Annotated in this window: 51 protein-coding genes, 2 pseudogenes and 1 riboswitch (1 of these 54 running past the window's edge); of the genes and pseudogenes, 32 read left to right on the top strand and 21 right to left on the bottom strand. The window is 64.6% G+C overall.

Going from position 1 to position 57245, the window contains the following annotated elements:
• Positions 1-93 precede the first annotated feature (93 nt).
• Positions 94-315: a 50S ribosomal protein L31 gene (rpmE, locus tag E5X34_RS25995; RefSeq protein ID WP_040974396.1), complete on the bottom strand. Its 222-nt coding sequence runs from the start codon at positions 313-315 to the stop codon at positions 94-96.
• Positions 316-521: 206 nt separating this feature from the next.
• Between rpmE and E5X34_RS26000 the strand changes: the two genes are divergently transcribed.
• Positions 522-2324: an ABC transporter transmembrane domain-containing protein gene (locus E5X34_RS26000; protein ID WP_292570765.1), complete on the top strand. Its 1803-nt coding sequence runs from the start codon at positions 522-524 to the stop codon at positions 2322-2324.
• A 31-nt stretch (positions 2325-2355) separates the two neighbouring features.
• Here the strand turns inward: E5X34_RS26000 and E5X34_RS26005 are convergent, their stop codons facing one another.
• Positions 2356-3840, bottom strand: coding sequence for a carboxypeptidase M32 (locus E5X34_RS26005; RefSeq protein WP_292570767.1), 1485 nt, complete (start codon positions 3838-3840; stop codon positions 2356-2358).
• A gap of 147 nt (positions 3841-3987) precedes the next feature.
• Here E5X34_RS26005 and E5X34_RS26010 point away from each other — a divergent pair.
• Positions 3988-4337, top strand: a pseudogene (locus tag E5X34_RS26010) (DUF1304 domain-containing protein).
• A 73-nt stretch (positions 4338-4410) separates the two neighbouring features.
• Here the strand turns inward: E5X34_RS26010 and E5X34_RS26015 are convergent.
• The 9 genes from E5X34_RS26015 to E5X34_RS26055 form a co-directional block, all read right to left on the bottom strand.
• The gene (locus E5X34_RS26015) at positions 4411-4836 is read right to left on the bottom strand and encodes a hypothetical protein (protein WP_292570772.1); all 426 of its coding nucleotides are present in this window, start codon (positions 4834-4836) and stop codon (positions 4411-4413) included.
• Positions 4837-5189: 353 nt separating this feature from the next.
• Positions 5190-6218: a peptidoglycan -binding protein gene (locus E5X34_RS26020; RefSeq protein ID WP_126063982.1), complete on the bottom strand. Its 1029-nt coding sequence runs from the start codon at positions 6216-6218 to the stop codon at positions 5190-5192.
• A gap of 1 nt (position 6219) precedes the next feature.
• Positions 6220-7239, bottom strand: a complete 1020-nt coding sequence (locus E5X34_RS26025; RefSeq protein ID WP_292570775.1) for a MotA/TolQ/ExbB proton channel family protein — start codon at positions 7237-7239, stop codon at positions 6220-6222.
• Positions 7240-7340: 101 nt separating this feature from the next.
• Positions 7341-8033, bottom strand: coding sequence for a hemolysin III family protein (locus tag E5X34_RS26030; RefSeq protein WP_292570778.1), 693 nt, complete (start codon positions 8031-8033; stop codon positions 7341-7343).
• Positions 8034-8222: 189 nt separating this feature from the next.
• Positions 8223-9023, bottom strand: coding sequence for an inositol monophosphatase family protein (locus E5X34_RS26035; RefSeq protein ID WP_042645719.1), 801 nt, complete (start codon positions 9021-9023; stop codon positions 8223-8225).
• A gap of 37 nt (positions 9024-9060) precedes the next feature.
• Positions 9061-9627 (bottom strand): elongation factor P, encoded by a 567-nt coding sequence (efp, locus tag E5X34_RS26040; RefSeq protein WP_126080741.1) that lies wholly within the window; start codon positions 9625-9627, stop codon positions 9061-9063.
• A 118-nt stretch (positions 9628-9745) separates the two neighbouring features.
• Positions 9746-10924 (bottom strand): sel1 repeat family protein, encoded by a 1179-nt coding sequence (locus tag E5X34_RS26045; protein WP_292570783.1) that lies wholly within the window; start codon positions 10922-10924, stop codon positions 9746-9748.
• A 1-nt stretch (position 10925) separates the two neighbouring features.
• Entirely contained in the window at positions 10926-11573 is a 648-nt protein-coding gene (locus E5X34_RS26050) for a thiamine phosphate synthase (RefSeq protein ID WP_292570786.1), read from the bottom strand.
• 162 nt (positions 11574-11735) lie between these two features.
• Positions 11736-12833 (bottom strand): adenylate/guanylate cyclase domain-containing protein, encoded by a 1098-nt coding sequence (locus E5X34_RS26055; RefSeq protein WP_292570888.1) that lies wholly within the window; start codon positions 12831-12833, stop codon positions 11736-11738.
• A gap of 160 nt (positions 12834-12993) precedes the next feature.
• Between E5X34_RS26055 and E5X34_RS26060 the strand changes: the two genes are divergently transcribed.
• A complete protein-coding gene (locus E5X34_RS26060; RefSeq protein ID WP_292570789.1) occupies positions 12994-13428 on the top strand; it encodes an SRPBCC domain-containing protein in 435 nt (144 codons plus the stop codon).
• Positions 13429-13549: 121 nt separating this feature from the next.
• On the opposite strand, the gene E5X34_RS26065 is transcribed toward E5X34_RS26060, so the two are convergent.
• Complete coding sequence (locus E5X34_RS26065; protein ID WP_292570792.1) at positions 13550-14008, bottom strand: GNAT family N-acetyltransferase; 459 nt, start codon at positions 14006-14008, stop codon at positions 13550-13552.
• A gap of 163 nt (positions 14009-14171) precedes the next feature.
• Here E5X34_RS26065 and E5X34_RS26070 point away from each other — a divergent pair, with 163 nt between their 5' ends.
• Positions 14172-14942 carry a sulfite exporter TauE/SafE family protein gene (locus E5X34_RS26070; RefSeq protein ID WP_292570891.1) on the top strand — a complete coding sequence of 257 codons (771 nt, stop codon included), beginning with the start codon at positions 14172-14174 and terminating at the stop codon, positions 14940-14942.
• A 44-nt stretch (positions 14943-14986) separates the two neighbouring features.
• On the opposite strand, the gene E5X34_RS26075 is transcribed toward E5X34_RS26070, so the two are convergent.
• Positions 14987-15538: a DUF2269 family protein gene (locus E5X34_RS26075; RefSeq protein WP_292570795.1), complete on the bottom strand. Its 552-nt coding sequence runs from the start codon at positions 15536-15538 to the stop codon at positions 14987-14989.
• 534 nt (positions 15539-16072) lie between these two features.
• Between E5X34_RS26075 and E5X34_RS26080 the strand changes: the two genes are divergently transcribed.
• From E5X34_RS26080 to E5X34_RS26115, 8 genes and pseudogenes are all read left to right on the top strand, one after another.
• Complete coding sequence (locus E5X34_RS26080; protein ID WP_042645727.1) at positions 16073-16603, top strand: DUF1465 family protein; 531 nt, start codon at positions 16073-16075, stop codon at positions 16601-16603.
• A 280-nt stretch (positions 16604-16883) separates the two neighbouring features.
• The gene (locus E5X34_RS26085; RefSeq protein WP_292570798.1) at positions 16884-17948 is read left to right on the top strand and encodes a glycosyltransferase family 2 protein; all 1065 of its coding nucleotides are present in this window, start codon (positions 16884-16886) and stop codon (positions 17946-17948) included.
• Positions 17949-18074: 126 nt separating this feature from the next.
• On the top strand, positions 18075-18587 hold the full coding sequence (gene ruvC, locus E5X34_RS26090; RefSeq protein ID WP_292570800.1) for a crossover junction endodeoxyribonuclease RuvC: 513 nt from the start codon (positions 18075-18077) through the stop codon (positions 18585-18587).
• Positions 18588-18643: 56 nt separating this feature from the next.
• Positions 18644-18913, top strand: a complete 270-nt coding sequence (locus E5X34_RS26095; protein ID WP_292570802.1) for an AbrB/MazE/SpoVT family DNA-binding domain-containing protein — start codon at positions 18644-18646, stop codon at positions 18911-18913.
• A pseudogene (locus E5X34_RS26100) lies at positions 18891-19309 on the top strand (type II toxin-antitoxin system VapC family toxin). The gene E5X34_RS26095 and the pseudogene E5X34_RS26100 overlap by 23 nt, the downstream one beginning before the upstream one ends.
• 10 nt (positions 19310-19319) lie before the next feature.
• A complete protein-coding gene (gene ruvA, locus E5X34_RS26105) occupies positions 19320-19940 on the top strand; it encodes a Holliday junction branch migration protein RuvA (protein ID WP_292570804.1) in 621 nt (206 codons plus the stop codon).
• 43 nt (positions 19941-19983) lie between these two features.
• On the top strand, positions 19984-21021 hold the full coding sequence (gene ruvB, locus E5X34_RS26110; RefSeq protein ID WP_042645731.1) for a Holliday junction branch migration DNA helicase RuvB: 1038 nt from the start codon (positions 19984-19986) through the stop codon (positions 21019-21021).
• 133 nt (positions 21022-21154) lie between these two features.
• Positions 21155-22057: a metallophosphoesterase gene (locus E5X34_RS26115; RefSeq protein ID WP_292570807.1), complete on the top strand. Its 903-nt coding sequence runs from the start codon at positions 21155-21157 to the stop codon at positions 22055-22057.
• Between the two features lie 16 nt (positions 22058-22073).
• On the opposite strand, the gene E5X34_RS26120 is transcribed toward E5X34_RS26115, so the two are convergent.
• Positions 22074-23324 (bottom strand): cellulase family glycosylhydrolase, encoded by a 1251-nt coding sequence (locus E5X34_RS26120; RefSeq protein ID WP_292570810.1) that lies wholly within the window; start codon positions 23322-23324, stop codon positions 22074-22076.
• 53 nt (positions 23325-23377) lie between these two features.
• Between E5X34_RS26120 and ybgC the strand changes: the two genes are divergently transcribed.
• The 9 genes from ybgC to ftsH all read left to right on the top strand — a co-directional run bounded on the left by ybgC (position 23378) and on the right by ftsH (position 33409).
• A complete protein-coding gene (ybgC, locus tag E5X34_RS26125) occupies positions 23378-23851 on the top strand; it encodes a tol-pal system-associated acyl-CoA thioesterase (RefSeq protein ID WP_292570812.1) in 474 nt (157 codons plus the stop codon).
• Positions 23852-24161: 310 nt separating this feature from the next.
• Positions 24162-24872 carry a protein TolQ gene (tolQ, locus tag E5X34_RS26130; RefSeq protein WP_112129689.1) on the top strand — a complete coding sequence of 237 codons (711 nt, stop codon included), beginning with the start codon at positions 24162-24164 and terminating at the stop codon, positions 24870-24872.
• 9 nt (positions 24873-24881) lie between these two features.
• The gene (gene tolR, locus E5X34_RS26135) at positions 24882-25343 is read left to right on the top strand and encodes a protein TolR (RefSeq protein ID WP_042645743.1); all 462 of its coding nucleotides are present in this window, start codon (positions 24882-24884) and stop codon (positions 25341-25343) included.
• A gap of 7 nt (positions 25344-25350) precedes the next feature.
• A complete protein-coding gene (locus E5X34_RS26140; protein WP_292570815.1) occupies positions 25351-26505 on the top strand; it encodes an energy transducer TonB in 1155 nt (384 codons plus the stop codon).
• Between the two features lie 39 nt (positions 26506-26544).
• Complete coding sequence (tolB, locus tag E5X34_RS26145) at positions 26545-27858, top strand: Tol-Pal system beta propeller repeat protein TolB (RefSeq protein ID WP_292570818.1); 1314 nt, start codon at positions 26545-26547, stop codon at positions 27856-27858.
• A gap of 266 nt (positions 27859-28124) precedes the next feature.
• Positions 28125-28631, top strand: a complete 507-nt coding sequence (pal, locus tag E5X34_RS26150; RefSeq protein ID WP_042645746.1) for a peptidoglycan-associated lipoprotein Pal — start codon at positions 28125-28127, stop codon at positions 28629-28631.
• A 215-nt stretch (positions 28632-28846) separates the two neighbouring features.
• Positions 28847-30001: a tol-pal system protein YbgF gene (gene ybgF, locus E5X34_RS26155; protein WP_292570821.1), complete on the top strand. Its 1155-nt coding sequence runs from the start codon at positions 28847-28849 to the stop codon at positions 29999-30001.
• Positions 29995-31371 (top strand): tRNA lysidine(34) synthetase TilS, encoded by a 1377-nt coding sequence (gene tilS, locus E5X34_RS26160; RefSeq protein WP_292570824.1) that lies wholly within the window; start codon positions 29995-29997, stop codon positions 31369-31371. Before ybgF ends, tilS begins: the two co-directional genes overlap by 7 nt.
• Before the next feature lie 103 nt (positions 31372-31474).
• Positions 31475-33409 (top strand): ATP-dependent zinc metalloprotease FtsH, encoded by a 1935-nt coding sequence (ftsH, locus tag E5X34_RS26165; protein ID WP_095816683.1) that lies wholly within the window; start codon positions 31475-31477, stop codon positions 33407-33409.
• A gap of 108 nt (positions 33410-33517) precedes the next feature.
• Here ftsH and E5X34_RS26170 read toward each other — a convergent pair whose 3' ends face one another.
• Both E5X34_RS26170 and E5X34_RS26175 read right to left on the bottom strand, forming a co-directional pair.
• Entirely contained in the window at positions 33518-33970 is a 453-nt protein-coding gene (locus E5X34_RS26170) for a hypothetical protein (RefSeq protein WP_292570827.1), read from the bottom strand.
• Between the two features lie 340 nt (positions 33971-34310).
• Positions 34311-35177, bottom strand: a complete 867-nt coding sequence (locus E5X34_RS26175; RefSeq protein WP_292570830.1) for a hypothetical protein — start codon at positions 35175-35177, stop codon at positions 34311-34313.
• A gap of 358 nt (positions 35178-35535) precedes the next feature.
• Between E5X34_RS26175 and glmM the strand changes: the two genes are divergently transcribed.
• From glmM to serA, 5 genes are all read left to right on the top strand, one after another.
• Positions 35536-36888 (top strand): phosphoglucosamine mutase, encoded by a 1353-nt coding sequence (gene glmM / locus E5X34_RS26180; RefSeq protein ID WP_292570833.1) that lies wholly within the window; start codon positions 35536-35538, stop codon positions 36886-36888.
• Positions 36889-37179: 291 nt separating this feature from the next.
• Positions 37180-37992, top strand: a complete 813-nt coding sequence (locus E5X34_RS26185) for an outer membrane protein (RefSeq protein ID WP_292570836.1) — start codon at positions 37180-37182, stop codon at positions 37990-37992.
• 207 nt (positions 37993-38199) lie between these two features.
• Positions 38200-38979 carry an outer membrane protein gene (locus tag E5X34_RS26190; protein WP_292570839.1) on the top strand — a complete coding sequence of 260 codons (780 nt, stop codon included), beginning with the start codon at positions 38200-38202 and terminating at the stop codon, positions 38977-38979.
• Between the two features lie 195 nt (positions 38980-39174).
• Positions 39175-40350, top strand: coding sequence for a phosphoserine transaminase (locus E5X34_RS26195; protein WP_292570842.1), 1176 nt, complete (start codon positions 39175-39177; stop codon positions 40348-40350).
• A gap of 66 nt (positions 40351-40416) precedes the next feature.
• Positions 40417-42018, top strand: a complete 1602-nt coding sequence (serA, locus tag E5X34_RS26200; RefSeq protein ID WP_292570845.1) for a phosphoglycerate dehydrogenase — start codon at positions 40417-40419, stop codon at positions 42016-42018.
• A 94-nt stretch (positions 42019-42112) separates the two neighbouring features.
• Here serA and E5X34_RS26205 read toward each other — a convergent pair whose 3' ends face one another.
• A complete protein-coding gene (locus E5X34_RS26205; RefSeq protein WP_292570848.1) occupies positions 42113-43012 on the bottom strand; it encodes a DMT family transporter in 900 nt (299 codons plus the stop codon).
• A 272-nt stretch (positions 43013-43284) separates the two neighbouring features.
• On the opposite strand from E5X34_RS26205, the gene E5X34_RS26210 reads away from it, so the two are divergent.
• Together E5X34_RS26210 and E5X34_RS26215 are read left to right on the top strand one after the other, a co-directional pair.
• On the top strand, positions 43285-44583 hold the full coding sequence (locus E5X34_RS26210; RefSeq protein WP_292570851.1) for an adenylosuccinate synthase: 1299 nt from the start codon (positions 43285-43287) through the stop codon (positions 44581-44583).
• 69 nt (positions 44584-44652) lie between these two features.
• Positions 44653-46494, top strand: a complete 1842-nt coding sequence (locus E5X34_RS26215; RefSeq protein ID WP_292570854.1) for a hypothetical protein — start codon at positions 44653-44655, stop codon at positions 46492-46494.
• A 47-nt stretch (positions 46495-46541) separates the two neighbouring features.
• Here E5X34_RS26215 and E5X34_RS26220 read toward each other — a convergent pair whose 3' ends face one another.
• From E5X34_RS26220 to E5X34_RS26230, 3 genes are read right to left on the bottom strand one after another with little or no spacing between them, the layout of a single operon-like run.
• Positions 46542-46784 (bottom strand): type II toxin-antitoxin system CcdA family antitoxin, encoded by a 243-nt coding sequence (locus E5X34_RS26220; RefSeq protein WP_292570857.1) that lies wholly within the window; start codon positions 46782-46784, stop codon positions 46542-46544.
• Between the two features lie 57 nt (positions 46785-46841).
• A complete protein-coding gene (locus tag E5X34_RS26225) occupies positions 46842-48656 on the bottom strand; it encodes an ABC-F family ATP-binding cassette domain-containing protein (RefSeq protein WP_292570860.1) in 1815 nt (604 codons plus the stop codon).
• Between the two features lie 10 nt (positions 48657-48666).
• Positions 48667-49311, bottom strand: a complete 645-nt coding sequence (locus tag E5X34_RS26230) for a thiamine diphosphokinase (protein ID WP_292570863.1) — start codon at positions 49309-49311, stop codon at positions 48667-48669.
• 131 nt (positions 49312-49442) lie between these two features.
• A riboswitch (TPP riboswitch) is annotated at positions 49443-49548 on the top strand.
• Between the two features lie 43 nt (positions 49549-49591).
• Between E5X34_RS26230 and thiB the strand changes: the two genes are divergently transcribed.
• From thiB to E5X34_RS26250, 4 genes are all read left to right on the top strand, one after another.
• Positions 49592-50602, top strand: a complete 1011-nt coding sequence (gene thiB / locus E5X34_RS26235) for a thiamine ABC transporter substrate binding subunit (protein WP_292570866.1) — start codon at positions 49592-49594, stop codon at positions 50600-50602.
• A gap of 317 nt (positions 50603-50919) precedes the next feature.
• Positions 50920-52536, top strand: coding sequence for a thiamine/thiamine pyrophosphate ABC transporter permease (gene thiP / locus E5X34_RS26240; protein ID WP_292570869.1), 1617 nt, complete (start codon positions 50920-50922; stop codon positions 52534-52536).
• Positions 52533-53321 (top strand): thiamine ABC transporter ATP-binding protein, encoded by a 789-nt coding sequence (gene thiQ, locus E5X34_RS26245; protein WP_292570872.1) that lies wholly within the window; start codon positions 52533-52535, stop codon positions 53319-53321. Before thiP ends, thiQ begins: the two co-directional genes overlap by 4 nt.
• Before the next feature lie 152 nt (positions 53322-53473).
• Entirely contained in the window at positions 53474-54940 is a 1467-nt protein-coding gene (locus E5X34_RS26250; RefSeq protein ID WP_292570875.1) for a M48 family metalloprotease, read from the top strand.
• 224 nt (positions 54941-55164) lie between these two features.
• Here the strand turns inward: E5X34_RS26250 and E5X34_RS26255 are convergent, their stop codons facing one another.
• A protein-coding gene (locus E5X34_RS26255) for a caspase family protein (protein WP_292570879.1) crosses the window boundary here: on the bottom strand, positions 55165-57245 show its 3' portion. It continues 295 nt past the right edge of the window; 2081 of the gene's 2376 nt are visible here — the last part of the coding sequence; its start codon lies beyond the right edge, outside the window — the gene reads right to left on this strand; the stop codon is at positions 55165-55167.

A 57245-nucleotide genomic window follows, 5' to 3' on the forward strand; every position in this document is an offset into this window, starting at 1 on the left:
ACCTTCTCCCCGTTGAACGGGGAGAAGGAAGAACCTGGCAACAAAAAACCCGCCTCGAAGGCGGGTTTTTCAAAAACTGCCGAGGTATCCGGCTTAGAGGCCGAAACCTTCGAAACGCTTCTTGAACTTCGACAGGCGGCCGCCGCGGTCGAGCAGGGTCTGCTGGCCGCCGGTCCAGGCCGGGTGCGTGGTCGGGTCGATGTCGAGGTTCATCGTGTCGCCTTCCTTGCCCCAGGTCGAACGGGTCAGGTATTCGGTGCCGTCGGTCATGACGACCTTGATGGTGTGGTAGTCGGGATGGATATCGGCCTTCATTGTCTTATGTCCTGGCTTGCCGGCGCCGGTGACGGGCCAATGGCCTGCGTCGATGCGCCCCTTTTTAAAACTCGAAGCCGCAGCTAATGAAAAGCCACGGCTTCTAAAACGGTCGGCGAGCCTATACATCAGCCGGAATTGAATCACAAGGCCGCGGCAAGCGCATATTGAAGCGCGGTATTGACCAGCGGCCAGAGGAAACGCTCATGGCGGATATCGGTGCCAGTGGAGACCAGCGCAGGCGCTCGGTCCGGCCGCTGAGAAACCTTTTCCCCTATATCACGCGCTACCGGAAGCTGGCGCTCGGCGCGATCGTCTCGCTGATCGTGGCGGCGGTGACGACGCTTGCCCTGCCGATGGCCGTGCGGCGCATGATCGACCATGGCTTCCAGGCCTCGGGCTCTACCTTCATCGCCGAATATTTCGCCGCGCTGGTGGCGATGGCGGCGCTGCTCGCGGCGGCTTCGGCCAGCCGCTATTATTTCGTCATCACGCTGGGCGAGCGGGTCGTGGCCGACATCCGCCGCGACGTTTTTGCCCATGTCACGACACTGTCGCCCGCCTTTTTCGATCGCGCGCATTCGGGCGAGATCGTGTCGCGGCTCGCCGCCGACACCACGCAGGTGAAGTCGGCGGTCGGCGCCACCGCCTCGGTCGCGTTGCGCAATGTCATCCTGGGCCTCGGCGCGGTGGCGATGATGGTCGTCACCAGCCCGAAACTGTCCGGCCTGGTGATCGCGGCCATTCCGCTGATCGTGCTGCCGCTGGTCGCCTTCGGCCGCTCGGTGCGGCGCAAGTCCCGGCAAGCGCAGGATACGCTCGCGGAGGCCACGGCCTATGCCAGCGAGCAGATCGGCGCGGTGCGCACGCTGCAGGCTTTCACCAACGAGAAGCTGGTGACCGGCCGCTTCGCTGACGCCGTCGACGCCGCCTTCGAAGCAGCCAGGGCCTCGGTGTTCGCGCGCTCGTTCCTGACCTTCTTCGCCATCTTCATGATCTTTTCCTCGGTGGTGGCGGTGCTGTGGTTCGGCTCGCGCGACGTGCTTGCCGGCACGCTGTCGCCCGGCACGCTCAGCCAGTTCCTGCTCTATTCGGTGTTCGCCGCCGGCGCGCTCGGCGCGCTGTCGGAAGTGTGGAGCGAGCTGTCGCAGGCGGCGGGCGCCGCCGAGCGGCTGACGGAGATCCTGGCCGAGACGCCAACGATCCAGCGGCCGGTCGAGCCGCTTCCACTGCCGGCCACCGCGAAGGGCGCGATCAGCTTCGACGACGTTTCCTTCTCCTATCCGGCCCGGCCGGACCGCGCCGCCGTGCACGGCCTGAGCTTCCAGGTGAAGCCCGGCGAGACGGTGGCGATCGTCGGGCCTTCGGGCGCCGGCAAGAGTACCGTCTTTTCGCTGATCCTGCGCTTTTACGATCCCGAGACCGGCCGCGTCGCCATCGACGGCGTCGACCTGCGCGAGGCCGATCCGGCCGCCATCCGCCAACGCATCGCGATCGTGCCGCAGGACGTCACCATCTTCGCGGCAAGCGTGCTCGACAATATCGGCTTCGGCCGGCAGGGCGCCAGCGAGGCTGAGATCGAGGCCGCAGCCAAGGTGGCGCTTGCCGATGAATTCATCGCCAGGCTGGACAAGGGCTATGACAGCCAGGTCGGTGAGCGCGGCGTGACGCTGTCGGGCGGCCAGCGCCAGCGCATCGCCATTGCCCGCGCCATCCTGCGCGACGCGCCGATCCTCCTGCTCGACGAAGCGACATCGGCGCTCGACGCCGAGAGCGAGACGCTGGTGCAACGGGCGCTGGAGCGGCTGATGCGCGGCCGCACCACCCTCGTCATCGCCCACCGTCTGGCGACAGTGCTCAAGGCCGACCGTATCCTCGTCATGGAGGGCGGGCGCGTCGTCGAGGAAGGCACGCATCAGAGCCTGGTCGCCAAGGGTGGCACCTATGCGCGGCTCGCCAAACTGCAGTTCGAGGCAGGCGCCGGGGTGTTCAAAGGAGCGGCGGAGTAGCCGCATCCGGCTGGCTTCGAAGTGCCTCGCGTCAGCCGCCGTAACGCCGGCGCAGATGCTCGGTGAAGTAAGCTGCATTCAGCTTCTCGCCGGTGGCGCGCTCGAGCAAGTCCGGCGTCGACCAGCGCGAGCCCTGCGACCAGATCTTTGCACGACGCCACTCGTTGATGGCGCTGAAATCGCCCTTGGCGAGGTCCTCGTCGACGGATGGATGCTGCCTGGTCAAAGCCGCCCATTGCTGCGCCGCCATCATGGCGCCCAGCGTGTAGGACGGGAAATAGCCGAAGGCGGCGCCCGGCCAGTGCACGTCCTGCATCGGCCCGTCGGCCGGGTTGTCGAGGGTCGAGAGGCCGAGATAGTCGCGCATCTTGGCGTCCCATGCATCGGGCAGGTCGGCGACCTCCAGCCGGCCGGTCACGAGCTCCTGCTCGAGCTCGTAGCGCAGGATGACATGCAGCGGATAGGTGACCTCGTCGGCGTCGACGCGGATCAAGCCGCGTTTCACATGGTGGACAAGCGGCAGGATGTCGTCGAGCGACCAGGCTTCACCGAGATGTCTTTCGACCACCGGCAGCGCCCAACGCCAGAAGGCGGGATTGCGGCCGACCTGCTTTTCGACGAACAGGCTCTGGCTCTCATGCACGGCCATTCCGCGCGCCTTGCCGAGCGGCCAGTGCGACCAGGCCTTTGGAAGGTTCTGCTCGTAGAGCGCGTGGCCGGTCTCGTGCAGCACGCCCATCAGCGCCGACAGGAAGTCGGAGGTCTTGTAGCGGGTGGTGATGCGCACGTCGGTCGGCACGCCGCCGCAGAAGGGGTGGTGCGATACCGACAGCGAGCCATGGGTGAGGTCGAAGCCGACCGCCGCCATCATGGCGAGGCCGAGCTCGCGCTGCCTGTCGATGGCGTAGCTACCCGACAGCGGCTTCAACGGATGTTTTGCCAGCCGTGCATCCTGCACGGCCAGCGCATGCGGCAGGAAGTCCTTGAGAAAGGCCTTCAGCTCGGCAAAGACCGGCGTTATGTCGGCGGCCCGGTTGCCGGGATCGTATTGCTCCATCAGCGCGTCATAGGGTGTGAGGCCGAGCGCATCGGCACGCAGCGCCGCTTCCTCGCGCACCAGCGTCACGACGCCTTCCAGCGCCGGCAGGAAGCCTGCCCAATCATTCTTGGCGCGAAGGTCACGCCAGAGCTGCTCGGAGCGCATGCGCGCTACCGTCTGGCGCTCGACAAACTCGGCCGGCAGGCAGGTGAGGTTGGTGTATTGCCGGCGCAGTTCCCGGACCGCCGCCTGCTGCTCTTCGCTCAACGGCTCGGCTTCGGCGGCCGAAATCCAGTCGCCGATCTCCGGCGCGGTCGCCTGGCGATGCAGCATGCCGGCAAGCGAGGACATCGCCTCGGCGCGCTTCTCGCCGCCGCCAACCGCCATATGCGTCGCTTCGTCGGCGCCGAGGATGGCCAAAGCATGCTCGAGCGCTTCGAGCTTGTGGCAGAGGTCGTCGAGTTTCTGGAAGGACATGATGGATACCCAGCTTCAATGTGGCTGGCGCGAAAAGATACCAACGCACCGCGCTTGGCAACCCTGATCGGCCGGGATGGAACTAGTGGTCTTGCCTTGTGGGGCGGCTGCGTGATCAATGCCGGGAACAAGCTGCTGGAGGGGACGATGGTCGGCAATATACTGGTCGGGTGGCGCTGATCCATTGCTACATCGTCTATCTGGAGATGGTGCTATGGGACACGCCCCGCGGCCACAAGGCGTTCAAGCTGGCGCCTGAATTTGCCAGAGCTTCGAAGGTGCTTGCCGCCAATCAGGGGCTCTATAACGGATTTCTCGCCGCGGGCCTGATCTGGGGTCTCTACCTCGGCGCCGCAGGCTTTCAGGTCAAGATGTTCTTCCTGCTCTGCGTCGCGACAGCTGGCCTCTATGGCGCGGCAACTGTCGGCCGCAAGATTCTCTTCGTTCAGACGGTTCCGGCAATAATTGCGATCCTCGCGCTTTGGCTCGGCCTATAACCAAAACGATACGCGATCGAAAAAAGACGCCCTCGGGGCCAGGTCCCGCGGGCGTCCGTTTCTGCCGGAGACGTCAGCCGTTCGGGTAGTTCCCGCCGTCGGAGCCGTCGCCCATCATGAAGCCGCTGCCGGTGTCGTTCATCAGCCTCTGGTCGACATTGTCGAGGCGGCGCAGCAGTTCATGGTATTGCGCGGACGGGATCCGGCCGTGATCCGAAGCCGCGACATGGTCCGCGGCCTGGCTGATGCGAGCGGCGCGCATGTGCAGTTGCTGCGCTTCGGAAGCCGAAATGTTGTTTGCCTGCCGGGCATCGGTGATGCCCTGATCCACGCCCTGGACCTGATCGATAAGACCGGCCGCGCGCGGGCCGATGAAATCGGTCGTAGGGGTCGCGTCGAGCGCCCCCTTGTGGTGCCCGGCCGCACAGGCGCCAGCGAGCGGGGCCGCGATCAGCGCGGCAGCCAGGGTCATAGTCTTGAGAGATGTTGAAGCGCGCATGGCGGCGCATCCTCCGATAGGGAAGGCCGCGGCCCTGCCGCCAGCCTTCCGACCTTTACGGGCCGTCCGGTTCCGTCGCGTCGCGATGGGAGGCATCGCCGGCGGTCCCCGGCCCTGCGCGGCAAATTAGGTGCGTCGATTGCCGATGTGTAATTAAAAAATGATAATGTTTTCAGGCCTTGCCGCCGGAACTTGGCGCGCTAAGTATTCAGCCGACAAACAACTTCCCGTGACTTTCCGTGATCCTAAAGCGCGTCGCGATCTTTCAGAGACGTTCCGTGCGCTTTAGGGTTTTGATTTTACGCATGTCTTTATCCCGAAACCGGTTCCCACTTTCGGGAGACATGCTTTAATCACCGTTCGGTGAGCTTCAGTTCAATGCGGCGGTTCTTGCTACGCGCCTCGTCGGTATCGGCGGGGTCGAGTGGCTGGAACTCGCCGAAGCCGGCGGCCACCAGCCGGTTGGCCGGCACGCCGTTCTCGATCAGGAATTTCACCACCGAGGTGGCGCGCGCGGTCGACAGTTCCCAGTTGTCGCGATAGCGGCCGGTGCCGGACAGCGGTTTGTTATCGGTGTGGCCGTCGACGCGCAGCACCCAGCTGATCTCCGGCGGGATTTCCTTCTGCAATTCGATGATGGCGTCGGCGAGCTTCTTCATCTCGACCTTGCCGGCATCGTTGATCTCGTCCGAGCCGGTCGGAAACAGCACCTCGGACTGGAAGACGAAACGGTCGCCGACGATGCGGATATTCTCGCGGTCGGCGAGGATCTCGCGCAGCCGGCCGAAGAAGTCTGAACGGTAGCGGTTGAGCTCCTGGACGCGCTGCGCCAGCGCCACGTTCAGGCGGCGGCCGAGATCGGCGATCTTGGTGTTGGAGTCGCGGTCGCGCTGCTCGGAGACGTTGAGCGCATCTTCCAGCGCGCCGATCTGCTTGCGAAGCGCCGCGATCTGCTGGTTGAGGATCTCGACCTGGCTCAGCGCCTGCTGACTGATCTGGCGCTGGTTGCTGAGCTCGCCGGAAAGCTGGTCGGCCCGCTTGTTGGCCGCGTCGCCGGCGCCGGCGCCCTGCGCCAGCAGCTGCTCGAGGCGGCTCTTTTCGGCCTGCGCCGCCGACAGCGAGGCCTGCAGGTTGGCGAGCGAATCCTCCTTGTCCTGGCTGTTCGTGCGCTCCAGCGCGAGCAGCTGGGTCAGTTCGTTGATCTGCGAGTTGAGGCGGTTGAGCACCGCGTCCTTGCCGGAGATCTCGCGGCTGAGCAGGAACTGCGCCAGCACGAAGACGGTGAGCAGGAACATGATGGCAAGCAGCAGCGTCGACAGCGCGTCGACGAAACCCGGCCAGTAGTCGATGCGGCGGTCGGCGCGCCGTCTTGCCAGCGCCACGTCAGTGGACCCCTTGCTTCTTCAGCGCGTCGGCGATCTTTTCCAGCGTGTTGCGCATGGCCTTCTGCTCGTCCGACTGGGCCTCGACCCAGTCGCGCATGATCTGCTGCTCGGAGCGCATGTTCTTGACCAGCCCGGAAATGCCGTCGGCGAGGTTGGCCATGGCGGTGGCGACGCGCGGATTGGAGCCGCCGCCGTTCTCCTGCAGGCTGCGCAGCCGCTCGGACAGCAGCCGGATGTCCTCGGAGGATTCGGTCTTGGCCGTGTCGGAGACAACGATGTCCGACGACAGGTCGGTGACCGAGGACAGCCAGTTCTCAAGCTCAGTGTAGAAGCGGGTCTGGGCGCGGCCGGCCTGCAGGTCGAGGAAGCCGAGCACGAGCGAGCCGGAAAGGCCGAACAGCGAGGACGAAAAGGCGGTGCCCATGCCGGCGAGCGGCGCCGACAGGCCCTGCTTCAGCGCATCCAAGACAGCCGCGGCATCGCCGGTGCCGGGATCCAGCGCTTCGATCGTCTCGCGGATCGAGGCGATGGTGTTGAGCAGGCCCCAGAAGGTGCCGAGCAGGCCGAGGAACACCAGCAGGCCGACAAGATAGCGTGAGGTGTCGCGGCTCTCGTCGAGGCGGGTGGCGATGGAATCGAGCATCGTGCGCATCGACGAGGTCGAGAAGGCGATCGTCGACGAGCGGCCGATCATCGCCTTCATCGGCGCCAGCAGCACGGGCTCGGTGGTTTCGGAGCCGGCGCGGAAGGAATTGACCCAGCGCACCTCGCGGAACAGTCGGCCGACCTGGGCAAAAGCGAGCAGAATGCCCACCGCAAGAACGCCGACGATCAACCCGTTGAGGCCCGGATTGCTGGAGAAGGCGGTCGAGATCTGGCGGGTGAGGATGGCGGCGATGAACCCGACGATGATCAGGAAGATCACCATGGTGAGCAGGAAAACCTGCGGGCTCGACAGCTTGTGCGGATCATAGACCAGGACGTCCGATCGCCTGCCGAAGGATCTGAGAAAAGCCATCCGTGCCCCGTTTCCGATGCCACCGCCGCAGAATTGCCGCGACTCTAAACGGAATTGTGACCAAATTGAATGGCGCTTTTCAATATCGCCTACGTCATGGATTAGAACCGGTTGACGACCAGACAGTCGACCATGGCGGCCAGATGCAGGCCGGCGCCGGTGACGACGAAACCGTGCCAAACGGCGTTGTGGAAGCGCAGGCCCTTCCAGGCGAAGAAGATGACGCCGCAGGAATAGACGATGCCGCCGGCGACGAGCAACGCGACCGAGGTCGTCGGCAGCGTCTGGACCAGCGGTCCGGCCAGCACCACACCGCTCCAGCCGATGGCGAGGTAGAAGACGATGGCCAGCCGGTCGTAGCGGCCGGGCAGGAACATCTTGATGGCGATGCCGGCCGCAGCTGCGCCCCACACGACGACGATCATGGGCAGCGCCAGCGACGAGTTTTTGAGCTGGGCGAGGAAGGGCGTGTAGGTGGCGGCGATCAGGAGATAGATCGCTGCATGATCGAAGCGGCGCAGGATCCATTTCGCCGGCCAGGATACCGGCCACAGATTGTAGGCCAGCGACACCGACAGCACGGTGAGCAGCGACACGACGTAGAAGACGACGGCGACATACTCGCCCGGCCCGGAATGGAATGCGGCGAGCGCCAGGAAAGCCGAACCGGCGGCGATCGCCAGCACGATGCCGACAGCATGGACGACGCCGTCCGCGATCATCTCGGCGCGCGAATAATGCCAGCGCCCCACGAAGGGGATCTCAAGCCTCGTATCTGCGCGCGCGTCGTTCATGAATGATCCTGCATTGCCCTAATCTGGGCGGTCGCGGACCAGTATTTCAAGCTTCGGTTGCGGTTTTGCGACTGCGCCGCCGCGCGTCCTTTCGACGCGCAAGAGCGCTGTAGCACTTTGATTTGCGCATGATCCCTAGCGAAAATCGATTCCGACTTTCGCAGTAGGGCGCTGACCGCGACGCCGCGCTCAGCGAGGCGCCAACGGCTTCTTCACGGTCTTGAGCAGCGCGCGCTGGATGATCTCGTTGCCGGCGACGACCTCGCCATTGTCCAGCATGTCCTGCGCGCCATCCATGTCGGAGACGAAGCCCCCGGCTTCGCGCACCAGAAGGATGCCGGCGGCGATATCCCAGGACGACAGGCCGGTTTCCCAGAAGCCGTCCATGCGTCCGGCCGCGACATAGGCGAGGTCAAGCGCGGCGGAGCCGAGGCGGCGAACACCCGAGACTTCGGCCATGACATTGCGCAGCTCGATCAGGAAGTTGCCGTGCTGGCCGCGGCCGAGATGCGGCACGCCGCAGCCGATCACCGCGTCGGTCAGCTTGGAGCGGCCGGCAACACGCAGCCGGCGGTCGTTCATGAAGGCGCCGCCGCCGCGCTCGGCCGTGTAGAGCTCGTCCATCGCCGGATTGTAGACGACGCCGGCGACGATCTGGCCCTGGCGCTCGAGCGCGATCGACACCGAGAAGAGCGGGATGCCGTGCAGGAAGTTGGTGGTGCCGTCGAGCGGGTCGACGATCCAGCGGTGCTGGGCGTCCTCGCCTTCGACCGCGCCGCGCTCCTCCATCAGGAAGGCATAGCCCGGCCGCGCCTTCGACAGCTCGGCGTAGACGATCTCTTCGGCCTTGCGGTCGGCCTGGCTGACATAGTCGCCCGGTCCCTTCATCGAGACCTGCAGGTTCTGCACCTCGCCGAAGTCGCGCGACAGCGAGCGGCCGGCCTTCATCGCGGCCTGGACCATGACGTTGAGGAGAGCGGAACGCGCCATTTTTTCTTCCTGGCTTTGTCTTCCTACCGGCCGGCGCTCAATCGGCGCGGCGCATATAGGTGATTTCGTTGGTGTCGACGATGATGCGCTCGCCGGCCGAGATGAAGGGTGGCACCAGAACGCGGATGCCGTTCTCCAGCACCGCCGGCTTGTAGGAGGACGCGGCCGTCTGGCCGCGCACCACCGGATCGGCCTCAGTGACGGTCAGCGTCACCTGGTCGGGCAGCGAGATGCCGATCGGCCGCTCTTCGTAGAGCTGCACCGTCACCATCATGCCGTCCTGCAGGAAGGCGGCGCGCTCGCCGACGAAGTCCTTGGCCAGCTCGAGCTGCTCGTAGCTTTCAGTGTCCATGAACACCAGCGCATCGCCCTGCTCGTAGAGGAAAGAGAAGTCCTTGAGGTCGAGCCTTATCTGCTCGACTGTCTCGGCCGAGCGGAAGCGCTCGTTGAGCTTGGTGCCGTTGATCAGGTTCTTCAGCTCGACCTGGTTGTAGGCGCCGCCCTTGCCGGGCTTGACGGTGTTGGTCTTGACCGCCACCCACAGGCCGCCATCGTGCTCGATGACATAGCCGGGACGGATTTCGCTGCCACTGATCTTGGCCATGATGAACTTGATCCGGAATGAGATTTTCTGGCGCGGGTCGCGCTTTGGCGCCTCCAAGACCACAAATTGCCAAGGTAGGCAAGGGAGGGAACCTGAGCGGTTGCCGCGGCGACGGGCCTCAAGGCAGGCGATTTGCCTTTTGCAGCGCCTGCTTGGTCTGGTCGTCGTCGAGGCCCTGCAGGAAATCGTCCATCTGCGGGTCGATCAATCCAGCGCGGCGGGCGACGATGTACCAGGCGCCGGCGAGGATCAGGTCCGGGTCGGTGCCGATGCCGCCCATATAGAGCTTGGCGAGGCGGTTCTGGGCGGCGACATTGCCGCCTTGCGCCGCCCGCCTCATCCAGGCAAAGCCAGATTTCAGGTCGCGCTCGCCACCGCGCCCCTCGATCATCCAGGCGGCGAGGTCGATCTGCGCCGTGTCGTAGTTTTGCCGCGCGGCTTGCGTCAGGAGGATACGCGCCTGGGCGTCGTCATGCGGCTTGCCGCCGGCGCCGTTGGCATAGAGTTGCGCCATCGCATATTGCGCGTCGGCAAGGCCGGTGGCGGCCGCGCGCTCGTAGTAGACGGCGGCTTTCACAAGCCCGGCATCGCCGGGATCCTGCTGGACGAGCAACTGCGCGAAGTTGAACTGCGCAAGCCGGTTGCCGGCCTCGGCCGATGCCTGCATCAGCGCGAAGGCGCCCTTTTCGTCCTTCTTCACATAGCGGCCATCGAGCAGCATCAGCGCATATTGGAACTGCGCCTCCGGCACGCCCTGCTCGGCGGCCAGCCCATACCATTTCGCGGCCTCGGCGGGATTGAGCGGCACGCCCAGCCCGCGCGACAGGATTTCAGCCACCAGCGTCTCGGCCGCCGGATCCCCGTTCTTGGCGCGCTCCATAGCGAGGTTGTAGGCGGTCTTGTAGAGGCCGCGCTGGAAGGCGCCATAGGCGACGTCCGGCTGCTTGGCGCCGAAACGGTCGGGATTGACGGTGTCGGCCGATGGCGGAGTCATGGTGGCCGGCTGCGGCAAGGTGTTCTGGATCGGCTTGTCGATATGCGGATCGCCGCCGAACCGGCTCGCATCCGGCGCCGTGTCCTGCGTGGCCGTGTCCGGTTTGCCCTTATCCGGCGTGCCCGTGTCCGGCGAGCCTGCATCCGGCTTGGCTGCGTCTGGCGCGCCCTTGTCCGGCGCGCTCGTCTCCGGCCGGGGCTGCGGCAGAGGCACGGTCTCGGTCGCGCTCGCCGTTTCGCCCTGCCAGCAAGCCGGAGCCAGCAAGCCGGCCAGGACGGCCAGAGGAAGCACACGCAGGCGCATGTCAGTCCTCGAAACGCGGCGCGGTTTCATCGAGCAGCGCGTTGGCGGCGGCGATCACCGCCGCGGGATCGCGCCCATCGGCGAAAACGGCGCTGGACAGCGCCACGAACTCGGCGCCAGTCGCGGCCACCGCCTCGACGGAAGCAAGCTCGGAGCCGCCCATGACGATGCAGGGGATCGAGATCATCTCAGCCCACCATTCGCCGAGGGCGAGGTTGCGGTGATGCGGCTCCGGCTTGTTGTCGTAGCCGAAGCGGCCGAAGAACATGTAGTCGGGCCGTTCCTCGCCGAGCTCCAGCGCCTCATCGCGCGTCTTGGCGCCGCCGGCGCCGACCATCATCTTGCCGGCCAGGCGCTCGATCGTCTCGGCGAGATCCCGCGGCTTTGCCTCGACATGGATGCCGTCGGCCTGGACGCGACCGGCGATGCGGCTGTCGCCGGCGATGATGACGGCGATGCCGGCGCCTTGAGCGATCGGCACGATCCGTTCGGCGAAGGCCTGGAAGGAGGCGTCATCCATGCCGTTGTCCGACAGGATTAGCGAGGCGATGTCGCCGCCCTCGAAGGCCGCGCAGATATGCTCGGCCGGCACGAGCGGCGGCGCGATCAGCACGATGCGGCAGCGATTGGGCGGGGTTAAATCGTTCATTGGCCTTCGATCCCGGTTTCGCCTATGCCGGGCGAAGATGGTTGCATTGCGGCATAGAGCAAAGCGGCCAGCTTGAACAGGAGGGCGAAGCAGGATCGTCGAGCGCGGGGACGCCGCCGGACTACAGAGCAGTTTCGCGGAAACGCCGAACCGCTCCAGGGATCACCCGTCCGGCAGGCTGAAGACGGCGCACGGTCTGACAATTCCACGCAATTGGTGTTCGCCCAACGGGGCCAAGGGCGTCGTGGTTTCCGCCGCGACAGCGCCGGAGATCAGGACGCTCCGTCCAAGCGGCCGACACAGGCCTTCGAGCCTGCTGACGAGGTTCACGGCCGGGCCGATTGCGGTGAAATCCAGACGGTCGGCTGTGCCGACATTGCCCCACACCATGTCGCCGATGTGCAGCGCCATGCCGAATTGCAGCTCGGGCATGCCCTGTCCGGCACGAACCTGATTGAGCTGCGCCATCCCCGCCCGCGCCGCTGCGACCGCGCGCAACGCGGCCTCGCAAGCCTCTGAGACCGAGCGCTCGCCGACAGGAAAGATCGCCAGCACGCCGTCGCCGATGAATTTCAGCACCTCGCCGCCAAAAGCGTGAACGGCGCCGGCGATGCGATCGAAGCTGGCGTTGAGCGCCGCCACGACCTGCTCGGCGTCCGTCTCTTCCGACAGGGCGGTAAAGTCGCGCAAATCGCTGTAGAGCAGGACCGCGCGGATTGTCTCGCCAACCTCGCGCCGCGAACGGCCGGCCAACACCTGCGCCGCGCTGCGTTGCCCAAGATAGGCCTCAAGCAGGGCCGACAGCGTCGACCTAGCGGCGAGAGCGGCGAGCGGCGCCACGGCGAAGCGCGCCACCTGGTCCAGTGTTTTCGATTCGTGCTCCGCGAGAGGGCGTGCCGCGGCCCAGTTCAGTTTTGGATTCCCCCATTGCGCGTCCTCGCACTCCGGCCCAACCGTGTAATCGTACACGACACCGGTTCCCAGTCCCGCCAGCCATTCGCGTCCGAGATCTGCCTCTCCGGTTCCAGGCATCATGCCGGCGCCAAAACCCAGCGCCTCCATGACGACGCCTGTCTCCGCCCGCCACAGCCAGGCGCGGCGCGTTATGATCGGATGCGGCGCGGCGAGCGTCAGGGCTCCACCGACGAGTGGCAACCCGTCGTCAACCAGCCGCGCGCCGAGCGTGGCCAGAAAATCATCCGGCTGGACGGCGCCGCCGGCGCTGTCGACCAGCCAGGCGAAAGTTGAAGAAAGCCGCATCGATATGATCATGCTTCGGCGTTCCGTCGCTGTCACCAGCGGGAATCGACCCAACGAGATTTTAGTTGAACGGCAGGGCGATTTGGCTTCGAATCGAAAGCGCTGGCCCGGCGCCACCTGCCAGGCGAGCCGTGTTGGCGCGCAAACCCGGGAGGTTTCGATGGCTGAACCCTTGATCGTTCGTCGCGAGGTACAGATCGCGGCGCCGCCGGCGACAGTCTTCGCCTTCCTGACAGATCCGGCCAAGATTGTGCGCTGGATGGGAACGGAGGCAACGGCGGAACCCAACCCTGGCGGTCTCTATCTGCTGAATTTGGGAGGAAGAGCCACGGCTCGCGGCCAATTCACCGAGGTCATACCCGTCCACCGCCTTGCCTACAGCTTCGGCTGGGAGGGCAACGACCGGACGCCACCCGGTTCGAGCCTTGTCGAAATCGATCTGGTCGAAGAGCCGGGCGGGACGCGGGTCAAGCTCACCCATAGCGGCCTTGCCGACCGAGAGATTTGCGACAGCCACGAGAAGGGCTGGACGCACTATCTGGATCGGCTCGCAATCACCGCCGCCGGTGGCGACCCGGGACCGGACAAAATGTAGGGCAGCCGCCGCAATTGCCGACAGCCAGCGGCCAATCGCTAGTGCGTTTCATCGTTTCACGCGCTATCTCCTTGTTTCCAATTCGGGACGGAAAACCGCTCACACCTCTCCTGGGATTGCTCTAGAGTTCAAGCTTGTAGCCGATATGGCTGGCCTTGAAGCCAAGGCGCTCATAGAAGCGGTGCGCATCCGTCCGGCTCTTGTTCGTCGTCAGCTGCACGACCCGGCAGCCGCGCTCGCGGCATTCGTCGATCGCCCATTCCAACAGGCGCTGTCCCAGGCCCTCGCCGCGCCGGCTCGACGCGACGCGCACGGCCTCGATCTGGCCGCGCCACGCGCCGCGCTGCGATAGGCCGGCGAGAAAGGTGATCTGCAGCGTGCCGATGACGTCGTCGCCATCGGTCATCACCGCGAGCAACTGGTTCGGATCGCCGTCTATCGCGGCGAAGGCGTCCAGATAGGGTTGCGCCAGCGGCAGGCTTGCGTCTTCACGGGCGCGGCCCAGCGCATCGTCGGCAAGCATCGCGACGATGACCGCAACGTCCGCTTCACGTGCACGGCGAATGCTGATGGCGCTCATTTCAACACTCCCAGATAGCGAGCCGACCGACTGCAGACCCTGGCGGAGCGGTCGGTCGTTCTGACTGGGGCGGCAATAGCGGATGCCGGCATTAATGACTATCCCGCCGGCGCCGTTCTGCGCTATGGCTTGGTTGCCCGCCTTCTCCAACCTTCTCTTGCCGATGTCAGGCCTGCTCAGCGATCCGTGGTTCTATGCCGCCGCCATTCCAGCGGTGATCCTTGTCGGTCTGTCGAAGGGCGGCTTCGGCGGCGCCGTCGGCTTCGTCGGCGTGCCGTTGATGGCGCTGACCATCCCACCGGTCCAGGCGGCCGCCATTCTGCTGCCGATCCTGTGCCTGATGGACATCGTTTCGGTGTGGACGTGGTGGGGCGTCTATGATCGCAAGATGCTGGTCGACATGATGCCCGGCGCCGTCATCGGCATCGGCCTCGGCTGGCTGACCGCGGCCTTGGTGACCGAGGAGATGGTGCGGCTGATCGTCGGCGCCGTCGCGCTGGTGTTCGTGCTGCGCTGGCTCTACCTGCAGTTCCGCCATGGCGCCGATCATGCGGCGGAGCCGAACCGCATCGCCGCCGCCTTGTGGGGCACAGTCGCCGGCTTCACCAGCTTCGTCGCCCATGTCGGCGGTCCGCCCTTCCAGGTCTATGCGCTGCCGATCCGGCTCGATCCGAAAGTGCTTTCCGGAACCGCGGCGATCTTCTTTGCCGCCACCAACGCGCTGAAGCTCGTTCCCTATTTTGCGCTCGGCCAGTTCGACACCGCCAACCTCACGGCCTCGGCGGTTCTGATGCCGCTGGCGCCGCTGTCCACCATCGCCGGCGCCTTGCTGGTGCGCCGCATGCGGCCGGAGATCTTCTATCCGTTCACCTACGCCACCGTCGCGGTGGTCGCCGTCAAGCTGCTGTGGGACGGCATTGCAGGCTTGATGTAGAAACAAGGCGGCCTTCCAACCGCCTCGCTCCAAAAACGTAACGCTCAGGCGGCGCTCGGCACCAGCTGGCGGCTGCCGCCGAAGGCGAGCGCGGCGCCGAGCGCAATCACCATTGCCATGCCGGCAAGAATGCCGATGTCGTGCAGAGTGGGCTTCAGCACCATGTCGGCGATGATCACCAGCATCACCGCATAATCGAGGCGCGCCCATTTCATCATGCGCTGGCCGATGGCGAGGACGGCGGGCGTGATGCCCTGCTCGGCGACCATGGCGCCCATGCGCTCGCCGGTCGGCTTGAAGATCAGCATGCCGATCGAGAAGGTCGTCGCATAGCCGACGAGGCCGATGACAATCCACAGTTCGGCAAAGCCGACCCAGAAGCCGCACATGACGAGACCGAAGATCAGCGTCAGCATCGACATCGGCGCGAAGAACATGCCGCCGAGCTGTCCGCTGGCGCGCATTGCCTGCAGCTTGTCCTCAATGTTGCCGGCGCGCTCGGCCAGCACGCCGAGCAGGAACAGCACGAAGCCGCCGCCGACCCACAAAATAGCCGAAACGACGTGAAGGAATTTGACGATCGAATACCAATCCATGGTTTGCTCCCGGATATCCTGCCTGATTTCAAGCGGCGAGGATTTGCGCGCCGCTTCAGAGGAGCGGCCTTTTGCGTGGCGCGTGTTTCGGAACGATGCCGCGGCAGCGGCGGGCATGTTACAGGCGGCCACGATCGGCATTCGAAAAACCGGTTAAGACGATCCCTAGCGGCGGAGCCGCTGTCCTGTTCCGGCACAGGGAAGAGCGTTCGCTCAAAAAATCGCCGCCGCGTTAAGGGTTCGTTAAGCTTTACAGGCGTTTACTATGCGCATCCAGTTTTGCTGGATTCTTACCGAGTGGTTGGAGCCACTTTGTTTGACGCCTCCCTGTTAAACTCCTGAGAGCCGCCTTATCCGCGGCTCTTTTTTTGTCCGTAGGCGGCCGGCGCCAAAGCAGCCGGCGTTAACCGTTTGTTAAACATGCGCTTGCCTTCATGGGCATCGAAGCGCATTTTCAAGCCTCAGTCATTTAAGGGTGCTGGCCACGTCGGCAAGGATAGTCGAATCGGCTGGCGGCAGTGCAGGGGCGTATCGATGAACGAGCCTTCGAAGGGCAGCGCGAAAACCATCAAGCTGGCGGAACGCCGGGTTTTCTCCCAATCCTTCAAGCCGCTCTACCAGGAAGGCATGGGGCTGGTCGAACAGGCCGCCGAATATCTCGATGGCAAGGGCAGGCTCGAGGCCAAGAAATTATCGCGCACTGCCGCGACCCTCTATGCGGCGGAATCGATGCGGCTGACCACGAGGCTGATGCAGGTCGCCTCCTGGCTTTTGCTGCAGCGCGCGGCGAATTCCGGCGAGATGACGCGCGACCAGGTGGCCTCGGAGAAATCCAAGGTGCGACTGGATACCGCGTCGGCGCATGACGAGGCGCTTGGCTGGAACGAACTGCCGAAGGAATTTCTCGATCTGGTGACGCGCTCGCTGCGCCTGCAGGCGCTGGTACGGCGCATGGACGAGGAAATCTATGGCGGTGTCGTGGCCGAGACGCACGCCCCCAGCCGCCGGGCCAATCCGGTTTCCGACCAGATCAGCCTTTTGAACACGGCGTTCGCGCGCGGCTGACACCGCGTCTGCAACAAACGCTGAGATAGCGCCGGCGGCTTCCCTCATCGAGCCGTGATCAGCGCAAATCAAGCGCCTCTGGCCTCCAGCCACTTTTCGATATTGCGGCAGCAGCCTTCGGCGCATTGAAGGCCGTGCCCACCTTCGCGAGAAAGATCACCCTTGCCTGGAAGCGATAGGTCTCTAGTTGGAGCCGTTCGCCGCAGCCGGGTCGACCCGAGCCGGATTTGCAAGAAAATCACCGTCACTGTGACCAAAGCAGATTGCGAGGCTTGATCCCGTGCATTCGCCATTGGACCGCATTCCGGTATCGATCATCATCCCCAACTACAATTACGAACAGTTTCTCGGGCGCGCCATCGACAGCGCGTTGGAGCAGGACCACCGAAATGTCGAGGTCGTGGTCGTCGACGACGCTTCGACCGATGCGTCAGTGGCCGTCATCGAATCCTATGGCGACAAGATCCGCCCGTGCCTGAGGCGCAGGAATGGCGGGCATGGCGCAGCATTCAACACCGGGTTCGAGGCGAGCACCGGGGAGATCATCCTTTTCCTGGACGCCGACGATTATCTCTATCCGAACGCCGTCTCCGAGGTTCTGGACGAGTGGGATGCGGATGTCGCCCAGGCGCAATTCCGGCTGCATCTGGTTGATGAGGACCAGCAGATCAAGGATGTCTTTCCCCCTCCGGAACAGCCGTTCGATTCAGGCGACGTCGTGCCGGAATTGTTGCGCAAGGGGCGCTACCGTACGACGGTGACAAGCGGGCTGGCGTTCGACCGCGAGGCGCTGGAACCGATAATGCCCATGCCTGAGAGCGATTTCCGGCAAGGCGCCGATGGCTATCTGGCGACACTGGCGCCGCTTCACGGAGAAGTGAAATCCATCGACACCTGCCTTGGCGCCTACCGCATCCACGGCTCCAACCATTCGGTCTTCGACGAGAAGCTTGCCGAGCGGGCGCGCTGGCGCATGCAGCATGACTTCCGGCGCCTCGAAGCCCTGTCCGACCGGGCGGCCGAGATCGGCTTGACCATGCCGCCGGATGCCGGCCTTCACGATCCGGTTCACCTGGAAGAGCGGTTGGCTTCGCTCTGCGTCGACGAGCCCCGGCATCCGGTTGCGACAGACTCCCGGCTGGGGCTGGCAAGAGCGGGCGCCGCCGCCAGCCTGGAAATGAACGCATCCTGGCGGCGGCGGGCCGCCCTGGCGGCATGGTTCCTTGGCATCGGCATCCTGCCGCGGCGCATGGGTAATGCGGTGCTGGCATGGAAGCTGGTCGCGTCGTCCCGGCCGGCGGTCCTCACGCGGCTGTCGAAAACCATCCGTCGCGTGACGAACTAGGTTCTAGGCAGGCAGGCCGCCATCGGCCGCTCAACGGGATTTTTGGATGTGATCCTGAGATCGCGATCGTTTCCGGTTTGTTCACATTTCGCTGGCATCGCTTGCCGCCGAGGTTAAACTTGGCGCATGGGGGAAGCGATTCGCATCATCGGCATCGATCCGGGCCTGAGGCGCACCGGATGGGGGATCATCGATAGCCTGGGCAATTCGCTGCGCTTCATCGCGTCCGGCACCGTGCGCTCGGATGACAAGGCGCCGCTCGCGACGCGGCTCTGCCAATTGCATGATGGGCTGGCCGAGGTGCTGCATCAGGCCATGCCGCACGAGGCGGCGGTCGAACAGACCTTCGTCAACAAGGATGCGACGGCGACGCTGAAGCTCGGCCAGGCGCGCGGCATCGCCATGCTGGTGCCGGCGCGCGCCGGGCTGGTCGTCGCCGAATACGCGCCCAATGCGGTCAAGAAGGCGGTGATCGGGGTCGGCCATGGCGAGAAGAAGCAGATCCATATGATGGTCAAGGTGCTGATGCCGAAGGCGGTCTTCGACACGGATGACGCCGCCGACGCCCTTGCCATCGCCATCTGCCATGCGCATCACCGGCCGAGCGTCGCCTACCGGACGGCTGCGCTGGCCGGGTAGCGTTGTTCTTGACTTGTTCTCATTTGCGCGGTAAGTAATACCTTGGAGGTATTACCATGCGTGTGACCACCAAAGGACAAGTCACGATCCCCAAACAAATAAGGGACCATTTGGGCATAGGCCCGGGTTCGGAGGTCCAGTTCGTGGCTACGGACGAGGGCGCCCAGCTTGTCGCGGTCAACGAAAACATTTCGGAGGAGGAAGCTGCCCGCAAATTCAAAGAGGTCCTCGACAAGATGGAGGGGACGCTGGATTTGGCCGGCATGACGACTGACGAGTATATGGAGTGGTTGAGGGGACCACGTGAAAATCTCGACGTTAATTGACACAAACGTGCTCATTGATGTCTGGGGCCTGCCGGGCCGCTGACGGAATGGTCTTCGTCCGCGATTATCTCCTGCCGACGCGATGGCGCGTTGATCGTCAACAGCATCGTCTGGTCCGAGCTTGCTCCGCTGGTTGCTTCCGAAGCAATGCTGAGGAAAGCAGCCGAGAGGCTTGAGCTGGATCGCGAGTTTTTGCCTTGGGAAGCCGCATTCTTGGCTGGAGTGGCACATTCCCGCTATCGGCGGGCTGGCGGCGTTCGAGATCGGACCTTGCCGGATTTTTTCATTGGTGCTCATGCGACCGTTGCAGGTCATCGCCTATTGACGCGCGACGCTCCTCGCTATCGCAGCTATTTCCCCGATCTCGAAATCGTCTCTCCGGAAACGCATCCATGAAAGCCAGGTCATGATCGGCAAGCTGAAAGGGACGCTGGAGGAAATCGACGAGGACAGCTGCGTCATCGACGTGCATGGCGTCGGCTATGTCGCCCATTGCTCGGCGCGCACGCTTGCCGCGCTGCCGTCGCCCGGCGAGGCGGTGGTGCTGTTCATCGAGACCTATGTGCGCGAGGACATGATCCGGCTCTATGGCTTCCAGTCCGGGCTGGAGCGCGAGTGGTTTCGGCTTTTGATGAACAATGTGCAGGGCGTCGGCGCCAAGGTGGCGTTGGCGGTGCTGTCGACGCTGGCGCCGGCCGACCTCGCCAATGCGATCGCGCTGCGCGACATCGCCATGGTTTCCCGCGCGCCCGGCGTGGGCAAGAAGGTGGCCGAGCGCATCGTCACCGAATTGCGCACCAAGGCCCCGGCCTATGCTGGTGCGGCGACCGGCACGATCGGGCTCAAGCAGGAGCTCGGCGAAGGCGTCGCGGCCGCGCCGATCACGGATGCGGTCTCGGCGCTCGTCAATCTCGGCTATTCGCGCGACATAGCGGCGAACGCGGTTGCGGCGGCGCTGAAATCGGCCGGTGAGGGCGCGGATGCCTCGAAGTTGATCCGCTTCGGGCTCAAGGAACTGGCGCGGTGAGGCGACGCTTGTCCCGCCAGCGGTCCTATGCAAGGAAGGCGGCATGAGCCTTTCGCCCCGCCTCATTGCCCCCGACAAGCGCGGCGAGGATGCCGAGCAGACGCTGCGGCCGCAGTCGCTCGACGAGTTCGTCGGCCAGGCGGCGGTGCGCGCCAATCTCAAGGTCTTCGTCGACGCCGCCAAGAGCCGCGGCGAGGCGCTCGACCATGTGCTGTTTGTCGGCCCGCCGGGGCTCGGCAAGACGACGCTGGCGCAGATCATGGCGCGCGAGCTCGGCGTCAACTTCCGCTCGACCTCCGGCCCGGTCATCGCCAAGGCCGGCGACCTTGCCGCGCTGCTCACCAATCTCGAGGAGCGCGACGTCCTCTTCATAGACGAGATCCATCGCCTCAATCCGGCGGTCGAGGAGATCCTCTATCCGGCGATGGAGGATTTTCAGCTCGACCTGATCATCGGCGAGGGGCCGGCGGCGCGCTCGGTCAAGATCGACCTTGCCCGTTTCACCTTGGTCGCGGCGACAACCCGGCTCGGGCTCTTGACCAATCCACTGCGCGATCGCTTCGGCATTCCGGTGCGGCTCAATTTCTACACGGTCGAGGAGCTGGAGCAGATCGTGCGCCGCGGCGCCCGGATCCTCTCGATGCCACTCGGCGACGACGGGGCGGTCGAGATCGCGCGCCGCGCGCGCGGCACGCCGCGCATCGCCGGCCGGCTGTTACGCCGGGTGCGCGATTTCGCCAGCGTCGCGGGCGCCGCGCATGTCGACAGGAAGATCGCGGACGAGGCGCTAACCAGGCTGGAGGTCGACGCGCTCGGCCTCGACGCGCTCGACCGCCGGTACCTCTCGATGATCGCACGCAATTTCGGCGGCGGGCCGGTCGGCATCGAGACGATCGCGGCCGGGCTCTCCGAGCCGCGCGACGCGATCGAGGACATCATCGAGCCCTATCTCATCCAGCAGGGCTTTATCCAGCGCACGCCGCGCGGCCGCGTGCTGACCGCCAATGCCTGGCGGCATCTTGGGCTCGACCCGCCAAAGGATATCGCCCAGCAGCAGATCAGCCTGTTCCAGGAAGAGTAACGCAGATTTGTTCGCCTTCCTGCCGCGCGGAGGCCGATCTGCGCGGAATCTGCGCGCCTTGGCCTAGCTGAGGGCGCAATTGCCGCCTCTAAGGCAGCTTCCCTGATAAATCCCAAGGGGCTTGGGCCGTTCCATGATCACCAGACGCGGTTTCCTGCGCCTTGTCGGCGGCTCGGCCTTCGCCATGGTGTCGCTCGGCGCCTATGCGGTCGGCATCGAGCCGATGCTGCTCACCCACGTGAAGCGCTACACGCTGACGCCGCCGCATTGGCCGGCTGGCCTAAAGTTGCGCGTCGTGGCGCTGGCCGACATCCATGCCTGCCGGCCCTGGATGACGCCGGAACGGATCGCAGCGCTGGCCGAGCAGGCCAATGCGCTGCACCCGGACGTCATCGTCATGCTTGGCGACTACCCTGCGGGAACTCGCATGGTGACCGGCTGGGTGAACGCATCCGAATGGGCGCCGGCGCTCTCCGGTCTCAAGGCACCGCTCGGCGTGTTCTCGATCCTCGGCAATCACGACTGGTGGGAGGACCGCCCGGCACAGGCGGCTGGGGCAGGGCCGACCATTTCGCGCAAGGCGCTGGAGGCGGTCGGCATCCCGGTGCTGGAGAACGATGTGGTGCGCCTGGAAAAGGACGGCAAAGGCTTCTGGATTGCCGGGCTGGCCGACCAGATTGCGCTCTTGCCGGACAGGGCAAAGGGCCGCGAGGGGCTCACCGGCCTCGACGATCTTCCCGGCACGCTCGCCAAGGTCGGCGATAGCGATCCCATCATCCTGCTCGCGCATGAGCCGGACATCTTTCCAAAGGTGCCGCGGCGGGTATCGCTGACGCTGTCCGGTCACACACATGGCGGACAGGTGCGGCTGTTCGGCTATTCGCCGGTCGTGCCTTCCGCCTATGGCAATCGCTACGCCTATGGCCATGTCGTGGAGAACGACCGCAACCTGATCGTCTCCGGCGGTCTCGGTTTCAGCATTGCGCCGATCCGTTTCGGTGTGCGGCCGGAGATACTGCAGATCGATTTAGGATAGTTCGGTTCTCGCGCGTTCAGCGCAGCGACTTGATCACATCTATCACATCGGGTTCCGCTTTCTCGCCATCGAATGCGTCGACGACGCCGAAGGCGCCGCCATAGCTCCACACCGACCAGGAGAAGCCATGCGCCTCGGCGCGGGCGATCATGTCGCGCACATAGGCGGCGCGGTACGCGGCCGGCATGACGAAGCCGTTGCCATATTCCTTGCGGATCATGCCGAATTCGCCGAGCGTGATGTCCTGCGGCTCGACGCCATTGGCCTTCGCCCAGGCGTCGATCGTCGCGAACGGCGCATCCATGACGGCGGCCAGCTTTTCGGGACTGTCCATCGCTGCCACCTGTTCGTCGAGATAGGCGAGCATGCCGCTCTGCCGCGCCCAGGGCGCCTCGGCCCTTATCCGGTCGCGGATCGTGTCCAGCGTCACGTCCAATTGCGGCTTGGGAACGGCTGTGAGCGGATAGGGCAGGCCGGTGACGTATTGGATGAAATCGCCGGCCCAGGTCGCGCCCTGGTGTGTCAGAAGGAACGGATCATAGGAATGGAAGGTCCAGATGATGTTGTCGTCCAGGATGGTTCCGGGGTCGATCCTGGCCAGGGACTCCGCGTTTGAATAGCAGCCGCCGGTCAGGATCAGCGTGAGCTTTGTGGCGGAAGCTCGCGCGGCCGCGAACAGCTTTTTCTGGCGGTCAGCCCAAAGGTTGCTGCCGTTCGCGTCGCAATCGACGATCGGCTCGTTCATCAGCTCCAACGCGACCTGCTTCGGATCTTCCCGGGCCAGCGTCTTTGCCATGTTGCGCACGACCTCGGCATAGGCATCGAAGACGGCCGGGTCGTCCATCACCTCGCTCATGCCGATCTTTCGGTTGCTGCCTGCGGGGATCAGATGCAGGTCGACGATTACCTTCAGGCCGGCGCGGTTGATCATGCGCGCGGAGTCGAGGACGCTGGCATAGAGGTCGTCGCGAAGGGCGGCGGTCCGGTCCGAAAGAAAGGGCGCGGGATCGACTGGCATGCGCACGAAATCGAGGCCGGCTTCCTTGAGCGCCTTGAGGTCGTCCTGCTTGAGGGATTTGCGCCACTCGGGATAAGGCAGCATTGCCTGGCGGTCGCCCCATTTGTCCTCGGTCGGCCAGGTGACCCACTGGTCGAGATTGAGGCCGCGTTTCATCGAAAACGTCGCTGCCCCGGCCGGCAGCGCCAGCGCGCCAAGCGCAAGCAGCGCCGCCATCAAGCTCTTGATCATCGTGCCCAAGGGTGCCATCTCGTTCCCGCGCGAGAGACACCTGCCCTTCTGGGCCGAAAAAGGAAAGCGCGATGGACGATCATGGTGAATCGGCGGCGCTCAGCGCCGGGCTTTCCGGCGCGCTGACGGATTTCGGCCACCGGCTGATGGCGAGGGTCTATTATGCCGACACCGATTTCTCCGGCGTGGTCTATCATGCGCGCTATCTCGAATTCCTCGAGCGCGGCCGCTCCGACTATCTGAGGCTGACCGGTGTCCACCACACCGAGCTGCTAGACGGCAAGCATGGCGAGCGTATCGTCTGGGTGGTGCGGCGCATGGAGATCGACTTCCGCTCGCCGGCGCGCATGGACGATATCCTGACCATCGACACACGCACCGACGACATCTCCGGCGCGCGCATCGTCATGGGGCAGCAGCTGAAGCGCGGCGGCGATGTGCTGGTCGAGGCGAAAGTCGAGGCCGCGATCGTCGGCGAAAGCGGCCGCCCGAAGCGTTTCCCGAAGGAGTGGATTGCCGCCTTCATGCCGAAAACGGCGGCCTGATCTCCAGCGCCGATCGGTTCTATCAAGGGCATTAACTCGACGGTTCTCGACAAGCTTTGCCGATGGCCAAGCGCGGCAATGCGCCGCGCCTGACATCCTAACCCATCCTTAACCATAACGGTTCATGAAGGAATTGGCGAAGATTGGCGCAATTCGCGCGCCTTCCTTTCACCAATATTTGCCTCGAAAAGGCCGCGAAACGGTGCATTCGGGGCGTGTCCCGCAAGCTTCACGCTTCGCGCGATCGGACCAAAGGGATGCCCATGGGCCAGCCGCCAGCGATGCCCGGAAAATCTTAAGGACTTAAGTGATGGAAAATATCGCACTCGCCGATCCGGCAGCGCATTTATCGATCTGGGCCCTGTTCATGCAGGCCGGCTGGGTGGTCAAGCTGGTGATGATCGGCCTGCTTTGCGCCTCGATCTGGACCTGGGCGATCATCATCGACAAGCTCGTCGCCTATAGCCGCATGCGCCTCGCCCTCAATCGCTTCGAGCAGGTCTTCTGGTCCGGGCAATCGCTCGAGGACCTTTACCGCACGCTGGCCGACCGCAAGACCACCGGCATGGGCGCGATCTTCGTCGCCGCCATGCGCGAATGGAAGAAGAGTTTCGAAAAGGGCGCGAAATCGCCGCTGGCGCTGCAGACCCGCATCGACAAGGCGATGGACCTGGCGCTGACGCGCGAGATGGAAAGGCTGGAGGGACGCCTCGGCTTCCTCGCCACCACCGGCTCGGCCGCGCCCTTCATCGGCCTGTTCGGCACCGTCATCGGCATCATGACCTCGTTCCAGGCAATCGCCGCGTCGAAGAACACCAGCCTTTCGGTGGTGGCGCCCGGCATCGCGGAGGCGCTGCTGGCGACCGCGATCGGCCTGCTCGCGGCCATTCCCGCCGTCATCGCCTACAACAAACTGTCATCGGACGCGAACAAGCTCGGTGTGCGCATGGAAGGGTTCTCGGACGAGTTCTCCGCCATACTCTCGCGCCAAATCGATGAAAAAGTAGCGCAGAAGGCCTGAGGAACAATCATGGGGATGTCTGCTGCTGGCGCAGGTGGCTCGGGGCGAGGCGGACGCGGTCATAGGCGCCGTGGCCGTCACCATGGCCTGATGTCGGAAATCAATGTCACGCCGATGGTCGACGTGATGCTGGTGCTGTTGATCATCTTCATGGTCGCGGCGCCTCTGCTCACCGTCGGGGTTCCGATCGACCTGCCGGACACGCAGGCCAAGGCGATGAATGTCGACACGCAGCCGATCACCGTCTCGATCGACGCCGCCGGCAAGATTTTCCTGCAGGAAACCGAGATCCCGATCGAGGAACTGGTGGCCAAGCTGCAGGCGATCTCGAAGACCGGCTATGACGAGCGCATCTTCATCCGCGGCGACAAGTCGACCGACTACGGCACGGCGATGAAGGTCATGGCCCGCATTTCAGCGGCCGGCTACAAGAATATCGGCCTGGTCTCGCTGCAGGAACAGGATCAGTAGACGCCAGATGCGGACGGGTCTCACCTCATCGGTGATCTTGCATGCGGTGGCGCTGACCTTCGGGCTGTTCACGCTGTCGTCGCCGCCGGCCATGCCGGCCAGTGACGTGGAATCGGTGGCCGTCGATATCGTGCCGATGGAGGCCATCGCCCAGACGCTGCAGGGCGACAAGAAGGCGGTCATGCATGACAAGCCGGCGCCGGTTCCGACGAAGCGCCCGGATGTCGTTCCCAATGCCCAGAAGGTCGGCGAGAACACGGTCGACACCGATAAGCCGGTGACGGACGAAGCCAAGCCGAAGCCGGTCGAGAAGACTGCGGCGCCGCCGCCCGCGCCTACGCCGACCGAGAAGCCGGCGGTCGAGGACGTGCCGAAGCCGCAGGAGAAGCCGAAGCCGACGCCTGCGACGGAAGTCGCGCCGACGCCGACGCCGAAGGAAGAGGTCAAGCCCGAGCCGGTCAAGCAGACGGAGCCCAAGCCGACGCCGGCGAAGGAAGCGACGCCGACGCCCGACAAGACCGCGGCCATCCAGAAGGAAGAGGTCAAGCCGGACGCGGTAGCCGAGGCGATCTCGCAGGATCAGCCGACGGATGAGGCAAAGCTGCCCGATTCAGCGCCCGCGCCGGAAGCACGGCCGAAGCCGCAGCCGCAGCCGGCCCAGGCCGAGAGCGCCAAGGCGCCGGATCGCAAGGACGCGGAAAAGCCGGTGAAGGAAGCGTCTTCCAAGAAGAAGTCGGACGAGAAGCAGTTCAATGCCGACGAGATAACGGCGCTGCTCGACAAGCAGAAGCCGTCTGGCGGCGGCGCCAAACGCTCGACGCAGCAGGCTTCGCTGGGCGGCGATAAGGATCAAGGCCAGAAGCTCTCCAAGTCGGAACAAGGGGCGTTGGAGGATCAGCTCGGCGGTTGCTGGACCCTTCCGGTTGGCCTCGAGGGCTCCGAAAACTTCACCGTGGTCATCCGTTTCAACCTGAATGCCTCCGGCAAGCTCGAGGGCCGCCCGACCGTCGAGAAGTCCAGCGGCAACCCCCAGTTCGACGCCAGCGCGGTTCGCGCCGTGCAGAAATGCGATGTCGCAGGTCTGCAGGTTCCCGCCGGAAAGCAGGACATATGGTCTGACGTTCGCGTCAACTTCGATCCAAGAGCGATGCTTGGCCTGTAGCCTGAGCACCCAAAAAATCAGCAAGAGAAGCGAGAAGACATGAAATCCATCCTCAAGCCGCTCCTGATGGTCGCCGCGATGGCGGCAGGCATAAGTTCTGTCACCACCTTGCCCGCTCAGGCAACTCTTGAGCTGAACGTCAACAAAGGCAATGTCGAGCCGATGCCGATCGCCATCCCTGATTTCCAGGGAGGGCTTGGTCCGCAGATATCGGAGATCGTGACAGCCGACCTGAAACGGTCGGGGCTGTTCGCGCCGATCGACAAGGCTGCTTTTGTCGAAAAGATCACCAATCCGGATGCCTCGCCGCGTTATGAGGACTGGAAAGTCATCAACGCGCAGGCGCTGGTGACCGGCAGCGTCAGCAAGGAAGCGGACGGCCGCATCCGCGCCCAGTACCGGCTGTGGGATATTTTCGGCAACCAGCAGCTGGCGGGTGAGCAGTTTTTCGCCAACGACGCCAATCAGCGCCGTGTCGCGCACATCATCGCCGATGCGATCTACGAGAAGATCACCGGCGAGAAAGGCTATTTCGATACACGTGTCGTCTTCGTCGACGAATCCGGCGCCAAGAACGCGCGCAAGAAGCGGCTCGCCATCATGGACCAGGACGGCGCCAATGTGCGCTACCTGTCGGACGGCCGCGCGATCGTGCTGACGCCGCGCTTCTCGCCGAACCGGCAGGAAATCACCTACATGTCCTATGAGAGCGGACAGCCGAAGGTGTATCTTTTGCAGATCGAAACCGGGCAGCGCGAGCTGGTCGGCAATTTCCCCGGCATGACGTTCGCGCCGCGGTTCTCGCCCGACGGCCAGAAGGTGATCATGAGCCTGCTGCGCGACGACGGCAATTCCAACATCTTCGCCATGGACCTGAGGAGCCGCTCGACCACGCGGCTCACCGACTCGACCGCGATCGATACCTCGCCGTCCTATTCGCCGGACGGTTCGCAGGTCGTCTTCACCTCCGACCGCGGCGGCGGCAGCGGCCGCTCGCAGATCTACGTCATGGGTGGCGACGGCTCGAATCCGCATCGCATCTCTTTCGGCGACGGTGTCTATTCGACGCCGGTCTGGTCGCCGCGCGGCGACCTCATCGCCTTCACCAAGCAGAGCGGCGGCGAGTTCCAGATCGGCGTCATGAAGACCGACGGCTCTGGCGAGCGCATCCTGTCCTCAGGCTTCCAGCAGGAGGGCCCGACCTGGGCGCCGAACGGCCGCGTCTTGATGTTCTTCCGCGACTCGGGCGGTGGACCCAAGCTGGTCTCGGTCGATCTTACCGGCCGCAACGAGCAGCCGATCCCGACCGCGAACTACGCGTCGGATCCGGCGTGGTCGCCGTTGCTTGAGTAGGAACTGGAGAACTGAGGAATTGAAGAACTGAGGAAGAAAGCCCCGGCTCTCAATTTCTTAGTGCCATTTTCCACGGCATGGTCGCGTTTTGGCCGCATTTCCGCCTACGGTCCGCGCGCATTGTCGATCTTGGTAAATGCGTGGATGCGTAACGGCCGAGGACGGCGGCCGAAACCAAAAATTAACCGTGTTTCTTGAATGCCGGTTAACCCAAACGTGGTTACTGGGTGATCAACGAAATCACTCGAATGCGAAGGAGAGGCGGCATGGGCCGTATCGCAGCACTTACCCGAAACCCGGCCATGATCGCGCTGGTGGCGGCTCTCGCCATCACCGGTTGCGCCTCGAAAAAGACCCCGAACAGCGCGGCCGATCTCGGCCTCAACGGCGCCGGCGCCGCCACGCCGGGATCCGCACAGGACTTCACCGTCAATATCGGCGACCGCATCTTCTTCGACACCGACTCCTCGTCGATCCGCGCTGACGCGCAGACCACGCTGGCGCGCCAGGCGCAGTGGCTCAACCAGTATCGCCAATACGCGATCGTCATCGAAGGCCATGCCGACGAGCGCGGCACGCGTGAGTACAATCTGGCGCTGGGCGCCCGCCGCGCCGCCGCCACACGCGACTTCCTGGTTTCCAAGGGCGTCTCCGCCAGCCGCCTGAAGACCATCTCCTACGGCAAGGAGCGTCCGGTCGCGGTCTGCGACGACATCTCCTGCTGGTCGCAGAACCGCCGCGCCGTCACCACGCTGTCGGGCGCCGGTTCCTAAGCCTCGCGCCGCGGCGTCGGTTCCCGCAGTCCGCGGCGACAAAAATACAACATCCCGGAAATGAAAGGCGGCCTCAGGGCCGCCTTTTTCATTTGCAACATCGCGAAACAAAATTTGGCCGAAGTCTCGCGCCCTGCTATGAGCGCGAGGGCGCTTCCTCCCCCCGTTTTGATTTGGAAAGGCGCATCAGGCCAACACCCACCGCGAGAGACAGAATGCATTTTAGAACGGTCCTGAGCGGCACGCTTGCGCTGCTGCTCGTATCAAGCCTCCCAAGCCTCGCCGCGTCGGCCGACAGCGCCGGGCAGGCTTCCGGCAGCGGCTTTACCTTTCACCTACCGACGCTCGGCATCTTCGGTGACAAGAAGAAGCCTGAACAGGCACAGATCGCGCAGGATAGTGGCGGCGGCGTGACTGGTCTGGAAGACCAGCTGCGTCAGCTGAACGGCAAGATCGAGGAGATGAATTTCCAGATCCTGCAGATGCAGGAACAGATCCGAAAGCAGCAGGAAGACAATGAATTCCGCTTCCAGCAGCTCGAGGGCGGTTCGCAAGGCGGCGCCAAGCCGACCGGGCAGAAGAAATCGGAAGCGGCGCCTCAGGACGGAACCGGCGGCAACACCAACCTCGGCGATGCCGGCACCGGGGATTCCGGCACCGGCGACTCTGGAACCGATAATAGCGTCGCCCAGGCTCCGGCGACGCAGGCCGACACCGGCGGCCAAAATGGCGACGGCAAGACGGTCGGCGACGTCATCGTGGAATCGCAGACCGGCGATCCAGGCAAGCTGATCACCGGCGCGCCGCCGAAGAATTTCGGCACCATCACCGTCGACAAGAACGGCAATGTCGTCAATGCCGAGACCGGCCCGCAAGCTAGCGCGCCGGTGCAGGCTCCCGCGGCCACGGCAAGCTCTCCTTCCGCCGAGACGCCGGCCAAGAAGAACAAGTCCGGCGACACGCAAGTCGCGGCCCTGCCGTCGACCAACGATCCTGACGAGCTCTACCGCAATTCCTACCAGTTCATCCTGTCGGGCGATTACCCGACCGCAGAGCAGGGTTTTCGTGACCATATCTCCCGCTTCCCCAAGGACGCGAAGGCGGCGGACGCGCATTACTGGCTGGGCGAGTCGCTACTTGGCCAGCAGAAATACCGTGATGCGGCGGAGGTCTTCCTTGCCGCCAGCAAGGACTACCCGAAGGCCAAGAAGGCGCCCGATATGCTGCTCAAGCTCGGCGTCTCGCTGGTGGGGCTGAAGCAGAACGACGTCGCCTGCGCCACCTTCAACGAGATCGGCAAGCGCTATCCGGACGTTTCCGGCACGCTCAAGGAACGCATCAAGCAGGAAAAGGCACTGGCGGCGTGCTGACGCCTGATACCAAAGCCAACCTCTCAGACCGCCTTTTCTTCGACCTGGACTTTTCGACCGGCGCCGTTGCAGCCGTGTCCGGCGGCAGTGACTCGACCGCCCTGCTCCTCCTTCTCAAAGATCACCTCGACCGGACCGCACCGGGCGCCAGGCTGCTCGCGGTGACGATCGATCATGGTTTGCGGCCGGATTCGGCCATGGAGGCGCGCCAGGTTGCCGATTTCTGCGCCGAGCGCGGCATTGCGCATCGCATTCTCGCCTGGCGCGGCGACAAGCCCGCGAGCGGGCTGCCGGCCGCCGCGCGCGAGGCGCGCTACAGGCTGCTGGCGCAAGCAGCAGGCGCCGAAGGCATCACGCTGATCCTGACCGGCCACACCGCCGACGACCAGGCCGAGACGGTGCTGATGCGGCAGGCACGCGACGATGACGGCCGCGGCCTTGCCGGCATGGCACCCGCCACGCTGCATGACTGGCGCACCTGGATCGTCCGGCCGCTGCTCGGCACAAGGCGCGCTGCGCTGCGCGACATGCTGCGGCATCGCGACGTCGGCTGGATCGAGGACCCGACCAATGTGGACGTCCGCTTCGAGCGGCCGCGCATGCGCGCGGCGCTCGCGCACGGCGAAGGCGAACGGCGCATTGCCGAGGCGCTGACGCGGTCGGCCCAGGCGGCACGCGAGCGCCACGACATCGGCCGCCGCGCCGCCAAGCTCATCGACGCGTTCGCCAGCAGACCGGTTCCGGGTCTCATCCGCCTCGATCGCGATTTCGCTGGGCATAAGGACGGCCAAGCGGCCATCTATGCGCTGCGCATCCTGCTGGCCACGGTTGGCGGCATGTCGTTCCTAGCCGACGAGGCGCGTTGCGCCGCATTGCTTGCCCGCCTGCGCTCCGCGCCCCTTTGCGCCACATTGTCGCGGACGGTGGTCGACGCCCGCCGGTCCGGCATCTTCCTTCGCCGGGAGAACCGCAACCTGCCCGCCCCCGCTCCACCGGTAGACAACCAGCTTTGGGACAACCGCCGTCGCATCACTTTGAAAGACGGGTCGGGCGATTTGGTGATCGCGCCGCTGGGCCCTGCCGCCGCCAGTAAAGCGCCCTTCAGCGAGGATGTTTCACAAAGCCTTTCACGCGCGGCGCTTGCCGCGGAGCCAGCGCTATGGTGCGGCGGCAAGCACCTTGATTTCGCTGGCGGCGATGCCGGCCCGCAATCGGTGTCGATCGTTCCGGCGGTTGCCCCTTTCGCGCGCTTCCTGCCGTGCTTCGACATTGAACCCGCCACCGCCGTCGCGATGCTCGTCGCAGCGCCGCCGACGCCGGCGCCGCCATTCCATGGCCATGATGGTGGGCGAGGGTGGGCGAAAGCTTAACCGATACGTGCTGTTCTGCTTGGCAAGGGGTGACGCTCTCCCTATGTTAGGCCAAGCTTCTCCATCATCGCGGGCTCGCAGGCGGGCCTCAACAGGACAATAGATGAATCCGAACTATCGCAACCTCGCGCTCTGGGCGATCATAGCGGTCCTGCTCATCGCCCTGTTCAATCTGTTCCAGACGCCCCAGACGCGCGGTGCAACGACGGATATTCCCTATTCGCAGTTCCTGCAGGACGTCGCCTCCGGCCGGGTCAAGAGCGTGACCATCGCGGGTGCCCGCGTCTTCGGCAACTACACGGACAACGCCAACGGCTTCCAGACTTATTCGCCGGGCGACCCGTCGCTGGTTTCCAGGCTGCAGGACAAGAACGTCACCATCACCGCCAAGCCTGAGACCGACGGCTCCAACTCGCTTTTCGGCTATCTGATTTCGTGGCTGCCGATGATCCTGATCCTCGGCGTGTGGATATTCTTCATGCGCCAGATGCAGTCCGGCTCCGGAAGAGCGATGGGCTTCGGCAAGTCGAAGGCCAAGCTTCTGACGGAGGCGCATGGCCGCGTCACCTTCCAGGATGTCGCCGGCGTCGACGAAGCCAAGGAAGACCTCGAAGAGATCGTCGAGTTTCTGCGCGATCCGCAGAAGTTCCAGCGCCTCGGCGGCAAGATCCCGCGCGGCGTGCTGCTGGTCGGCCCGCCCGGCACCGGCAAGACGCTGCTCGCGCGCTCGGTCGCCGGCGAGGCCAATGTGCCGTTCTTCACCATTTCCGGCTCGGACTTTGTCGAGATGTTCGTCGGCGTCGGCGCGAGCCGCGTGCGCGACATGTTCGACCAGGCCAAGAAGAACGCGCCCTGCATCATCTTCATCGATGAAATCGACGCGGTCGGCCGTCATCGCGGCGCCGGTCTCGGCGGCGGCAATGACGAGCGCGAGCAGACGCTGAACCAGCTGCTGGTCGAGATGGACGGCTTCGAGTCGAACGAGTCGATCATCCTGATCGCCGCCACCAACCGGCCCGACGTGCTCGACCCGGCGCTGCTGAGGCCCGGCCGCTTCGACCGCCAGGTCGTGGTGCCGAACCCCGACATCGTCGGCCGCGAGAAGATCCTCAAGGTGCATGTGCGCAACGTGCCGCTGGCGCCCAATGTCGACCTCAAGGTCATCGCGCGCGGCACGCCCGGCTTCTCCGGCGCCGACCTGATGAATCTCGTCAACGAATCCGCGCTGATGGCGGCGCGCCGCAACAAGCGGCTGGTCACCATGGCCGAGTTCGAGGACGCCAAGGACAAGATCATGATGGGCGCCGAGCGCCGCTCGTCGGCGATGACGCAGGCCGAGAAGGAGCTGACCGCCTATCACGAGGCCGGCCACGCCATCCTGGCGCTCAACGTGCCGACGGCGGACCCGCTGCACAAGGCGACCATCATCCCGCGCGGCCGCGCGCTCGGCATGGTCATGCAGTTGCCGGAAGGCGACCGCTATTCAATGAGCTACAAATACATGATCTCGCGGCTCGCGATCATGATGGGCGGCCGCGTCGCCGAGGAGTTCAAGTTCGGCAAGGAGAATATCACTTCCGGCGCCTCCTCCGACATCGAGCAGGCGACCAAGCTGGCGCGCGCCATGGTCACGCGCTGGGGCTTCTCCGACAAGCTCGGCCATGTCGCCTATGGCGACAACCAGGAAGAGGTCTTCCTCGGACATTCGGTCGCGCGCACGCAAAACATCTCGGAAGAGACGGCGCAGATCATCGATGCCGAGGTGCGGCGGCTGATCGACGATGCCTATTCGACGGCGAAGGCCATCCTGACCAAGAAGAAGAAGGAATGGATCGCGCTCGCCGAGGGACTGCTCGAATACGAGACGCTGTCGGGCGAAGAGATCAAGCAGCTGATCGCGGGCAACAAGCCAGCCCGCGACCTTGGCGACGACACCCCGCCTAGCCGGGGCTCTGCGGTGCCGAAGGCCGGCACGGGCGGTCGCCGCAAGAAGGGTCCTGAGCCCGAAGGCGGCATGGAACCGCAGCCGTCAAGCTGAGGTTCGGCAAACGATAGACAAACGCCGCGGATCAAACCGCGGCGTTTTGCTTTTGAGCTCCGTCCTGCACGCTGGCGATTGGGGAGAGGGCTGCGCGACAGCAAGCGATCAGCTCTTCAGCCGTGCATTGCAGAGGCTGTAGTAGCCGCCGCCCTTCTGGATCCAGCGAAGGCCGTTCAACGTACCCGCCTCCTTGTTGTCGTGGTAACCCTGCAGGCAGGTCTTCATCCGGGCCTTCGCGGGCTTTTCGGTCTTGAACTCGGCGGCGAGGGTGGTCGGGAATGTCACACCCGCCGGCGCCACAGTGGGGGTGACCGCCGCGCTGGTGTCTTTTTCTGCTGGCTCCGCGGTTTTGACCGAATCCGCGCTGACACTCTCCGGGGCGGACGTCGCGCATTTCTCCTTGCGGAAAGCGGCCCAGTCCATGCCGTTCAAAGTGCCGCCTTCCTTGGCTGCCCGATAAGTCTCGCCGCATTCCTTCATCGTCAGTGCGCTCGCAGGTGAAGCGCTCCAAGCGACCAGTGCCGTCACAGCCAACGCCGCCAATTTCAAACTGAACATTGAGACCCTCCTGGTTGATAATAGGTTGACGTCTTTTTGTATACTGTTTGTTCTCTATATGTTCAACTAGAATCTTTGCGGCTACGGACAAGCCTGGCGGTGGGCAGTGTGGGCGAACCGATGATAACGACAGTCCTGCTGTATGCAGATGCGAGCTAAAGCATGTCTTCCGAAAGTGGAACCGGTTTCGGGATAAAGACATTCATAAAATCAAAGACCTGAAGCGCATGGAGCGAATCCGAAGGATCGCGACGCGCTAGGCCGCGGGCGTCTTCGCGCGCAATAAAAAGCCCGCGCATGTTGCGATGCGCGGGTCTTTTCTCTTCGAATAATTAGGCGATCAGCTCTTCAGCTTGGCATTGCAGAGGCTGTAGAAGCCGCCGCCCTTCTGGATCCACTTCAGGCCGTTGAGGGTGTTGGCGTCCTTGTTGGCATAGTACTGCTCGAGGCAGGTGTGCATGCGGCCCTTGCCCGGATTTTCGGTGGCGAATTTCGGCGAGATCGCCTTCGGGAAGCTCACGCCCTTCGGCGCGGCGACCGTCGGCTTCGCCGGCTCGCTGGTGTAGGTGGCTTCGGTCGGAGCCGGCACGGTGTCGTCGTCATCGGCGCCGGCACCGCACTCCGCCTTGCGGAAGTCGTTCCACTTCATGCCGTTGAGCTTGTTGGCAGTCTTCGCGGCCTGGTACTTGGTGCTGCATTCGGCCATGGTCAGGCCCTTGCCGCCGGCGGCAGCTGCGGTCGAGGTTTTGGCCGGCTTGGTTTCGGCTGCGGGCGCGGTGGCGGCCGCGGCGGTTGCGCCCGGGCCGCACTCGGCCTTGCGGAAGTCATTCCACTTCATGCCGTTGAGCGTGCCGGCGGACTTTGCAGCCTGGTACTTGGCGCTGCATTCCTTGGAGCTCAGGCCCTTGGCCGCGTCGTCGGCAGCGGCGGCGGTCTTTGCCTTCTTGGTCGTCTTGGTGTCGGCGGCCTTGGTGTCGGTCGCAGCCTTGGTATCGGTGGCCGCCTTGGTGTCGGTCGCGGCGGAAGCATCGCTGCCGCACTGCGCCTTGCGGAACTGGTTCCAGGTCTGGCCGGCAAGCCTTCCCGCATCCTTGGCCGCATTATACTTGGTGCTGCACTCGGCCATGGTCAGCGCGTTGGCCGGCGCCGCCATGAACAAGGTTGCGACGGCGAGACCCGTCAAAGCTGCAAGTCTATGAATAAGCATGGCGTTTTCTCCCTTGCTGCCGCCAATAGGTGTCCCTATGCCGAATCAATAGCTCTCAATGTCCGGTTGCGCCAGATGCATCCGGCGCGGGACCCGTCACAAAGTGTGTTGCTCCTGATAAGGTGATGAATTGCTTGCGGGTTCGCCGCCAGCCAAGGTTTCCAGGCTCCGAAAAGCCTCGTGTCGGCAGGTGTAGCGCCGCCAAATCAAAGGTGGTGATAGGCTGTCGAACCACTTGCACCGCCCGCGACAATGTTTTTCTAAGGATTGGTAATATACAATCACGAAATTTGATGATCGGATGCGGCCCAATTGTGGCAATACGGGCCCGCTGAAAACCGACGGGGACTGTAAGGATATGGCAGGTCAGTATTTCGGCACGGACGGTATCCGCGGACGCGCCAACAAGTTTCCGATGACGGCCGAGGTCGCCATGCGCGTCGGCATGGCCGCCGGGCTTTCGTTCCAGCGCGGCAATCATCGTCACCGCGTCGTGCTCGGCAAGGATACGCGGCTTTCCGGCTACATGATCGAGAACGCCATGGTTGCCGGCCTGTGCGCCGCCGGCATGGACGTCTTCCTGCTCGGCCCTATACCGACACCGGCCGTCGCCATGCTGGTGCGCTCGCTGCGCGCCGACATCGGTGTGATGATCTCGGCCTCGCACAATCCTTACTACGATAACGGCATCAAGCTGTTCGGTCCCGACGGCTACAAGCTTTCCGACGAGATCGAGGAGCGGATCGAGGGCATGCTCGACAAGGACATCGAGCTGGCGCTCGCCGATTCGGACGGGCTTGGCCGCGCCAAGCGCGTCGACGGCGTGCATGACCGCTATATCGAATTCGCCAAGCGCACGCTGCCGCGCTCGATGTCGCTCTCGGGTCTGCGGATCGTCGTCGATTGCGCGAACGGCGCCTCCTACAAGGTGGCGCCCGAGGCGCTGTGGGAGCTCGGCGCCGAGGTGGTGGCGATCAATGTCGAGCCGAACGGCTTCAACATCAACAAGGAGTGCGGCTCGACCCATCCGGCCGGCCTGCAGAAGAAGGTGCACGAGGTGCGCGCCGACATCGGCATCGCGCTCGACGGCGACGCCGACCGCGTGGTCATCGTCGACGAGAACGGAGCGATCGTCGACGGCGACCAGATCATGGCGCTGATCGCCGAATCCTGGCACCAGAGCGGACGGCTGGCCGGCGGCGGCGTCGTTTCCACCGTGATGTCCAATCTTGGCCTGGAGCGCTTCCTCGGCGACATGAAGCTGCAACTGCATCGCACCAAGGTGGGCGACCGCTATGTCGTGGAGCATATGCGCGCGCATGGCTTGAATGTCGGCGGCGAGCAGTCCGGCCACATCGTGCTTTCCGATTTCTCCACCACGGGAGACGGTCTGGTCTCGGCGCTGCAGGTGCTCGCCTGCATCAAGCGGCAGAACCGCCCGGTCAGCGAGCTGTCGAAGAAGTTCGAGCCGGTTCCGCAGCTTCTCAAGAACGTCCGCGTCTCCGGCGGCAAGCCGCTGGAGGAAGCGCCGGTCAAGGCGGCGATCGAAGAAGGGCGCAACCGGCTCGGCACGTCCGGCCGCCTCGTCATCCGGCCCTCCGGCACCGAGCCGCTGATCCGCGTCATGGCCGAGGGCGACGACCCGCAACTGGTCGAAGCGGTCGTCAACGACATCGTCGGCATCCTGCAGGAAACGCGCAGCGCCGCCTGAGGGTGTGCTGATATTCAGGTGAGGCCGGCCTGCAAACTGGGCGGCTTCGCGCCTGTCTTCGACTCAAGCTCGGCCTGACCTGAATCTCAACTCACCCTGATGCCGCAAGCCAGTCCCCAACCCGGCGGGCTTCGTCATGCGTGCGCAGCAACGGCCTACCATCTAAAATTGTATAGATTCGTGGTTAATCGGCACGGTTAAACGGCTTTTAACCTTTGCAATTCATTATCCACACCTGAGGTCAATCATCTTCGGGCGGGTGTCGTCCCGAGGCTTCTTAGGGGTGACAGAATGTTCAAGACAGCAAGAATGGCATTGCTTGCCGTGCTGTTCGCGGGCTCGGCCGGACCGCTCTTCGCGGCCGACCTCCCCGAACCGCAGGTCGAAGAGGCGCCGCCGCCGGTCGTCGAACAGCAGCCGATCGATGTGGGCGGCTGGTATATCCGCGGCGACATCGACTACCACAAATCGGATCTCGGCAGCATTGACTATATTACATACGGGCCGCCACCCGGCAGCAATGATTTCGATTTCGGCCATCTGAAGGGCGGCTTCTCGCTGGGCGGTGGTGTCGGCTACCAGATCAACAATTACCTTCGCACGGACGTGACTGCGGATTACTGGTTCAAGTCGAACTTCAACGGCCAGACCTCGGATCTGCTTACAACGTCGACCGAAGTTTCCAAGATGAGCGCCCTGCTGCTGCTCGCCAATGCCTATGTCGACATCGGCACCTGGCACGGCATCACGCCTTATATCGGCGCCGGCATCGGCGGTGCGCATGTCAAGTGGGACACGGTCCACGATCCGAACACCACCGAGACCAATCCGGGTTCCTCCAACTGGCGCTTCGCTTACGCTCTCATGGCCGGTGCGTCCTACTGCCTGACCGACAGGGTAATCCTCGATGCCGGCTACCGCTTCACCCACATTGAGGGTGGCCGCATGTTCGAGTTTGATACAAGCAGTTCCGGGCCAGGTTTCGACCATGGCATCAACACGCACGAAGTGCGCGGCGGCCTGCGCTACCAGTTCGGCGGCAATAATGGCTGCGCGGAACCGGTCGCCTATCAGCCGGAACCGGAACCGATCTACACCAAGTAATCGCTTCCTGAATCCTGGAATTCAAAGCCGCTCGGCATCAGCCGGGCGGTTTTTCCTTTGTGCAACGCCGGTAAATATCGATCGAAATCAATTCGGTAACGGGCTGTTATCCTTAACCGGCACTTAACCACTATGGTTAACAATGCTCCCTGAAACGGCAGCTCTGCTCGCGCTCGCGACTGGCGCCAACTTCAGGAGCCGGGGACCATGATATCAAAATCGCGTATCGCACTGGCGCTCGCAGCAATCGTGCTGATGCCGGCGACACCGGCTTTGTCGGCCGACTATGATCCGCCGATCTATGTCGACCAGGCGCCGGACTACCAGCCGGTCGAGGTCGGCTCGGGCTGGTACCTGCGCGGCGATGTCTCCTACCTGCCGCAGAAGAGCTTCGACAACGGGGACTTCACCTTCCCGTCAACAATCAACGACGAAAGCTTCAGCGAGGGCGAGGACGCCTACTTCGCGAGCATCGGCTTTGGATATCATTTTAACGATTATCTCCGCGCCGATCTCAACCTAGGCTATCTGCCCGGCAACCACGTCAGCGTCAGCTACGATGATGAGGCGGTCGCGCCGGCGGGAACCGCGATCTCGGGCTCGGGAAATGTGAAGAACTACGCGTTCTCCGGTATCCTCAATGGTTATGTCGATCTGGGCACCTATGTGGGGATCACCCCTTATGTCGGTGCCGGCATTGGTTTGGTTCGCACGACGAGCAAGCTTTCGGCCGCATACACAGACAGCGCCGACTCCGCCAACGATTTCGTCCTGAGCAGCAACAAGACCCAATACTCGCTCGCCTATACGCTCAATGCGGGCCTTGCATACCAGGTGAGCAAGAACCTCCTGGTCGATCTCGGCTACCAGTATTTCTCCGCCCCCAATGCGGAATATGTGGCCGCCGAGAGCCTGACCTCCTATCCCACCCGTAAGGGGATCAGCAATCACCAGGTCAAGCTCGGCCTGCGCTACGACCTCTGGTAAAGCGAAGCGGGTTATGAAATGCCACGGCGGGCCAACGGCTCGCCGTTTTCATTTCGGGGCCACGCACCCTGGTCATAGGGAATATCCCGACAACGACAAAAACTTTGCTCTTGACGCCGAAAGCCTGAAAGCATATCGCCGTCCGTGGGCCACCCCTCCCCAACGAGGGGCCACTATCTGGAAGGATAGACCACGATGATGACACCTACCAAGCCCGGACTCCGTCCGGCAAACCCCAATTTCTCCTCAGGTCCCTGCGCAAAACGTCCCGGCTGGTCGGCCGAGGCGCTCTCTAAGGCCACGCTCGGGCGCTCCCACCGCGCCAAGATCGGCAAGAGCAAGCTCGAGCAGGCGATCGAGCTGACGCGCGACATCCTCAAGGTTCCCGCGAACTATCGCATCGGCATCGTGCCGGCGTCCGACACCGGCGCGGTCGAGATGGCTCTGTGGTCGCTGCTCGGCGAGCGCGGCGTCGACCTGGTCGCCTGGGAGAGCTTCGGCTCCGGCTGGGTGACCGATGTCGTCAAGCAGCTCAAACTCGCCGACGTGCGCAAGTTCGAGGCCGGCTACGGCCAACTGCCCGACCTCAAGCAGATCGATTTCGATCGCGACGTGGTCTTCACCTGGAACGGCACGACCTCGGGCGTGCGCGTGCCAAACGGCGATTTCATTCCCGCGGACCGCAAGGGCTTGACCATCTGCGACGCGACGTCGGCCGCCTTCGCGCAAAGGCTCGACTTCGAGAAACTCGATGTCGTCACCTTCTCCTGGCAGAAGGTGCTGGGCGGCGAAGGCGCGCACGGCATGCTGATCCTGTCGCCGCGCGCCGTCGAGCGGCTGGAGACCTACAAGCCGGCCTGGCCGTTGCCGAAGATCTTCCGCCTGACCTCAGGCGGCAAGCTGATCGAGGGCATCTTCAAGGGCGAGACCATCAACACGCCGTCGATGCTGTGCGTCGAGGATTATCTCGATGCGCTGCAGTGGGCGAAGTCGATCGGCGGCCTGGAAGCGCTCATTGCCCGCGCCGACGCCAATGCCGCGGTGCTCGACCGGTTCGTTGGCAAGTCGTCGTGGCTCGGCCATCTGGCCGTCGATCCGACAACGCGCTCGAACACGTCCGTGTGCCTGTCCTTCACCGATCCGGATGTTGCGGCGCTCGATGCCGACGGTCAGGCGGCTTTCGCCAAGGGCCTCGTCTCGGCGCTCGACAAGGAAGGCGTCGCCTACGACATCGGCTCCTATCGCGACGCGCCGCCCGGGCTGCGCATCTGGTGCGGCGCCACCGTCGAGACCGCCGATCTCGAAGCGCTGCTGCCATGGCTCGACTGGGCCTTCGCCGCGCAGAAGGCGTCGCTCAAGGCGGCGGCCTGAAATCCGTGGCGGCCTGCGGGCCGCCACCATTTCCCGACACATTCAATTCCCTTCAAGGAGGCCGTGATGGCGCCCCGCGTTCTCGTTTCGGATAAACTTTCAACCACCGCCGTGCAGATCTTCAAGGATCGCGGCGTCGAGGTCGACTACCTGCCCGATCTCGGCAAGGACAAGGAAAAGCTGCTCGAGGTCATCAGCCAATATGACGGCCTCGCCATCCGCTCGGCGACCAAGGTCACCGAGAAGCTGATCAATGCCGCAACCAGGCTCAAGGTCGTCGGCCGCGCCGGCATCGGCGTCGACAATGTCGATATCCCGGCCGCCAGCCGCAGGGGCATCATCGTGATGAACACGCCCTTCGGCAATTCGATCACCACGGCCGAGCACGCGGTGGCGATGATCTTCGCGCTGGCGCGGCAGATCCCGGAGGCCAATGCCTCGACCCATGCCGGCAAGTGGGAAAAGAACCGCTTCATGGGCGTCGAGATCACCAGCAAGACGCTGGGCGTGATCGGCTGCGGCAATATCGGCTCGATCGTCGCCACGCGCGGCGTCGGATTGAAGATGCATGTTATCGCCTTCGATCCGTTCCTGTCGGACAGCCGCGCCGAGGAGCTCGGCGTCCAGAAGGTCGAGCTCGACGAGCTCTTCGCCCGCGCCGACTTCATCACGCTGCACACGCCGCTGACCGAGAAGACGCGCAACATCATCGACGCGGCCGCGATCGCCAAGATGAAGGACGGCGTGCGCATCATCAATTGCGCGCGGGGCGGCCTGGTCGTCGAGGCCGATCTGGTCGCGGCGCTGAAGAGCGGCAAGGTGGCGGGCGCCGGCATCGACGTGTTCGAGGTCGAGCCGGCGGAGAACAACCCGCTGTTCGGCATGGAGAATGTCGTGGCGACACCGCATCTCGGCGCCTCGACCACCGAGGCGCAGGAGAATGTCGCGCTTCAGGTGGCCGAGCAGATGAGCGATTATCTGATCAAGGGCGCGGTCTCCAACGCCATCAACATGCCTTCGATCACCGCCGAGGAAGCGCCGAGGCTCAAGCCTTTCGTCAAGCTCGCCGAGGTGCTCGGCGCCTTCGTCGGCCAGGTCACCGAGGATCCGATCAAGGAGGTCGAGATCCTGTTCGACGGCTCGACCGCGACGATGAACACGCGCGCGCTGGTGAGCGCCGCCCTTGCCGGCCTGATCCGGCCGCAGGTCTCCGACGTCAACATGGTGTCGGCGCCGATCATGGTGAAGGAGCGCGGCATCATCGTCGCCGAGGTCAAGCGCGACAAGTCGGGCGTGTTCGACGGCTATATCAAGCTGACGGTCAAGACCGAGCACATGACGCGCTCGATCGCCGGTACCTGCTTCTCCGATGGCAAGCCGCGCTTCATCCAGATCAAGGGCATCAATCTCGACGCCGAAGTCGGCCAGCACATGCTCTACACGACCAATGCCGACGCGCCCGGCATCATCGGCCTGCTCGGCACGGTGTGCGGCGAGAACGGCGTCAACATCGCCAACTTCCAGCTCGGCCGCAACCGGCCGGGCGGCGATGCGATCGCGCTGCTTTATCTCGACGCGCCCTTCCCGGAAAAGGTGCTGGAGCAGGTGCGCGCGCACAAGTCGATCGACTCGGCGAAGCGGCTGCGCTTCGACGTCGGCGCCGAGTGAACGTTGCAAATGAAGACGCCCCGCCTGCACCGTCAGGCGAGGCGTTGATAGTACAGCCATCGCCAACGGCTGCTTGACGCGCGATCGGGAGATATCATCCCGTCTGCAGCGCCGCTCTGCTGCCGCTGTATTCTGCAAGGGCGATGCCGCCGAGGACAAGCGCCAGCGCGAAGGCCTGATAGGGCTGAAACTGCTCGCCGACGATCACCACCGAAAGCAGCGTGCCGAAGATCGGCACCAGGTTGATGAACAGGCCGGCCCGGTTGGCGCCGATCAGCTCGTTGCCCTTGATGTAGAGGACTTGCGAGACCACCGAGGCGCCGAGCGCCGTGTAGAGCGTGAGCGCCCATCCGCTTGCGTCCGGCATGACGGCGCGGCCGGCCGCGATCTCCCAGATGAAGAAGGGCACGGATGTCAGCAGCGCGGCGATCGACAGCGCCAGCATGAAACTCTGCCAGCGGATTGCCGGCCTGAGGCGCAGCCCCACCGAATAGAGGCTGTAGCAAAGCACCGCGACAAGCATGATGGCGTCGCCGAAGTTGAGGTCGAGTTTCAAGAGGTGGCCGAGGTCGCCATGGCTTGCGGTCAGCGCGACGCCGACGATGGTGAGCACGACGCCGACGATCTGCAGAGGCCGCACGCGCAGCCGGAAGAACATGAAATTGGCAAGGATGATGACGATCGGGATGGCGGCCTGCTCGATCGAGACGTTGATGGCGGTCGTGTAGTTGAGCGCGGTGTAGAAGATGACGTTGAAGATGGTGAAGCCGCACGCGCCGAGGCCGGCAAGCAGTTTCCAGTGGCTGCGCACTTCGGGCCAGTCCTCGCGCAGCGTCCGCCAGCCGACGGGCAGCAGGATCAGCACCGCCATCACCCAGCGCAGGAACACCAGCGTCATCGGCGAGACATGGCCGACGGCAAGCTTGCCCGCGACCGAATTGCCGCCCCACAACAGCATGGTCGATAGCAGGAACAGGTAGGCGGCTCGGTGCATGAGGGATCGGCCTGCAGGGATGTTCGCGGGTTCAGGCCGGCCTAGAGTGGCGGCGGCGGCAAGTAAATGATGCGAAATCTGGAATTTGTTATGCCTGATCGGGACGAGGCTTCGCCGACAGCACGATCGGGTTCCGAAAGCCGGCTCCCGCTTTTCAAATCATGTTCCAGGGATGGTTTCGGCGGCAAAGAAAGGGTCGCGCCGGCCGGCGCTTGACGCTATAGAGGCCTGTCGTTTCAGGCCGCCCGCGCGGCATTTCAAGGGAAAAGAACATGGCCAATGTGGTGGTCGTCGGCTCGCAGTGGGGCGACGAAGGCAAGGGCAAGATCGTCGACTGGCTGTCGGAACGGGCCGACGTGGTCGTGCGCTTCCAGGGCGGCCACAATGCCGGCCATACGCTGGTCGTCGACGGCAAGGTCTACAAGCTGTCGCTGCTGCCCTCGGGCGTAGTGCGGGAAGGCAAGCTCTCGATCATCGGCAATGGCGTGGTGTTCGATCCGCACGCCTTCGTGGCCGAAGCCAAGAAGCTCAAGGACCAGGGCGTGGAGGTCACGCCGGAACGCCTGAAAATAGCCGAAAACACCGCGCTTATCCTGTCGCTGCACCGGGAGCTGGATGGATTCCGCGAAGATGCCGCCTCGAATTCCGGGACCAAGATCGGCACGACCCGCCGCGGCATCGGTCCCGCCTATGAGGACAAGGTGGGCCGGCGCGCGGTGCGGGTGATGGACCTGGCGGATTTGGAAACGCTCCCCTTGAAAGTCGATAGGCTGCTGACGCACCACAACGCGCTGCGCCGCGGGCTCGGCCATCCGGAGGTGACGCATGAGGCGATCATGCAGGAGCTGACCTCGGTGGCCGGCGAGATCCTGCCTTACATGGACCGCGTCTGGAAAGTGCTCGACGACAAGCGCCGCGCCGGCGAACGCATCCTGTTCGAGGGCGCGCAGGGCACGCTGCTCGACATCGACCACGGCACCTATCCCTTCGTCACCTCGTCCAACACCGTGGCCGGGCAGGCAGCCGCCGGCTCCGGCGTCGGTCCCGGCGTGATCGGCTATGTGCTCGGCATCACCAAGGCTTACACGACGCGCGTCGGCGAGGGGCCGTTCCCGACCGAGCAGAAGAACGAGATCGGCGAGTTCCTCGGCACGCGCGGCCACGAGTTCGGTGTCGTCACGGGACGCAAGCGGCGCTGCGGCTGGTTCGACGCCGTGCTGGTGCGCCAGGCCGTCGCCGTCAACGGCATCAAGGGCATCGCGCTCACCAAGCTCGACGTGCTCGACGGGCTGGACGAGATCAAGGTCTGCACGGGCTATCGCCTCGACGGCGAGACGATCGATTACCTGCCGGCCAGCCAGGGCGCGCAGGCGCGGGTCGAGCCCGTCTACGAGACGCTCGAAGGTTGGAAAGGAACCACCGCCGGCGCCAGGAGCTGGAACGATTTGCCGGCGCAAGCCGTCAAATATGTCCGCTATATCGAGGAGCTGATCGGCGCCCCCGTGGCACTGCTTTCCACCAGCCCGGAACGGGACGACACGATACTTGTGACCGATCCGTTTCAAGACTAGTTTCACAGCCCTTCCCGGCGCTATGGCTGATTTGCGGCCGGCGGGAGAAGAATGCAGGTCACCTGACGCATGGCAGATTTCATCGCTGTTCTGAAAAAGACGATCGACAATCTCAGCGAGAACACGCCGGAGATGCGGTCGAAGGTCTATGACAAGGCGCGGGCGACGATCGCCAAGAAACTTGCCGATCGCGTTCCGCCGTTGGCGCCTTCGGTCGTCGATCAGCAGAAGCGTACCCTTGAGGACGCCATCTCCAGCGTCGAGCGCAGTTATGCCAAAAGCGTTCCCGCCGCCGATCCGCTGGCGGAGCTGGAGCATATCTTCTCCTCCATCGATCGCAACCGGAACCAGCCGACCCACTCCCGCCAGCCGGCGCCGCCCACGGTCGTGCCGGCGCCCCCCAAGCCGGACCCGTTCAAATCAGAACCCCTCAAGCCGGCGCCGATGCCCGCCAGGGCCGAACCCTCCTGGCAAAGCGCGCCTAAGGCCGAGCCGGCGCCGCAAAGCCCCACCAAAGCCGAGCCGTCCTGGCAGAGCGGAGCAAGGACGGAACCGAGCTGGCAGGCCGCGCCAAAGCAGGAGGCCGCATGGCAGAAGGCTCCGCCACCGCCGATGCCGTCGCCGCGCGAGGACGATGTCGGCCTCGCTGGCATGGACGCCACCGATACCAACGACGGCAGCGACGTCTTTGCCAATGACGAGCAGCCGGCGGCCGATACTTTCCAACGGCTGCGGCCTCAGCCGCAGCGCAAGCGCGGCGGCTATGGCGGGCTGATCGCCGCCGTCATCGCGCTTTTGGTGCTGGCCGGCGGCGGCTATGGAGTCTGGCTGAACAAGAGCGCGTTCGGCTCGCTCTTCGGCCTTGGCGGCGGCAGCAAGACGGTCTCGACCGAACCGCTGGTCAAGCCCGCCCCAGCGAAGCCTGCGACCGAGACGGCGGCCGCGCCAGCCCCGGCCCCGGCCGCTGCCGGCGAGCCTGCCGACACGACCAAGTTCACGCAGCGCCTGACGCCCGAGGGCAAGGAGACCGATCCTGGCCCCGCCGGCGGACAAGCCACGATCGGCGAAGGCGAATCCGTCGCAGCGCTGACCTCGCGGCCGCCGACCGCCCCGGCAACGGCGCCTGCGCCGACCGGCGCCGCGCCTGCGCCCGCCACGCAAACGCCTCCCGCCGCGGCGCCGACGACCGACGCGGCCAATCCGACCCCGCCGGCGGCTGGAACCACACCGCCAACGGCTGATGCGGCAGCGACGCCCCCCGCGGCTGGCGCCACGCCACCGGCAGCGGCGACAACGCCGCCGGCCGCAGGCACGACGCCGGCCACGCCCGCGCCGGCGACCGCCGAGGCGACCGTGCCGGTCGGACAGAAGGCGATCTTCTATGAAGAGCGCACCAGCACCCAGCAGGGCACGGCCGAGCCCGGCAGCATCGTCTGGTCGCTGGTGCAGGAATCGCCCGGCGGCGACCTGCCGCCGGAACCGGCGATCCGTGCCGAGGCGACGATCCCCGGCAAGAATATCCAGCTGCGCATGACGATCCGGCGCAACACCGACCAGACCCTGCCGGCCAGCCACATCATCGAGATGATCTTCCTGACGCCGGAAGGGTTTGACGGCGGCGGCGTCGACAACATCCTGCGCATTGCCATGAAGAGCTCGGAGCAGGACGCCGGCAGCCCGCTGATAGGCATCCCGGCCAAGATCGCCGACGGCTTCTTCCTCGTCGCGCTCAACGACACCAAGGCCGACGAGGACGCCAACCTGACGCTGCTTCGGGGGCAGTCCTGGATCGACGTGCCGGTGGTCTACAAGACCGGGCGCCGCGCGCTGCTGACCATGGAAAAGGGCATTCCGGGCGAGAAAGTGTTCGACGAGGCGCTGAAGGCCTGGGCGGCGAAGACGTCTGGGTGAGGAGAGAGCGACCCTCGGATATTGCCCGGGGGATCGCTGCTACCGGATCAAAAAAGGCGGTACTTGGCCAGGGGCAGGCCGTGGCGCCTGACATAATCATTCCAGCTATCGATGGCTTCCCTGTTCTCTTCTTGCCATCGACGCGTCTTTTCAGCTGAAACCGCCGTCGCGATTGCCGCCTCGGCAAGGCTGGATATGTCCATGTCCAATGCCTTGGCGTCTTCGATCAGCCGAGTGTCAATCGAGAGTCTGACTGATTTCCGCTCAGATTTGGAACCAGGCCGAAGCATATTGGAATCTCCGATCGTGGGTATCGTAAAACGCCACGATGCTCGCAAGCAAGCTTGTCAGCCCTCCATCTCCTCCCGCAACATCTCCAGCTCCAACCACTCTTCCTCGAGCGCGGCGAGCGTCGTGCGCTCCTTGTCGAGCGCGGCGATGGTCTTCTGGAAGGAGACGGGATCGCGTTCGTAGAAGGCGGGGTCGGCGATGTTGTTCTCCAGCCTGGCGATCGAGGCTGTCACCGCTTCGATCTTCTTCGGCAGGGAATCCAGCGCGAATTTCTGCTTGAACGAGAGCTTTTTCGCCGGGCCCTTGGGTGCGGCTTGTTCGGCTTTCGGCGAAGCCTCGGCGGCCTCGGCCTTCGACCTTGCCTTGCGGTCTTCCAGGTTGGAGCCGCCGCGCTGCGCCAGCATGTCGGAATAGCCGCCGGCATATTCGATCCAGCGGCCGTTGCCCTCCGGCGCGATCACGCTGGTGACGGTGCGGTCGAGGAAATCGCGGTCGTGGCTGACCAGGATGACAGTTCCGGCAAAGCCCGCGACCAGTTCCTGCAGCAGCTCCAGCGTCTCCATGTCGAGGTCGTTGGTCGGCTCGTCGAGCACCAGAAGATTCGCCGGCCGCGCCAGCACGCGGGCCAACAGCAGCCGCGCGCGCTCGCCGCCGGAAAGCTCGCGCACCGGCGTGCGCGCCTGCTCCGGCTTGAACAGGAAATCCTTCATGTAGGAGACGACGTGGCGCTGCTCGCCATTGACCAGCAGGTTCTCGCCGCGCCCGTCGGTGAGGTAGTGCGCCAGGGTCTCGGCCGGGTCGACGGCCTCGCGCTTCTGGTCGAGCGTGGCGATCTCCAGGTTGACGCCGAGCCGAACCGTGCCCGCGTCCGGCGCCAACTCGCCGGTCAGCATCTTCAAAAGCGTCGTCTTGCCGGCACCGTTCGGCCCGACCAGGCCGACGCGGTCGCCGCGCTGGATGCGGGTCGAGAAACCCTTGACCACGGTGAGATCGCCAAAGCTCTTGTCGATGTTTTTGGCCTCGATCACCAGCTTGCCGGATTCGGCGGCGTCGCTTGCCACCATGGTGGCGGTGCCTTCGGCACCGCGATGGCTGCGGAAGCGCTGGCGCATCGTCTGCAATTCGCCGAGGCGGCGCATGTTGCGCTTGCGCCTGGCGGTCACGCCGTAACGCAGCCAATGCTCCTCGCGCACGATCTGGCGGCCGAGCTTGTGCTGCTCGCGCTCTTCCTCCTCCAGCACCTGGTCGCGCCATTCCTCGAAATGGGCAAAACCCTTGTCCAGTCGCCGCGTCTGGCCGCGATCCAGCCAGACGGTGGCGCGGGTGACGCGTTCGAGAAAGCGGCGGTCGTGCGAGATCAGGATCACCGCCGACGAGGCGCGGGCAAGCTCTTCTTCCAGCCATTCGATCACGGAAAGGTCGAGATGGTTGGTGGGCTCGTCGAGCAGAAGGATGTCGGGCTCCGGCGCCATGACCCGCGCAAGCGCGGCGCGGCGCGCCTCGCCGCCGGACAGGTCGTTTGGCCGCTCCTCGCCGGTGAGGCCGAGATGCTCCATCAGATAGGTGGCGCGATGCGGATCGTCGGCCGGGCCGAGGCCGGCCTCGACATAGGCGCGCACGGTGGCGAAGCCGTCCATGTCCGGCATCTGCGGCAGATAACGAACGGTCGCCGAGGGTTGGCGGAACACCTCGCCGTCCTGCGGCTCGATAAGCCCGGCGGCGATCTTGAGCAGGGTCGACTTGCCCGAGCCGTTGCGGCCGACCAGCGCGATCTTCTCGCCGGCGGACGCGCTGAGCGCTGCGCCGTCGAGCAGCGGGGTGCCGCCGAAGGTCAGTTTAATGCCGTCGAGGTTGAGAAGTGGCGGCGCCATGTCTGGAATGTCAGCTTTCGGGAAGAGGATAGGGGTGGGCCAGAAGCAGCGCCCGGCCGCGCTCCAATGCGATGCCAAGCTGCCCTTTGACCTCGTTTGATATAGTGAGCGAGGAGCCGAACGCCACCTCGACGCGGTCGAGCGGCCATTTGGCGCCGGTAACCGTCAGGCCGAACAGGTCGGAGAAGCCGAGCACCGAAAACAGGGTGCCGTCCGCGTAGTTGAAGCTGGCGATGCCCGGCAAAACGGGAACGCCTTCCTGCGCGCCGCTCGTCAGCAACACGGTCGTGCCCGCTTCTGCCAGCCGCACGGCGAGCGCCAGATGCAGGGAGGCATGGTCGGCGCGCTTGCCGCCGAAGGCGCCGGCAAGCACGAGGCTGGTGGCGCCGCGCTGGAGCGCTTCCGCGATGGCGAGCTCGCCATCGGTCATGTCCTTCTCGGCCGGGAAGATTTTTCGTGGGACGGAGGCCAGATCTTCCGGCAGGTTGGCCGGCACCGAGTCGAAATCGCCGACCCAGAGTTCCGGCATGAGGCCAAGCGTGCGGGCATGGCCGATGCCGGCATCGGCGGCGATGACGCGCGAACCAGCGATCTGGCGTTCGAGCCGGGGCGTGCGGATAAGCTCGCCGCCAAGCAGAATGGTGAATGTGCCCATGGCCGTCGCCCTTACCAGCCATCCAAGTGAAACGGAAGCCGGATGCGTCGCGCTTCGTCTCCTGCCCCCGGAACATTAGCTGCCCGGCAAACTTCCGCTTGCGCGCCGCTTCGGCCGGGCCTATCTGTCGAGGCGCTCTAACGGGGTGCCGGACATTATCCGGCTGAGAGGCAAGCAAGCCAACCCGCTGAACCTGATCCGGTTTGTACCGGCGGAGGGATTAGACGTTTCGGACCATCCGGCGCCTCAATTCCTTGTCACTCGAACGAAGGAGGCGCCGATGCGCGCGATACTGTCCCGTCTAATTCTGGCAACAGGCCTTGTTTCGCTTCTGGTCGGCGTTGCGCCCGCCGCGGCCAAGGACAAGCTCACCGTCTATACCTATGAAAGCTTCACCGCCGATTGGGGGCCCGGCCCGGCGGTGAAGAAGGAGTTCGAAGCCGAATGCGGCTGCGACCTCGAATTCGTCTCGGTGGCCGACGGCGTGGCGTTGCTCAACCGCGTCAAACTGGAAGGCGCCGGCACCAAGGCCGACATCGTGCTCGGCCTCGACACCAACCTGACCGCCGATGCCAAGGCGAGCGGCCTGTTTGCGCCGCATGGCGAAGTCTCAGGAATCAACGTGCCAGGCGGCTGGAGCGACGAGACTTTCGTGCCCTTCGACTATGGCTATTTCGCTGTCGTCTATGACACGCAGAAGCTAAAAGTCCCGCCGAAGAGCCTGAAAGACCTGGTGGAGGGCGCCGGCACCGACAAGATCGTCATCCAGGATCCGCGCACCTCGACGCCCGGCCTCGGACTGCTCTTGTGGGTGAAATCTGTCTATGGCGACAAGGCGCCGGAGGCCTGGGCCAAGCTCAAGCCGAAAGTGCTGACGGTGACGCCGGGCTGGAGCGAGGCCTACGGCCTGTTCACCAAGGGCGAAGCGCCGATGGTGCTGTCCTACACCACCTCGCCGGCCTATCACATGGTGGCCGAAAATACCGGGCGCTACCAGGCGGCGTCGTTCGAGGAAGGCGAGTACCTGCAGATCGAGGTTGCGGGCATCACGACGACGGGCGCCAAGAACCCGCTGGCGCAAAAATTCATCGCCTTCATGACCGGACCGAAATTCCAGGATGTCATCCCGGAAACCAACTGGATGTTCCCGGCCGGCAAGACCGACAAGCCGCTCAACCCGGCCTTCGACAGACTGGTGAAGCCGACCAAGACCGTGCTGTTCAGCCCTGAGGAGGTCGCGGCCAACCGCAAGGCCTGGGTGGATGAGTGGCTGGCGGTGATGAGCAAGTAGTTTTGCTACATATTGCATGATGACCGCTCTACGGCGCCCCCCTCTGTCCCGCCGGACCCGGCCCTTCGCTGTCGCTCCGGGCGTTCGTCATTCGGAAAGCCAAGCAATTGGCTTTCCGTCCGCTTCGCGGACCACTCCTCACCCCCCTCAAGGGGGGAGATTGGCAGCTTCACCGGCTGCGGGCGATTTTCAACGTTGGCGATTGGCGAAAGGCGGCGCGACATCTGATCTCCCCCCTTGTGGGAGAGATGGCCGGCAGGCCAGAGGGGGGCGCGAAGGAACGCGGCGTTGCCTAGCTCAAGCCCGCATGGTGCGGCGTGCACTCCGCGCGTGACTCCCGCATCACCGCCGGCGTAATCGCGCTCGCGGCAATCGCGCTGCTCATCGGCGGCGCCTTCGCTGGCCTCATCCTCGAAGGCGCGCACGACCTCTCCGGCGCTGCCGCTGCCTTCGACAGCTACCTGTTGCGCGTTGTCCGTTTCACGCTGTGGCAGGCGCTGCTGTCGACGCTGCTGTCGGTCGCCCCGGCGCTCTTGGTGGCACGCGCCCTGTCGAGGCACCCAACCTTCCCAGGTCGCCGCCTGATCTTGCAGCTGTTCACCGTGCCACTGGCCTTGCCGGCGATCGTCGCGGCGCTCGGCACATTGGCGCTCTACGGCCGCGCCGGCTACTTTGCCGGCGCTTTCGCCAGACTCGGCGCGGGAGAGTGGCCCGGTATCTACGGCCTCTCCGGCATCCTTGTCGCGCATGTCTTCTTCAACCTGCCTTTGGCCACGCGCCTGTTCCTCGAGGCGCTGGGCACGATTCCCGCCGACCAGTGGCGGCTGGCGAGCCAGCTCGGCATGGGCGCCTGGCCGGCCTTCCGGCTGATCGAATGGCCGGTGCTGCGCGCGGCCTTGCCGGGCGTCGCCGGTCTTGTCTTCATGCTCTGCATCACCTCCTTCACCATCGTGCTGACGCTGGGCGGCGGTCCGGCCGCCACGACGCTGGAGGTGGCCATCTACCAGGCGCTGCGTTTCGACTTCGATCCCGCGCGCGCTGTTGTGCTGACGCTGCTGCAGATCGCGCTCACCTTCGTCGTGGTCGCAGAACTCACGCGGCTTGGCGCCAACACCGTCGGCGATGCCAATCTGCCGGTGGCGCCGCGCCGCTACCTTTCGGCGGGCCGGATCGAAAGCGTGCTGAATGCCGGCCTCATCGCGCTCGCCCTGCTGTTCGTCGCCGGACCGATGCTGGCGACGGTGGTTTCGGGCCTTCAGGCCGATCTCGGCCGATTGGCGGGCGAGGAAGCTGTGCGCCGCGCGACGCTCACCAGCGCCGGCCTCGCCTTGCTTGCGGCGCTGCTCAGCGTGTCGCTGTCGCTGGCATTGATCGCGGCGCGGCGCGCTTTGGCTTTGCGTCGCCGTGCCGGCAGCGCCATGTCGCTGCTCGAACATGCCGCCGACACCGGCGCCGGCTTCGTGCTCGTCGTGCCGCCGATCGTGCTTGGCGCCGGCTGGTTCCTGGCGCTGCGCAACATCACCGATGTCTTTGCCGTCGCGCCGGTGATGGTCGTCGCCGTCAACGCGGTGATGGCGATGCCCTTCGCCATCCGTGCCATTCGCCCAGCCTATGACGCGGCGAGCGAACGCCATGAGCGGCTTTGCCTGGCGCTCGGCATATCCGGCTGGACCCGGCTCAGCCTGATCGACTGGCCGTCGCTCAGGCGGCCCTTGGCCACCGGCTTCGCTTTCGCCATGGCGCTGTCGCTCGGCGATCTCGGCGTGATCGCGCTGTTCGGCAGCGATTCCGTGCAGACCTTGCCCTATCTTCTGCTCGCGCGCATGGGCAGCTACCGGACCGCGGACGCCGCGGGGCTCGCCTTGCTGCTCGGCCTCGTTTGCCTGATGCTGGTCGTCGTCGCCGATTGGCTGGGCCGGGAAGCAAAGGCATGAAATCGACGGATAACGGCATCGCGGCAGGGAAGGCGCTGACCGTCACACTCGCAGACGTGTCGTTCAGCTATGGCGAATCGTCCTTCCGCTTCAATGCCGAGTTCGCGGCGGGCAGGATCACCGCCATCATGGGGCCGAGCGGCTCCGGCAAATCGACGCTGCTCAATCTGATAGCCGGCTTCGAAATACCCGATAGCGGCAAGGTGCTGATCGGCGGCATCGAGATCGGCGCCACGCCGCCCTCGGCGCGACCGGTGTCGATGGTGTTCCAGGAAAACAATCTGTTCGCCCATCTTACGGTCGAGGCCAATGTCGGGCTCGGTCGCTCGCCGTCGTTGAAGCTTGGCGAGGCCGATCGCGCCGCCGTCGCCGAGGCGCTGGCGCGCGTCGGCCTTGCCGGCAAGGAAAAGCGGCTGCCGCGCGAGCTCTCCGGCGGCGAGCGGCAGCGCGTCGCGCTGGCGCGGGTGCTGCTGCGCGACCGGCCCGTCTTGCTGCTCGACGAACCTTTCGCGTCGCTCGGCCCGGCGCTGCGCGAGGATATGCTCGACCTTCTCGCCGGCATCCATGCCGAGCGCAAGATGACGGTGCTGTTCGTCACCCATCAGCCGGAAGATGCGCGCCGCATCGGCCAGGACGTGGCATTTCTCGATGAGGGCAGGATCGCGGCCACCGGGCCGGCTGACGATTTCTTCGATCGGCCTGGACCGGATGCGTTCCGGCGCTATATCGGCGATCGAGGCGGCACCGTTGCCGGATCACAACATATTGCCCGGAAGCCGACATAATTTGCGGTCAAACCGGCAACGGGTGATCCGGCGTTTGCTTGCCTTGTCCGGGGGAGTATGGCTAGGTCGGCCATGCTGGTCCGGCGGGGCCGTGATTTGCCGAAAGATTTCGAAAGGAAGCCGATCTGTCGACCGGCGCTGAGAAGGTGTGGATGAGGCCGCTGGCGCGATTTTTCGCGCTGGCAGGCGTTGCCGTGCTGGCAAGTTGTCAGATGTTCACGCCGCCGGACGTGCAGGAGAGCGGCTTCCAGCCTTCCGACAAGCCGATCACCGTCGACAATGTCGTCGCCAACGCCAAACTCGCCGAAATGGCCAAGGCGCAGCATCCGCGCATTCTCGCTACCTATGGCGGCGAATATTCCGATCCGAAGCTGGAACGCATGGTGGCCAAGGTCGTCGGCAATCTGACCGTGGTGTCGGCCAACCCGACCCAGACCTATCGCATCACCATCCTCAACTCGCCCAACGTCAACGCCTTCGCGCTGCCGGGCGGCTATCTCTATGTGACGCGCGGCCTGCTGGCGCTGGCCAATGATTCTTCCGAGCTTGCCGCCGTCATCGCACATGAGATGGGCCACGTCACGGCGAATCACGGGCTGCAGCGGCAGCAGCTCGAGGCCGAGGAAGGGTTGGCGACCAAGGTCGTTTCCGATGTGCTCGGCGACAGCCCAACCGCCAAGGCGGCGCTGATCCGCGGCAAGCTGAGGCTAGCGCAATTCTCGCGCAACCAGGAACTGCAGGCCGACGCCATCGGCATCAAGTCGATCGGCGAGGCGGGCTACGATCCTTACGCCGCCGGCCGTTTCCTGCAGTCGATGTCGGCCTATACGGATTTCCGCTCGGTCAGCGGCGCCACCGACGCCAGCCTCGACTTCCTGGCGACGCATCCCAACACGCCGCAGCGCATCGAGCTGGCGCAACGCCTTGCGCGCAATTTCGGCCCGCCCGGCGTCGGCACGCGCGACCGCGACGCATTTCTGGCCGGCATAGACGGCCTGCTTTACGGCGACACGCCGGAAGAGGGCTATGTGCGCGGCCAGACCTTCATGCACCCCAATCTTGGGGTCTCCTTCACCGTGCCGGACGGTTTCGTCATCGATAATTCGGCGGCCGCCGTCACCGCGACCGGGCCGGGCGACATCGCCATCCGTTTCGACGGCGTGGCGATCGACAAGTCGGTGTCGCTCACGGATTACATCCGCAGCGGCTGGGTGGCGGGGCTCGAAGACGCCAGCGTGCGGCAGGAGACGATCAACGGCAACGAGGCGGCGATGGCGCATGCAACCGCGCAAGGCTGGCAGTTCGACATCGCCGTCATCCGCGCCGGCGGGCAGGTCTACAGGCTGCTGACGGCGGCGCCCTCGGTCAGCGCGTCGCTGGATCCAGTCGCGCGCTCGGTCAGCGGCTCCTTCCGTGTGCTCACCCCGGCCGAGAAGGCGGCGCTGAAGCCGCTGCATATCCGGGTCGTCACCGTCCAGGCCGGCCAGACTATGGGTTCGCTGGCGGCCCAGATGGTCGGCGTCGACCGCAAGCTCGACCTCTTCCGCGTGCTCAACGCCATGTCGCCGGGCGCCAGCGTATCGGCCGGCGACAAGGTCAAGATCGTCACCGACAAGTAGGGCTCCGCATTCGCGTTCGCGCGGCCCGGCGCTTTGAGAGCTTGCCGCGATGCGCGATCCCTAAAGCGCGTTGCGACCTTTCAGATTCGCTCCATGCGCGTAGCTTTTTGGTCACGTTTCTTTGTCCCGAAACCGATTCACACTTTCGGGATACATGCTTTTAGCCGCGTACTCGACATGGCAACATGCCTTGTCCCGGCTGGTCCGGCCACGCGTCGCGGCTGCTATCCACCTCTGACGGTGGAGATGCCACCAAAGCCTGTGGTGCTGGCGTCGGTGCCGGGAGGTTCGCCCGTGGTGGGGCTGTCGGGGGTATCCGGAGTGTCGCTGTCCGGAGTGCTGTCTTCAGTACTGCTCTGCCTGGAAGGAGACGGGCGATCGCCGCTACTGCCGCCCCGCCAAGGCGCCGGCTCGATTAAGGGCGGCACCGGTTTGACCGGAGGTGGGGTTATCATCGGCGGTGCAGGCGCGCGGATCACCCTGATCTTCGTGATTACCTTGGGCTTGCATACAGCGGCTGTCTGGAAGCGGCGCCCGGCAAGACCGAGAATGCTCATCGAATAGACTTCCTGCCGTTCCATGCTGGCCTTGAGGAACGCCAGAGCGCGGGCCGGATCGGCGGGCACGCCATTGCGGCCTTCCTGGAAGATCAACGCGAGGTCGTTCATGGCGCTGATATGCCCCATCGCCGCAGACTTGAGCAGCAGGTCCAATCCCTTTCGGGGGTTCGGCTCGACGCCGACGCCGTTGAACAAAGCGCGTCCCCAGGCAGCCATGGCGGCTGGATCCCCCTGGTCGGCCGCCTGGGCGTAGAGGCCATTCGCTTTCGTAACATCCGCGGCCGTGCTTGTTGCGGACGCCGCCATATAGGCGAGCTCGAAAACGGCGCGGGCATGGCCCTTGTCGGCGGCTTCCTGAATGGCCTTCCTAGCCTCGTCGACCTTGCCGGCCGCCAGCAACGCCCGCCCGAGCTCATAGCGGAAGCGGACGACATTGGGGTAGGCTTTAACCGCCGCTTCGCAAGCTTCGATCGCTCCGCCGCCGATCTCGTTCGGCTGGCGGCCGGGGGCGACGCCCTGCAGGTCGAGCGGCGCGCCTGCCGCCCGGTCGCAAGGGTCGACGCTTGGCGACAGTTTCATCGTGGCCGGCTTTGACGCCTTGCCAGCGCGGATCTGGAAGCCGACCTCGAGGGGAGCGGCGGCGCCGATCTGCGGCTCGTAGCGCAATTTGTCGATCTCGTTGGCCAGAATGGTCGAATCCGGCGACAATGTGCGATCCGGCAGCGACAGCGTTCCTGTTGCCGGGTAACTCGCGAGCTTCAGGCTGATGCCGGGGTCTCCGGTCGGAAAATCCAGGTTCAACGGAACCGGGCCGACGCCGACCGGGACGCTGAGTTCGCTCTTCTTCTGGATCGCCTCGGCGGCACTGGTGATGTGGAGGCCACGCTCCACCATCAATTGCTTCTGCTCGGCCTTCAGGGACGCTGCACTCTGCTGGCCCTCAGCGCCACCCTTGATGCGCAAGACGAGGATGCCCTGAGATACGCCACCCCACTCGTCATGTGTGGCATAGGCCAGCGTTTCGACCTGTTCCTGCGTGTCGGACGCCTTGGGCAGGTCGATCAGCAGACGCGGCAGGTCGTTGCCCGCAATCCGGTCGCCTTCGGCGACGGGTTTGCCGTCCAACACCAGGCCTGCGAGCGCGGGAAGCGTTTCAATGCTTACGGTGGCCGCGCTGCCGTCGACAGTGACCGGCGTCGGCAGGTCAAGCGCGACCGGCCCGATCCCCGACGGCACGACTCTCTCCAGCACCGGCGGCAGCGCCGGCTTGTTCGCACGGTGCATGAGCACCACTTCGTCGATCAGCGAAGAGTTCTCCCAAGGAACCTGCTTGCCTTTGGTGGCTGCGACCACGTCGCGGCGCACCGCGGCCATGACCGCGCGTATCTCCTGGTTCGGCGCCAGCGCGCGGCGCGAAAAAGCGGACGAGAACGGACTGGCGTTGCCCGTCCCGTCATAGGCGATCGCATCGGGACCGGTGGCAAAGGCAATCAGCGCGTTCTGCGAGCTTTTTACCTCGGCAAGACCGGTGCCGCTAGCGGTGATCATCTGGTCCCGCAGCCAGTAGTCCTTGCGCGGAAACGGATTGTTGCGGCAGGCATCGAGGATGATGATCTGGATTTTCGACTTCGAGCGCAATTGCTCCAGCACGTCATCGAGCTTGATCGCCTGAACCTCGATGTCGGCGGCCTGCTTAAGCGAAGCGTCGACAGGGATCAGGAAATTCACGCCACCGATCTGAAACC

The sequence above is a fragment of the Mesorhizobium sp. genome, from assembly GCF_004963255.1.
Taxonomy (GTDB): Bacteria; Pseudomonadota; Alphaproteobacteria; order Rhizobiales; family Rhizobiaceae; genus Mesorhizobium.

Coding starts and splice junctions, on each gene's coding strand:
- rpmE (WP_040974396.1), bottom strand. CDS start 315: ATGAAGGCCGATATCCATCCCGACTACCACACCATCAAGGTCGTCATG.
- E5X34_RS26000 (WP_292570765.1), top strand. CDS start 522: ATGGCGGATATCGGTGCCAGTGGAGACCAGCGCAGGCGCTCGGTCCGG.
- E5X34_RS26005 (WP_292570767.1), bottom strand. CDS start 3,840: ATGTCCTTCCAGAAACTCGACGACCTCTGCCACAAGCTCGAAGCGCTC.
- E5X34_RS26015 (WP_292570772.1), bottom strand. CDS start 4,836: ATGCGCGCTTCAACATCTCTCAAGACTATGACCCTGGCTGCCGCGCTG.
- E5X34_RS26025 (WP_292570775.1), bottom strand. CDS start 7,239: ATGGCTTTTCTCAGATCCTTCGGCAGGCGATCGGACGTCCTGGTCTAT.
- E5X34_RS26030 (WP_292570778.1), bottom strand. CDS start 8,033: ATGAACGACGCGCGCGCAGATACGAGGCTTGAGATCCCCTTCGTGGGG.
- E5X34_RS26035 (WP_042645719.1), bottom strand. CDS start 9,023: ATGGCGCGTTCCGCTCTCCTCAACGTCATGGTCCAGGCCGCGATGAAG.
- efp (WP_126080741.1), bottom strand. CDS start 9,627: ATGGCCAAGATCAGTGGCAGCGAAATCCGTCCCGGCTATGTCATCGAG.
- E5X34_RS26045 (WP_292570783.1), bottom strand. CDS start 10,924: ATGCGCCTGCGTGTGCTTCCTCTGGCCGTCCTGGCCGGCTTGCTGGCT.
- E5X34_RS26050 (WP_292570786.1), bottom strand. CDS start 11,573: ATGAACGATTTAACCCCGCCCAATCGCTGCCGCATCGTGCTGATCGCG.
- E5X34_RS26055 (WP_292570888.1), bottom strand. CDS start 12,833: ATGCGGCTTTCTTCAACTTTCGCCTGGCTGGTCGACAGCGCCGGCGGC.
- E5X34_RS26060 (WP_292570789.1), top strand. CDS start 12,994: ATGGCTGAACCCTTGATCGTTCGTCGCGAGGTACAGATCGCGGCGCCG.
- E5X34_RS26065 (WP_292570792.1), bottom strand. CDS start 14,008: ATGAGCGCCATCAGCATTCGCCGTGCACGTGAAGCGGACGTTGCGGTC.
- E5X34_RS26070 (WP_292570891.1), top strand. CDS start 14,172: ATGTCAGGCCTGCTCAGCGATCCGTGGTTCTATGCCGCCGCCATTCCA.
- E5X34_RS26075 (WP_292570795.1), bottom strand. CDS start 15,538: ATGGATTGGTATTCGATCGTCAAATTCCTTCACGTCGTTTCGGCTATT.
- E5X34_RS26080 (WP_042645727.1), top strand. CDS start 16,073: ATGAACGAGCCTTCGAAGGGCAGCGCGAAAACCATCAAGCTGGCGGAA.
- ruvC (WP_292570800.1), top strand. CDS start 18,075: ATGGGGGAAGCGATTCGCATCATCGGCATCGATCCGGGCCTGAGGCGC.
- E5X34_RS26095 (WP_292570802.1), top strand. CDS start 18,644: ATGCGTGTGACCACCAAAGGACAAGTCACGATCCCCAAACAAATAAGG.
- ruvA (WP_292570804.1), top strand. CDS start 19,320: ATGATCGGCAAGCTGAAAGGGACGCTGGAGGAAATCGACGAGGACAGC.
- ruvB (WP_042645731.1), top strand. CDS start 19,984: ATGAGCCTTTCGCCCCGCCTCATTGCCCCCGACAAGCGCGGCGAGGAT.
- E5X34_RS26115 (WP_292570807.1), top strand. CDS start 21,155: ATGATCACCAGACGCGGTTTCCTGCGCCTTGTCGGCGGCTCGGCCTTC.
- E5X34_RS26120 (WP_292570810.1), bottom strand. CDS start 23,324: ATGGCACCCTTGGGCACGATGATCAAGAGCTTGATGGCGGCGCTGCTT.
- ybgC (WP_292570812.1), top strand. CDS start 23,378: ATGGACGATCATGGTGAATCGGCGGCGCTCAGCGCCGGGCTTTCCGGC.
- tolQ (WP_112129689.1), top strand. CDS start 24,162: ATGGAAAATATCGCACTCGCCGATCCGGCAGCGCATTTATCGATCTGG.
- tolR (WP_042645743.1), top strand. CDS start 24,882: ATGGGGATGTCTGCTGCTGGCGCAGGTGGCTCGGGGCGAGGCGGACGC.
- E5X34_RS26140 (WP_292570815.1), top strand. CDS start 25,351: ATGCGGACGGGTCTCACCTCATCGGTGATCTTGCATGCGGTGGCGCTG.
- tolB (WP_292570818.1), top strand. CDS start 26,545: ATGAAATCCATCCTCAAGCCGCTCCTGATGGTCGCCGCGATGGCGGCA.
- pal (WP_042645746.1), top strand. CDS start 28,125: ATGGGCCGTATCGCAGCACTTACCCGAAACCCGGCCATGATCGCGCTG.
- ybgF (WP_292570821.1), top strand. CDS start 28,847: ATGCATTTTAGAACGGTCCTGAGCGGCACGCTTGCGCTGCTGCTCGTA.
- ftsH (WP_095816683.1), top strand. CDS start 31,475: ATGAATCCGAACTATCGCAACCTCGCGCTCTGGGCGATCATAGCGGTC.
- E5X34_RS26170 (WP_292570827.1), bottom strand. CDS start 33,970: ATGTTCAGTTTGAAATTGGCGGCGTTGGCTGTGACGGCACTGGTCGCT.
- E5X34_RS26175 (WP_292570830.1), bottom strand. CDS start 35,177: ATGCTTATTCATAGACTTGCAGCTTTGACGGGTCTCGCCGTCGCAACC.
- glmM (WP_292570833.1), top strand. CDS start 35,536: ATGGCAGGTCAGTATTTCGGCACGGACGGTATCCGCGGACGCGCCAAC.
- E5X34_RS26185 (WP_292570836.1), top strand. CDS start 37,180: ATGTTCAAGACAGCAAGAATGGCATTGCTTGCCGTGCTGTTCGCGGGC.
- E5X34_RS26190 (WP_292570839.1), top strand. CDS start 38,200: ATGATATCAAAATCGCGTATCGCACTGGCGCTCGCAGCAATCGTGCTG.
- E5X34_RS26195 (WP_292570842.1), top strand. CDS start 39,175: ATGATGACACCTACCAAGCCCGGACTCCGTCCGGCAAACCCCAATTTC.
- serA (WP_292570845.1), top strand. CDS start 40,417: ATGGCGCCCCGCGTTCTCGTTTCGGATAAACTTTCAACCACCGCCGTG.
- E5X34_RS26205 (WP_292570848.1), bottom strand. CDS start 43,012: ATGCACCGAGCCGCCTACCTGTTCCTGCTATCGACCATGCTGTTGTGG.
- E5X34_RS26210 (WP_292570851.1), top strand. CDS start 43,285: ATGGCCAATGTGGTGGTCGTCGGCTCGCAGTGGGGCGACGAAGGCAAG.
- E5X34_RS26215 (WP_292570854.1), top strand. CDS start 44,653: ATGGCAGATTTCATCGCTGTTCTGAAAAAGACGATCGACAATCTCAGC.
- E5X34_RS26220 (WP_292570857.1), bottom strand. CDS start 46,784: ATGCTTCGGCCTGGTTCCAAATCTGAGCGGAAATCAGTCAGACTCTCG.
- E5X34_RS26225 (WP_292570860.1), bottom strand. CDS start 48,656: ATGGCGCCGCCACTTCTCAACCTCGACGGCATTAAACTGACCTTCGGC.
- E5X34_RS26230 (WP_292570863.1), bottom strand. CDS start 49,311: ATGGGCACATTCACCATTCTGCTTGGCGGCGAGCTTATCCGCACGCCC.
- thiB (WP_292570866.1), top strand. CDS start 49,592: ATGCGCGCGATACTGTCCCGTCTAATTCTGGCAACAGGCCTTGTTTCG.
- thiQ (WP_292570872.1), top strand. CDS start 52,533: ATGAAATCGACGGATAACGGCATCGCGGCAGGGAAGGCGCTGACCGTC.
- E5X34_RS26250 (WP_292570875.1), top strand. CDS start 53,474: ATGAGGCCGCTGGCGCGATTTTTCGCGCTGGCAGGCGTTGCCGTGCTG.